We start from the raw sequence: 57,671 nt of genomic DNA, 5'->3' as shown, positions 1-57,671 counted from the left end.
CAAATATGCGCTCGTACTGTGGATGTTCTTTCTTGAAAGTTTTGATAAGATCATCGATAACCATAAACTGGTTTCCGGCAAAGAAAATAACCAATTGTGGATTTTCAATTTCACCATAAAGATCAGGGATGTTGTCAATTCCAGGGATCGTAAAATTAACAGCAGATTCAGGAGGGGTATTCCAAGGAGGATGAAATTGATGATCTTGTGCATAGGAACATGAAGTTCCAAGTAACAAAGCAAGTATAGTTTTAGCGAGTTTTTGCATGTCTTGTTTTCAAATTATGGTTTAACAATTGTCCAGCCTTGATGAGCTCTGATCACCAATTCACCATTACCGCTGGGAACATAACCGATGAAATCAAACAGTTGTTCCTTGGTCAGATTACGTTCTTTTAACGAGTTGGTACATTGTGCTACTTGGACCCCTCTTGCGATTAGTTTTTTGAACTGTTCTTCATATTTAGAAGTACTTTTTAAAAATGCCTCAGTACCACCAGAAAAAGCAATCAGTTCAAGCGTTAATTTTCCTTTTAATCGTGGATCGTCCAACACATTGTTGATGTTGCGAATTGCTTTCTCAATTGTTTTTGGATCATTGCTATCCAATTGGTAGATCGCATGATACGATTTTTTTTCAGCAACAGCTCCTTGAAAGGACGCATTTTTCACCAATGCTTCCTCTTGCGTTTGTGCCGCTAATTTACCCATGCTACAGATAGCAAGGATCATAATCATAATTGTTTTATTCATTTTTTAAAAATTAAAAGGACCGAATTTATGTTGTATTGCACTTATCTCGTCGTTATAAGGTGGATAAGGTGAGTCTTTTGGTTTTTTTGCTAAGTTAGGATAGTCATTTTCCTTATTTGCTTTGATTGGTCTAGAAAAAGAATTGATATAAGCAGCCACATCAAATGCCTGTTCATCTGTTAAAATCGGACTGTCGTGAGTAGCACCTAAAGGCATATTTGCTTTGATAAATTTCATTGCTGTTAACATACGTGCCATTCCTGCACCATCATTGTAGGAATCATTTCCCCATAGAGGTGGATATTGATATCCTTTAGTTCCAGCAAGTTTTTGGCCTTCTCCATTTGTACCATGGCAACTTTGGCAATGCTGTTGAAAGACAGTAGCTCCATTCTTTTGATCGGCAGCTCTTTCCGGAATGGTCACTTTGACAAATCCCTGCCCAGTAATTCGCTTTCCAATTGGCGTATCTTTACTGATATGTTTAATATAGGTAACAATTGCCCTCATTTCGGTACTGTTCACATCAATAGCTTTTCCGTTCATGCTACGTTCAAAACAACCGTTGATACGCTCTTCTAGTGATTCCACTTTATCTTCTCTGCCAATGTAAATCGGGAAAACACCTGTAAGCCCTACATAGGGAGCCGCAAATGATTTTGTTCCGCCATTGAGGTGGCAATTGGTACAGGCTAGATGATTACCAATTTTACTTCCATCTTTTTCATAAAAATAGTTGTAAGTCTCCCTTATCAGTTTTTCACCATAGCTTGCCATTTTATCTTCGGCATTGTCAGCATAAGGTGTCAGTTTTAATTGATCAACATGGTTAATTATTTCGCTCTGTTCAGACTCTTTATCAGGAGATTTATGCGCTAAAGCATTTGTCATATAAGCAGATAAAACAATGAAGCATAATAATATGCTCGTCACGATAATAATGGTATTGCTACTCCTCCTAATTTTTTTAATATCCTCTTCCATTCATACTAGGTTTTAAACAAATGTACCCTATTACAGAATGCTGTTATAATTCATAATTATTATCTGTTATAACGAAATGTTATGAGTAGATTTTACCCTTATGCTGTTGAATAAAGTTCATGAATTTTAATGGAAGGCCCGCAAGTCCTCCAACCAAATGGGTGATGTAGAAATAACGCTCTATGCTAAAATCTTCTAACTCAATGATTTTTAAATCACCGTTTTTAAGCTCTTCTTGTATCGCATGGATCGAAAGAAATGCCGCTGTATTGCTGTATTTTAGATACCTTTTAATACTTTCGGAGGATGATAAAATAATTTCTGTATGGAGATGCTGTAACGAAATTCCAGCTTCTTTCAATTTGCAATCGATGATATCACGAGTTCCAGATCCAGGTTCCCGGAATACGAGTGCTAATTTATAGATGTCATTTAAGACAAATCTCTCTTCTTTACATAAAGGATTAGTATTGCGGGTGACCAAAACAATTTCATCTTTGATATAGGGTGTGAATTTTAATGATCTATTATCTGGCAATCCCTCTGTAATCCCCAGATGAATTTCGTTCTTGATAAGAAGTTGCTCAACCCGTTTTGAATTAGCCTGCGTGACTTTTATTTCATTTTGTGGAAAATGGAGATTAAACTCCACTAACATTTTAGGAATTACATATTGAGAAATCGTTGTGCTGATTCCCAGGAAGAGATTTCCATTTTGCTTTCCTGTTATTTCGTTGATTTCATAAGTCGCCTGATTGTATTGTTCCAAAATGACCTGCGCATGTTTATAAAGAATCTTTCCAGCAGGAGTAAGGGCAAGCCGGTTGCCTAATCGTTCAAATAACGGTGTACCAATGGAGTTTTCAATCTCCTGTATATTTTTACTTACAGCTGGCTGTGAGATAAAAAGCTCTGATGCCGCTTTTGTGAAGTTGAGCGTATTGGCCGCAACGTAAAAAACTTTTAACCTAAAATCGAAATCCATAAATGAAATACCCTTATCGTAATGAAATGTATAGAACCAAATCTAAAAAAAATTGAATGCGTTTTTAGCTATTAACAAAATTGTCACAATTATAAATGTAAGTTGTTTTCAAATTTATTGAAGATTTGAATAGCATGATAGAATATGGTTTGGATTTAGAATATTAATTCAGGCCCAGTCAAAGCATGTTTATCAGCCATAGATCTATTGACAGTTTACTTTTATCGGGAATTACTAGACAAGGTGGATATCTTGAACTTGATCACAATATTGAATTCTGATAATAATGCTCTTGAACTATAAGCAAGGACAGCTTTGACATTGCGTGTTTCATTTTTTTCAATGGAGAAATAGTATTTGAAAATCCAGAGAATAAAAAAAAAGAATTATTAATTTGAATTGTTACGATTATTTCGTAGACTTGTGTATAATTAGTAGTTTAATAATCAGGTATGGAAAAGTTAACAGCACAAGAAGAACAGGCGATGCAGGCCATTTGGAATCTTAAGGCATGTTTTGTGAAAGAGATTTTGGACAATATCAAAGGCGAGAAGATGCCCTATACGACATTGGCCTCTACAGTTAAAAATCTAGAAAAAAAGGGATTCGTAAAGTCAGTTAAGTATGCAAATGCAAATCGATACGAACCGTTGATTTCTGAAGAAGATTATAAAGAGACATTTATGCACTCTTTCGTAGGAGACTATTTTAAGAATTCATATAAGGAGATGGTTACATTTTTTGTGAAAGAAGAAAAGCTATCTGCATCCGAATTGGAAGAAATCATGCAAATGATCAAGGAAAATAAAAGCTAGTAACCATGGAAAATATCCTAAATTATGCGATCCAGATTAATGTATTACTAAGTGTTGTATACTTAGGATATGTATTGTTATTAAAGAATCTGACATTTTACCTGCTTAACCGCATGTATTTTATTACAGGTATTTTATTTTCATTTACCTATCCGTTCTTAGATATTCAATCCTGGTTTAGAAAACCAATTCCATCCGTAGGGGAGATCGCGATGGATTGGTCAATGGATCTCGGACAAGAGGTGGACAAATCGGTCTTTACCTTAAATAATGTATTGATCCTTTTACTTTTCATAGGGGTAACGATTTTATCAATTCGCTTCTTAATTCAGATGATTAGCCTATTGCGAATTCATATTTATTCTGAACCTGCACAGTGGCAATCTTATCTTTTTAGAAATGTTTTTATACCCATTGTACCCTTTTCGTTTTTAAATAAAATATACGTTAACAGAGATCATCATCCAGAACCGGAGCTCATGGATATTTTTAAACATGAAGATATTCATGTAAAGGGTTTGCATTCTATTGATATCCTGATCAGTGAGTTTACTTTAATCAGCAGCTGGTTCAATCCTTTTGTATGGCTCATGCGAAAGGCAATCCGTGAAAATTTGGAATTTCTAACAGATCAGCAAGTACTCAATAATGGCGTAGATAGACAGACCTACCAGTATAGCTTGCTACGTGTCAATGCTAGCGGCGGGTCGGCGACATTAGGAAATCAGTTTAGTTTTAAGACACTAAAGCGAAGGATAATGATGATGAATAAAAAAAGATCTGCAAAAATACAGCTCGGAAAGTACGCATTTATGTTGCCTATTTTTGTATTGACAGCTGGTGCATTTACTCTAAATAAAGCAGAGGCTAAGATAACGCAAGCGACAGATTCGGCGAAAGAGATTGATTTAGAATCTGCAGTATCCGTTGGTCAGTCCGCGCAAAATACCATTGAAGAAGCGGGTTTAGTTCAGGATACGTTAAAAGGAAAAGTAATAGGTGTAAATGTAAAAGAGGAAGCCGTTTCAATTATTGGAATTAAGACAGATACCTCAAAGTTTACTGCTCATGGAGTAAAGGTTAAGCAGGGTGCGAAGATAAAGATTAAATCTTTATCTAAAAACGTATTATTTATATTGGATGGAAAGAAAGTTGATGATATTCATAGTGTAGATCCAAATGATATCGAGGCTATTACTGTGCTTAAAAATAAGGCTGCAATAGATCTGTATGGAGAGAAAGGGAAAGAGGGTGTTGTTTTGGTTACAACTAAATTCGGAGGGAAGACATCTTCAGAAATAAACACCGGAAAAAATATAGTGAGCGGAAAGGATACTTTTAATGATAAATCCAATAAAATTGAATTAACATATGCCCCAGACAAATCCGATAAGGTGACTTTAGGGAAGCTAAATCCTGATCAACCTCAACCATTATTTGTAGTTGATGGTAAAATATCGGAAAATATAAATAAGATTGACCCCAATTCTATAGAGTCCATGGAAATATTAAAAAGTCCTTATGCCCAAACGCTCTATGGTAATAAAGGTAAAGATGGTGTTATTTTAATTAAGACAAAATCATTTGCAGAGAAAAATCCAGATGCCTTAAAAGACAACGTTAAAAAAACAATTAATCGTGAAATTTCCAAGGAAAGAACCCGTCAGGATTCTGTTAAGATGCTAAAGGGTGGTCAAGTTAATCAAATAAAGGTTACGGGATACAAAAAGTCAGCGGATGATTTTTATGCGACAACGTTGCAACAGGAAAAACTAAAAAAGTTTTTAAATGATAATAAAGGAAATATCGATCCAAAAGACGGTTATGTTTTAGTAATAAATGGAAAAGTTGCCCGAGAATCGGATCTTAAGGAAGTCGACGCCAAAACAGTGACGAAAGTAATGGCTACAGATTTAACAGCAAAAAATAGTGAGTTGTCGAAAAATATAATAGGACTATTGGCATTAGAATCATCCACTAATAAAAAAGCAGTTCGGGGTGCAAGTGCCTCTGTAATTAAGAATGGTAAGGAAATTAAGTTGCTGGTCAGTGAAGATGATCAAAATCCGCGTATTGTGATCAAATGACCCTGATGTTAATGGTTTATGAAAAAGCCTCAAAATCCATAAATTTTGAGGCTTTTTTGTGAAAGAACTTTTATCTCGGTTCAGCTACTGTGAAGGGTTGATAAGGACTTAGGTTAAAAGTAAAGTTTCCATTAGAATCTGTACCACCAACACTTCTTACTTTAGCTCTGACGGTGTATTTCGCTTTGGGATTGTACTGTTTCACTTCAAAATTGAAGAAGAATGGTTTAATCTTATTTGTCCCTCTAAATTTATCTGCTAATGCGTGATGTTTGTCTGCACTGATCACCTGACCATTTTCCAAAAGTTCGACACCATCTATTTCCAAAAAGTCTTTACCTGCTGTAAAGAGGAAGCCCGCCTGCACGCGGCCAGTAGTATACACTTTCTTAGTAACGTCAATTGTCATTTCTTTAAACTCTTCAGTAACTGTTGCAGGACTCCACTTAGCTACTGTAAAACCGTCCTTTTTATAGTAGTCGACTTTCAGTTCGTCCAATCGATCATAATGTTTTTCCAATCGGGCTGTAAAATCTGCAAAATCTTTTTTATTCTTCACTGTCCATCCCGTCTCAGCTAGTGCCAGTAAGCGCGGGAAGTTATGGATATTCATATCCTTTAGTTCTTGTGTTAATGCAGTCCATTGATTAGCCTGTACACCTAACACCAGTTTTTCCTCATCTTTAGTTAATCCTTTACTCGGATCATACTCGTATACTTTTTCAAGCGTATTGATATTACCGTAGGCTAGATCACTCATAGTACCGTCATTTCGATCTGCTTGTGTAATATCAAAATACAAAGGATCAGTTGGCGTTGCTACACTTTCAAATCCATTTTCTACAGCCTTTTTGATCGCATCAGCTCCGAGCCAGCTCATAATAGCTGTTTCTTTAGGTAGATTTTTAACATCTGTCAAGATATCATTCCATCCCAATGGTTTTCTCCCTTTACTCGTGATAATTTTAGAAACGCGGGTCACAAAGTAACTCTGTAATTCAGTAACCGTTTTAATATTATTCTTTTTCATGAAGTCGATCACGTGTTGTTCCTTTTCCCATAGGTCGTGTCGTACCTCATCACCACCGAAATGTATGTATTGGCCTGGAAATAATGCGGTAACTTCCGTAAATACATCATCAAGAAATTTATAAACAGCTTCTTTTGTTGGGTCTAAAGTATTCGGTGTAAATTGATTTCCCCAGTATCCCCATGAAGAAACAAAAGGAAATACATGATTGGGGTAGCTATTATTATTAACGCCGAGTTCCGGATATACCAAAATCGTTGGCCAGGAGTGTCCCGGAACATCAATCTCAGGAACAATCGTGATATGTCTTGCTTTGGCATAAGCCACAACATCCTTAATTTGCTCCTGAGTGTAGAAACCACTCCTTTCAGCAGGTTGGTGAGTTGTATGGTGGAAAATTGTTGCTTTTTCAGATGTTAGTTTAGGATATTTTTTGATCTCTATGCGCCAACCCTGATCGTCAGTTAGATGCCAGTGAAAAGTATTCAGTTTATAGAGTGCCATTACATCCAGATATTTTTTGATCACATCCACGCTATAAAATGTCCGGCTTACATCTTGCATATAGCCACGCCAGTTGTACCTCGGAATATCACTTATCGACACGTTGGGAATAGACCACTGACCATTATTAACTACCGATTGGCTTTCAATCGTACTTGGTAACAGCTGTCTGAGTGTTTGAGACGCATAATACAAACCCGTAGCAGTTTTTGCTTTCACAATGATATTATCCGATTTAATATCCAAGGTATATCCTTCTGCCGAGCTGTTTTTTAAACTCTTATCAATAACAAAGTGTATCCCTTTTTTACGGATATTTTCCTGTTCTATTTTAAGATCAAAATCTGTAGCGATTTTTATTAAACCTGCCAGTTCCTGTATTTCAGATCGATTTTCCTTATTGATGAATATTGTGGTGCCGGAGTTTATAGAGAATGCTCCATTTTGAGCAGTTAGCTCACTTGGTTTCGGTATAATAGAATAACGCGAATCCTGGGCCTCTACCTGATGAGAAAGCAATAAAATGGCTAATATAGTAAGACATTTCTGCTTTGTTTTTTGGAAATAAAACATGCTTTAGTCGGTTTTATATTGATTTAAGTCTGCTTAAAGGTAGAAAATCATTTTAAATTAAAACCAGGCTTTCGAATATCAAACGTTTGCGCTTTTTTGAGCATCGCTTTATAAAAGAAACAAAGCCGTTAACAGGTTAACGGCTTTGTTTTATTTTGTATTCAGATTGGTCATGGTCAGTTCAATACCGATATTGACAAAGCTATTGATCATCTTTACAGCATGATCGATAAGCTGTGGCAGTTCTTTTTGCTCTTCAGGATCAAATGGCCCAAGCACATAATCCACCTGTCTGCCTTTGGGATAATTATCACCAATTCCAAAACGCAGACGCGGGTATGCCTGCCCGCCACATAGTGCTTCAATAGACTTTAAACCATTATGTCCTGCAGCAGAGCCCTTAGGCTTGATACGTAAGGATCCAAAAGGAATAGCAAGATCATCCACAATAACCAGCGTATTTTCGATAGGAACTTTCAGCAGTTGCATGTAATAATTCATTGCCTTACCGCTTAAGTTCATATAAGTAGTCGGTTTGATTACATATACATTATGGCCCCGTTGCTTATACTCCGCATATGACGCAAGTTTTAACGTTGAAAAAGAAGCATTAGCTTCCTTAACAAGTTGATCTGCGACCATAAAACCGATATTATGACGTGTGTCGGCATATTCCCTTCCGATATTGCCCAATCCTACGATAAGATAATTCATTGTTTAATACTTAGCCTGCAAAAGTAAGGAAACCTTTTCATATACAATAGTTCTTCCATGCTTTAACAAACAAAATAGCACACTCAGTTCTTATCCAAAGTGTCCGCTAATATAGTTTTTCGTAATTTCATGTTGCGGATTGTTAAAGATATCATAAGTAGCACCCTCTTCCTTCACTTCACCCAGATACATGAAGATCGTTTTATCAGCCACACGTTGTGCCTGCTGCATATTATGTGTCACAATAACAATTGTATACTGTTCTTTTAACTGATGGATCAGCTCCTCTATTTTTAGGGTACTAACCGGATCCAAAGCCGAACAAGGTTCGTCCATTAAAATAACATCAGGACGAAGTGCAACTGCACGGGCAATACACAGACGTTGTTGCTGTCCACCAGATAAACGGGTTGCCGGTTTTTTAAGATCATCTTTCACCTCATCCCACAGATATACCTCTTCAAGAGCTTTTTGAATAACAGCAGGACTTGCGTCTAGATTGTTCAGCTTCAGACCGTAAGCGATATTTTCCTGGATACTTTTTGGAAATGGGTTCGCTTTTTGGAAAACCATGCCTATTCTCTTGCGTATATCCGTAACCGAGATACCTTTTTCATAAATATTTTGACCGTCGATACTGACCGTTCCTTCAATTCTAGCATCAGGAACTAGGTCATGCATGCGGTTAAAGGAGCGAAGTAAAGTACTTTTGCCACATCCGGAAGGACCGATCAATGCCGTTACTTTTTTCTCAGGAAACTCAATATCAATTCCCTTTAAAACATGTTTAGAACCAAACCAGATATTCAGATCTTTGGTATATAAATTATTGGTCATTTTTTCTGTATTTATAACGAATGTAAAATGCGGTTAAATTCATTAAGAAAACCACGATAATAAGTACGAGTGCAGTTCCATAAGCCAATGGACGCACTTCTTCTATAGATTGATGCTGTGTCGACAGCATGTAAAGGTGATAAGGCAAAGCCATAAATTCCTGACTAGTGTTAACAGACACATCTGTAATGTAAAATGCAACACCGGTAAACAAAATTGGCGCTGTTTCACCTGCCGCTCGCGATAATGTCAAAACAACACCCGTGAGGATACCGGGCAATGAAGCTGGAAGCACAACATCTTTAATCGATTCAAATTTTGTAGCCCCTACAGCAAGTGCCGCTTCACGCATACTCGCAGGAATACGTAGTAATGCCTCTTCCGTTGTCGTTATGATATAGGGCAAGGATAAAAGCCCCAATGTCAAACCAGCAGATAAAAGTGAAGTTCCAAAATGTAGGCCCTGCACAAATAATGCTAATCCGAATAAACCATAGATGATTGATGGTACACCTGATAAGTTACGTATAGAAGCTCTGATGGTACGTGTTAGCCATGTGTTTTTGGCATATTCATTTAAGTAGATCGCACAGCAGACACCAAAAGGAATTGCAAATAGCGCCGTTATCAATGTCAAGATAACTGTTCCGATTATTGGCGAAAGCACGCCACCTTTAGTCATACCATCGGTTGGTAATTCAGTGATGAAAGACCACGAGATCGCAGACCAGCCTTTTGAAAAAATTTCGTAAAGGATGACAATAAGGAAAAAACAGACTAATCCAGTAGAAAGTAATAATGAACCCCATTCAATAATGGGAGTTATTTTTTTAAAATTAAGCCGCATGATATTTTCTAAAACGATTAATAAAATATTCACCAACCAGATTGGCTATTAAAGTCATGAAGAACAATACAATTGCGATGGCAAATAAAGCAAAGTAATGTGTTGTCTGAAAAGGCACTTCGCCCATTTCTATAGCAATTGTTGCTGTAATGGTTTTGACCGAATCAAAGAAATCCTCAGGAAAAAGGGCTGCATTCCCAGTCGCCATTAATACCGTCATGGTTTCACCGATGGCTCTTCCAAGTCCGAGCATAACGGCTGCAATGATTCCGGGAGCTGCTGCTGGGATAGTAATTTTGATCAACGTTTGCCACTTACTTGCGCCAAGTGCATAGCTACCTTCGCGATAAGTTTTTGGAATAGCATGGATGGCATCTTCAGAAATTGTGATGATGGTCGGTAATGCCATAATAGCAAGTAAAAGAGAACCGTTTAAAGCATTTAGTCCATTTGGAAGATCTGTAAGCGATGCTATTTTGGGTCCTACCAATACAATTCCTAAGAAACCGATGACAACAGAAGGAATAGCAGCAAGCATTTCGATTAAGGGTTTCAATATATTTTTAACTTTAGGACTTGCATATTCCGAAATGTAAGCTGCTGTACCAATTCCCAAAGGGATCGCAATTACCATAGCACCAAATGCAACAATTGTTGTACTCACGATCAATGGTAAAATACCATAGGTAGGAATTGCAGCTGTAGGGTTCCATTCACGTCCTGTTAGGAAATCCAATGGTTTTACTTCTAAAAAGAAAGAAATAGCATTGTAGAGTAACATTCCGAAGATACCACCTAAAAGTGCCAACACAAGATATCCTGTCAATTTGAAAGTGTGCTGGGCGACACGATCAATTAAAATTCTATTTTTATACTTCATAACCTTTATTAATGAATAACGTAATACCCCGACGATTCGATTAAAGCTTTTCCTTTCGTATTTTTTTCAAATGAAATGAACGGTTCTACTTTTTCCCATGATGATTCCGGAATAAATTGGAATAACGGACGCTGGAAGTAGTATCGATTTTGACGGATGGCCTCTTGGTCTAATGGCGATACAGCTGTGTTCGTTTTATCAATGATTTTTAAAACTTTTATTCCTTGCTGAACATTGGTGTTTTGAGAGATATAACCTGCACCAACATACCCAATACCAGATTTATCCAGTTTTACACTTTCTAAAATCTGCGAATTACCAGTCATCTCCTTCGCTGCTTGACTGAATTTGATTTTTAATTTTTTCTTGACAAAAGAATAAGTTCCAGAACTACTCTGTCTACCGTAAATGGTGATCGGTAAATTGCTATTTGACAATTTAGACCAGGAATCCTGTGTACCATCTAAAATTTCTGCTAGATCTTTTAGGTTGATGGAGTCAATAGGATTGTCTTTATTCACCACAAATGCCGTAGCATCTTCCGCAAACACAACTGTTCTTAAAGGAATATTTTTTTCTTTGAAGAGATCAATCTCGTCCTCTGTAAGTGGACGTGAAGAATTTGCAATATCAGCCTGCCCATTGAGAAGAGCAGTGATACCTAGACCTGAACCTCCGCCGGAGATAGCTATACTGAAATCAGCGTTTTCCTTAGAGAACTCTTCTGCAAGATTAACAGCTAAGTTCACTTCGGTGTCTGAACCTTTCATTTTGATCGCATGATCGGAATCAGCACAACTTTGAATCAAAATAAGGATGGAGAACAGGAATATCTGAGGATATCCAAAAATGTGTTTTTTCATTACTTTTATAAAACAAGTCGAGACCTGAAGATGATCTCAAAAGTAATGATACACTGTTAATTCGTGATAAATTCAATGTTAAGATGGTGTTAAGAATTAATTCCCTAAACTTTTCTTAACAAAAAAAGGCATCGATAATTCGATGCCTTTTAATAAGCTGTTTAATAAATCCCGAAAGATTATTTTTTACCACCTTTAGTTGCTTTCGCAGCTTCTGTTTCTGCTTGACGTAAAGCACGTGACATGATAACAGATACGATCGTATCGTCAGAGTTGTTTAAAACTTTAGCGTTTTCTAAAACTACTTGAGCTACGCGGAATGATTTACCAACTTCTAAAGATTCCATAGGAACTGCAATTTCTTGAGGTAAGTTTCCAGGTAAAGCTTTAACACGTAATTTACGTAATTTTTGAACTAATTTACCTCCTAATTTAACACCTGGAGAAGTACCAGTTAATGTTACAGGGATATTTAAAGTAACTTCTTTCTCATCATTCAACTCTAAAAAGTCAACGTGAGTAACTAAGTCAGTTAATGGGTGGAATTGAGCGTCTTGAACGATAGCCTTTACAGTTTTTCCATCAAGGTTTAATTCAATGAAGATAACCTCTGGAGTGTAAAGTACTGCTTTCAAATCAGCTGCGGATACAGAAAGGTGAGTTTGTGTAGAACCACCATATAGAACTGCAGGAATATTACCTTCGTAACGCAATTCTTTCGCATCTCTTTTCCCTACGCTCTGTCTTACAGAACCGCTAATAGCAATTGATTTCATCTTTAATTTGATTAAATTTTAAGGTGCAAAGATATGTTTTTTTTGTTATAATGTTACTGTAATTGCTAATATTATAACAAAAAAAACCTTCCTCCATAAAGAGAAAGGTTTTTATATGTTTTGAATTCTAAGTGGTTAACTTATTCAACTTCGAATAAATCAGAGATAGAACCGTGTTGGTTAACATTCTTAATTGCTTTTCCAAATAATTCTGCAGTAGATAACACTCTAATTTTAGTCGACTGTTTCATTTTTTCTGGATCCAATTGAATGGTATCGGTAACAATCATTTCAGATAATACAGAGTTTTCAATTGTTTCGTAAGCTTTACCTGATAGTACAGCATGTGTACATACTGCTCTTACAGATTTAGCGCCACTTTCCATGATCAAAGCTGCTGCTTTTGATAAAGTACCTGCAGTATCACAGATATCGTCAATCAAAACAACGTCTTGACCAGTAACATCACCAATGATAGACATTGATTCAATTTCGTTGGCACGTTTACGACGTTTGTCGCAGATGATTACTTCTGCATTGAAGAATTTTGCAAATGTACGTGCGCGGTAAGAACCACCCATGTCTGGAGATGCAATCGTTAAGTTAGGAAGGTTTAATGATTTGATGTAAGGAACAAAGATAATCGAACCGTCTAAGTGATCAACAGGAATATCGAAGAAACCTTGGATTTGCGCCGCATGTAGATCCATTGTCATGATGCGGTGTGCACCTGCTGCGGTAATTAAATTAGCAATCATTTTAGCACCAATGGCTACGCGTGGTTTGTCTTTACGATCCTGACGTGCAAAACCGAAATAAGGAACTACAGCAGTAATGTAATGGGCTGAAGCACGCTTTGCTGCATCAATCATCAACAATAATTCAAATAAATTGTCTGTTGGTTGATTTGTTGATTGAACAATAAATACATCGCTTCCACGAACTGATTCATTGTAAAAAGGTTGGATTTCTCCATCGCTAAAACGAGATAACGTTTTATCTCCAAGAGGTTTCCCGTAGGAGGTAGCGATTTTTTCTGCTAATTCTGTAGTGCCAGAACCGGCGAATAACTTAACCGTGTTGAATTGCAAAGGCATGGTTTTTTATTTTTGATATAGTGGATTAGAATAGAATTTTCTGTTTGTATGTTGCCAATTACTTTCTAATGACTTAAAAAAAAAGGATTGTTTTTATAACAATCCATTTTTTTCTTTTTAAAGTTGCTCGACCTGGATTCGAACCAAGACAAACAGTACCAAAAACTGTCGTACTACCCTTATACTATCGAGCAATCTATCTTATAGATTCGATTGACATGTCAACCTTTATCCTTTCGATGGTGCAAAGTTAGATAAATGTTTTTAATTTCAAAATTTCAATCAAAAAAAAATGTAAAAATTTAAATAATGCCTCATTATGAGCAGGAAAAAGTAAAAGTCAAGCAGATTGCATTATTTTGTTATTATAATAATTCGAGCACTACCCACGATATTTTTAATGTTAAACAGCTGTAGAATGTCAAAATCTTATCCCAAGGTGTATAGTGTATGATAACTTCTTTTGAATAGTATCCACTAACAGGTATCATATTTACTACTGGTGGAAATATTTATTGAGAACTATCTTTTTAATGTAGTATATATTATGGATATACTCCATTTAGACAGGATTGGATCAATACATCATGAAAGTATTTTTGAAAATGTATTAAAACAAAAAAGGCTTACCGAAGTAAGCCTTTTTTAATGTTGCCCGACCTGGATTCGAACCAAGACAAACAGTACCAAAAACTGTCGTACTACCCTTATACTATCGGGCAAACATTCTCAAAAGCGTAACACTATGGAAGCGTGTTGGTCACTTTTGATGATGCAAATATACGGCGCTTTTTCATTTCTGCAAATAAAAAATGAACGGTAAATGCCTTTTAATTGATTCTCAGGCTAATAATTTTTTAATTTATTCTGAAAGACCAGTTCTTGGCCTAGTCTAGAGCTTATCTGGCAGTAACAAATTTGAGTTTAAGCGTATAAAAAAATATAATTTATTCGTTTCTTATTAAATATCCTTATTTTCGGAACGTATTATAATCTTTATACAGTATAATTATATGAACTATACTAAAATTAACAATGTTTTAGGGTGGGCCTGCGCAATTATTGCTACCGTCACTTATATGTTAACCGCAGAAAGGTCAACGAGTTGGTGGGACTGCGGTGAGTTTATCGCCTCAGCATATAAAATGCAGGTGGTTCACCAACCAGGTGCTCCGTTATTTTTGATGATTCAAAATATATTCTCGAACCTTGCAGGGGGAGATGTTACAAGAATTGCTTTTTGGATGAATGTGGGATCTGGAGTATGTAGTGGTATTACCATTTTGTTTTTATTCTGGACCATTACAGCATTAGCTCGAAAAGTGGTCACAAAATCTGTAGATGGAACATATTCAAGTGCAGATTTGATCAAGATCTTCGGATCAGGATTGGTAGGAGCTTTAGCATATGCATTCTCAGATACATTCTGGTTCTCAGCAGTAGAATCCGAAGTATATGCCATGTCTTCTTTATGTACAGCTGTCGTATTTTGGGGTATTCTAAAATGGGAAAATCATGCAGATGAACCTGGTGCTGACCGTTGGTTGATTTTTATCGCTTACGTAATGGGACTTTCCATAGGCGTTCACTTATTAAACTTACTTGTTATCCCTGCTATTGCAGTTGTTATTTACTTTAAGAGAGCAAAGACAATTACAAGCAAAGGAGCTATCCAGTCATTTCTTTTAGGGGTAGTGGTTTTAGCGGTGATCTTATGGGGTATCATTCAATACTCGGTTAAATTCGCCGCTTATTTTGATTTATTCTTCGTCAATACATTAGGATTGGGATTTGGATCAGGATTCACATTTTTTGTTGTGTTATTGGTGGCATTATTAGCTTATGGTATTTGGTATTCGATCAAAAAAGTAAAACCGATCTTAAATATTGTAATGATCAGTGCTTCTTTTATCATTTTCGGATACAGCTCATTTGCCATGATTATGATCCGTGCAAAAGCAAATCCAACGTTAAATAATAGTGATCCAGAAAATGCCTTTACTTTCTTAAGTTATTTGGGACGTGAGCAATATGCAAGTGAGCCTTTGTTTAAAGGTCCTAACTTTGATTCTAAAGTTACAGGAGTAGAACCTACCTATTCTTACAGAAAAGATAAAGATAAGTATACAAAAATCCAGACAGGATCTACTTACCAATACGATAAAGAAGTTTTATTCCCTCGTGTGTATAGTAATAGAGATGGTCATCCTGGCTATTATCAGGACTATTTAAGATTAGGTGAAGGACAGTCTCCAACATTTGGTGATAACTTAAAATTCTTCTTTAATTATCAGATAGGTCATATGTACGGTCGTTATTTCCTTTGGAATTTTGCAGGTCGTCAAAATGATCAGCAAGGACACGGTACTTTTACAGAAGGAAACTGGATCTCTGGTATTAAACCGATCGATCAAATGTTGGTCGGTGGACAAGATGCCCTTCCTGATTCTTTAAATACCGATCCATCAAATAATAAGTATTTCTTCTTACCGCTAATTATAGGATTGATAGGTGCTTTCTGGCACTTCGGTAAAAGACAAAAAGATGCTGGTGTTGTTGGATTGTTATTTTTCTTTACAGGCTTAGCTATTGTTCTTTATTTAAATCAAAGTCCTTTACAACCACGTGAACGTGACTATGCTTATGCTGGATCGTTCTATGCATTTGCCATATGGATTGGACTAGGAGTCTTTGCGATAGCAGATTTCTTAGGTAAGAAAATGAATCCTAAAACAGCGGCAGGACTTACGACAGTGGTTTGTTTACTTGCAGCACCTGTTTTATTAGCAAAAGAAAACTGGGATGATCACGATCGTTCACATAAATTAACGGCACGTGATCTGGCAAAAGATTATTTAGAATCTTGTGCTCCTAACGCTATTTTATTCACTTACGGGGATAACGACACTTATCCATTGTGGTATGCACAGGAAGTGGAAGGTATCCGCACAGATGTACGTGTGGTAAACTTAAGCTTATTAAGTGCAGATTGGTATATGGCTCAAATGCAGAAAAAGGCAAATGATGCCGATGCGTTACCGATCAATATTGATAAAGAGAAGTTTAAAAAAGGAGTGCGTGATGTGATGTACTTCCAAGATGTTCAAATTCCAGGACATGCTGATTTGAATTTAGTTTTACAGTTTATGCTTTCGGATGATGCTAAAAATAAAGCACAGCTGAATTCTGGTGAATTTGAGAACTTCTTGCCAACTAAAAATCTAGCTTTAGCGGTAGATAGAAATGCGGTTATCCAAAATAAAACAGTACCAAAAGAATGGGAAAATACGATTCCAGATACTTTAGCATGGACTTATAATAAGAATTATGTGACCAGAGCCGAACTGTCTATCTTATCTATTTTAGCTGATAACAATTGGAAAAGACCTATTTACTTTGCAGCTACAGTTCCAAATGATAATTACTTAGGTCTAGACAAGTACCTAGTGCAGGAAGGTTTTGCATATCGTTTAATGCCTATTCAGGTTGCAAAAGAAAATGCAGGAGCGCTTGTCAATACTGAAGCCGCTTATACTGATATTACCAAGAAGTATGCTTGGGGAAATATGGCAACATCACCTTACTTGGATCCAGAATCGTACCGTATGATTGGTTTAATTGTCAACTCAATAACGGGAAGTACTGCAACACAGCTCTTGGAACAAGGAAAAGAGAAAGAAGCGAAAGAAATAGCTTTGTTAGTGTACGACAAAATGCCGAAACGTGTTTTCTTGATGCGCGATGTTTTAAACTATACACCGATCATTAATGTTTTATACAGTGTCGGTGAAACTCAAAAAGCAAACGACATTGTTAAGCGTAATTTGCAGTTCTTAACTCAAAATATGTCTTATTATAATGCTATTGCGCAGACAAAACCAGAATTGGAATATTCAAATATTGAAACTGCTTTAAGAACACTGGGTGTTTATAAGAGTATTTTATCTCAGACAAAAGAGACGAAATTACTACAAGAAATACAACAGCTTGAAGAAAATTATAAAAAGCAGTTTGGAATATAGTAGATTAATAGACAAAAAAGAGGGGCTTGCAGTTTTGTAAGCCCCTCTTTTTTGTCTATTATTTTTGTTAGCAGACAGCTACTAGAAAAAGTGATCAACCATGGAGGTATTTTTTTATAACATTAAAAATATTTGAATGAACAAGCATTAATACTGACATTTAAAAAACTCATTTTCTTAACTGCACCTTTATACTAACTTTATTTTAGTCTTGATATGGTTTATGGTTATAAAAAGGGGATGATGGGAGGGTAATTGTAAAGGCTTGTTTACAAAGCGCTAAAACGATAAAACGGTTTTGTGATTTTGAGTAATTTTACCTAATTTGTCCTTTCATCTATACAATTAATTATAACCAAACAGATTTGAAGTGCATGTTGTTTTATTTTTTTCAATCGTAAGATAAACGGCTTCTAAGAAAATTAAAAATTGATTATGGTAAATTATCAAATAAAGGAAAGTACAGAAGTCTATGATGCTATTGTCGTCGGTTCGGGAGCCGGTGGTGGTATGGCGGGTTATATACTTGCCAATGCAGGCCTTAAAGTGCTGATGTTGGAAGCTGGTCCTTTTTATGACCCGGCAAAAGATTCTCAACAGCTACGCTGGCCTTGGGAATCTCCCCGACGCGGTGCCTCGACGACCCGTCCTTTTGGCGACTTTGATGCCGCATACGGAGGATGGCAACTTGAAGGAGAGCCTTATAGTAAAGTAGGAGGTACTGAATTTGAATGGTTTCGTGCCCGTATGTTAGGCGGTCGTACCAACCACTGGGGCAGAATATCATTGCGCATGGGGCCCGATGATTTCAAACCTAAAGATGGTGTTACTGATGCATGGCCAATTACCTATGATGAAGTTAAACCTTTTTACGACCGTGTAGATCGCATGATCGGTGTTTATGGAACTGTAGAAGGCATTCATAACGAACCTGATGGAATCTTTATGAAACCACCAAAGCCACGGTTAAATGAACTATATATAGCCAAGGGCGCAAAGAAAGCTGGGGTACCTGTTATTCCAGGACGTGGAGCAGTATTAACAGAAGTATCCAAAGAAATAAAAGGTAGAGGTACATGTTTTTATTGTGGTCAGTGTGGACGTGCCTGTAAAGTATATGGCGATTTTTCGTCATCTTCCTGTTTAGTGATACCAGCAATAAAGACCGGAAATCTAAAAGTAATCGATAATGCAATGGTTCGTGAAGTATTGACCAATGATGAAGGGATTGCTATCGGGGTTTCATATGTTGATACCAAAGATTTGCAGGAATACGCAGTGAAAGGAAAGACTGTCATATTAGGAGCTAGTGCATGTGAGAGTGCACGTATTATGCTTAACTCGAAATCTAAAGCACATCCAGGAGGTGTAGGGAACAGCAGTGGTGTTGTGGGAAAATATCTTCATGATTCAACGGGAGCAAGTCTCTCCGGTTTTTTACCACAATTGTTAGACCGTAAACGCTATAATGAAGATGGGGTTGGAAGCGTACATATCTACTCACCATGGTGGGAAGATAATAAGAAGCTTAATTTTCCTCGTGGCTATCATATTGAGTATGGGGGAGGTTTACACATGCCTTCTTATGGTTTTTTAAACTGGGTACCCAATGTAAATAACAATGCAAAAGGTCCTGATGGTAAGCAAAAGCCATTGGGTGGATATGGAGAATCTTTAAAACAGGATTATAACAGTTTTTACGGCGCTAATGTAGGTATGGCAGGAAGAGGAACGGCATTAGCCAGAATAGATAATTATTGTGAAATAGATCCCAATAAAGTCGATAAATTTGGAATACCTGTATTGCGCTTCCATTATAAATGGGCAAACGAGGAGATTGCACAGGCAAAGCATATGCAAGAAACATTTCAGTCAGTTATGCACGAAATGGGAGCTGTGATAACCTCAAAGATTCCGGGAGCGGATACCTTATATGGTTTAGAAGCACCAGGAAAAATTATCCACGAAGGTGGTACCACACGTATGGGAAATGATCCTAAAACTTCAGCTCTGAACAAATGGGGGCAAGCGCATGATTGTAAAAATCTGTTTGTTGTAGATGCCGGGCCATTTGTACAACAAGGTGATAAAAATTTGACTTGGACTATACTGGCTCTGTCAATGCGTACAGCAGAATATATTTTACAGGAAAAGAAAAATTTAAATAGCTAGAACTCATGAATAGAAGAGAATCACTAAAAGCATTAGGGCTTATCGCTGCTGGGACTGGTCTATTGGCAGGCTCCTGTAAATCCGATAATAGTAAAACTGCTGTTGCAGATGCAGCAGACAGAATTCCCGGAATTCAGGATTTTGAATATGAACGTACTAAAGCATTACAAGAAGAAAAATTCTTTAATGAACATGAATTTGCAACAATAACTGTTTTAGCAGATATCATCATACCGAAGGATGCATCTTCAGGAAGTGCTACGGATGCTGGTGTACCAGATTTTATCGAGTTCATCGTGAAAGATTTACCAGATAATAAAATTCCAATGCGCGGGGGATTGAAATGGCTGGATGTACACAGTCAAAAGAGATATGGACAAGCTTTTGTAAACTGTAAACAACAGGAGCAATTGGCGATTGTAGATGATATCGCATATCCCGAATTAGCAAGACCTGAAATGCAACAAGGAGTTGCTTTTTTCTCGCTGATGCGTAACCTAACGTCTTCTGGATTTTATACCAGTGAAATCGGTGTAAAGGCTATCGGTTTTAAAGGAAACACACCAGGAGTGTGGACAGGTGTGCCCGACGATGTTTTGAAAGAACATGGTTTTGATCCATCTAAGTTTTTTGGATAGGATTTAAAATTCACTTGAATAAAGCGTTTAAATATACGCAAAACTGTTACGCCTTCATTTCTATTTTAGTTAGAAATGAAGGCATTTTTTATTTTTTGACAACCTGTTGTTTTTCAGGAATATTTGTAAGTTTGTTGTCAGGTAACCAACCTAAAATATATGAATCGACAACTCAAACTTTGGGATGCCATTATGATTGTAATGGGATCAATGATTGGAAGCGGTATTTTTATTGTTTCATCGGACATGATGCGGCAATTGGGGTCCGGATGGTGGGTGATTATTGTTTGGATTATTACTGCAATAATGACTGTATCTGCCGCAATCTGTTACGGTGAGTTATCAGCTTTATTCCCAAAAGCAGGAGGGCAGTATACCTACTTAACGGAAGTTTTTGGGAAAATGACCGGCTTCCTATATGGTTGGAGTCTCTTTACCGTCATTCAGACAGGAACTATTGCTGCGGTCGCTGTGGCATTCGGTAAATTTACAGCCTATCTCATTCCTGAACTTAATAATGCCCCTCCCTTATATGAAAATGGATCATTTAAGATCACCTGGATTCAGGTATTAGCCATGTTCATTATTTTAGTCCTCACCTTTATTAATACGAAGGGAGTGCGAAGTGGTAAAATGATTCAGTCTTTTTTTACATCATCAAAAATAATTGCATTAATTCTGTTGATCATAGGTGGTATATTTATGATTAAGGAGAATCATTTTTCAGAAAATCTAAGTTATGGTTTAAGTTCCTATCAAAATTTAAAAGGCCTTGGTTGGACAGATATCAGTGGTGGTATCCTTTTAGGAGGTATAGCGGCGGCAATGGTTGGATCGGTTTTTAGCAGTGTAGCCTGGGAAAATGTAACGTTTATAGCGGGAGAAATTGAAAATCCAAAACGCAACGTCGTACGTGCAATGGTGATTGGAACTTCTTTAGTTATGGTGTTGTATCTGCTATGTAACTATGTTTATCTTGCTGCTTTAAGTAGAGATGAAATTGCATTTGCAGTCAATGATCGGGTTGCAGTAGCAACAGCACATAAAATTTTAGGGGAAACAGGTACGATAATTATGGCCATTTTAGTCATGATATCCACATTTGGTTGTGTCAACGGTATTGTGTTATCTGGCGCTAGAGTATTTCAGCGTATGGCTAAAGATGGACTGTTCTTGAAACAAGCAATCCCCAATAATAAGTATGAAGTTCCCGAGCGCTCTTTATGGTTGCAAGGTATATGGGCATCCTTACTATGTTTAAGTGGTCAGTATGGCGATTTGCTCGATATGATATCTTTTGTTATTGTGCTTTTCTACATGATCACGGTGTTTGCCGTTATTTGGTTAAGATTTAAAGCACCAACATTGGAGCGCCCTTATAAAACTGCGGGTTATCCCATTGTTCCGGTTATTTATCTTGTTATTGGCGCCACTTTCTGCATTTTGCTCATCCTGTATAAACCACAGTATACCTGGCCAGGATTTATTCTTATTATTTTGGGACTTCCCGTATATTGGTTAATCAATAAAAAGAAAGCATCTCCGATTGAATAAAGATTAGAGGACGTTGGAGATATTAAATTCATCTTTTATTCGGATTTTTTCAAAAAAAGTGGTACGTTTGCTTAAACATTCCCTTAATGAAACAGTCGATTTTATTAGATGGACCAAAATTTCAGATTACCATTCAAAGACTTTGTCGTCAATTGATTGAGAATCATGGAGATTTTTCAAATACAGTTATTATTGGTATACAGCCTCGCGGAACTTTCTTAGCCAAATGCATTGTCAAGGAATTAGAGAAGATGTTAGGTATTTCAATTTTAAGTGGTGATTTGGATATTACATTTTATCGTGATGATTTTCGTAGAAAAGGAAACGATGGTCCCATTTTAGCTAACAGCACAAACATTAATTTTATTGTAGAAGGTAAGAAAGTCATTTTAATGGATGACGTCCTTTGGACTGGTCGAACCATTCGTTCTGCAATGGATGCAATCCAAGCATTTGGTCGCGCTGAACGTATCGAACTATTGGTTCTGGTTGATCGCCGTTTTTCGAGACAGATTCCGATCCAGCCCGATTACATTGGAATCCAAGTGGATTCTATTGATTCTCAGAAAGTGATTGTGAACTGGAAAGAGTTGGATAATCAAGATAGTATCATCTTGGTAACAGAAAAGAAATAGAATAAAGAAAATCTGAATACATTAAAAATGTCATCAACAGCTGAACAATTAAGTACACGTCATTTGTTAGGAATAAAAGATTTAAATGAATCTGATATTCAATTAATTTTAAATACAGCGAGTAACTTTAAAGAAGTTTTAAACAGACCGATTAAAAAAGTTCCTTCACTTCGTGATATTACAATCGCAAATGTCTTCTTTGAAAATTCTACACGTACACGTTTATCATTTGAGCTAGCTGAAAAAAGACTCTCTGCAGATATCGTTAATTTTGCGGCCTCTTCTTCTTCTGTAAGTAAAGGTGAGACATTGATCGATACCGTCAATAATATCTTAGCGATGAAGGTTGATATGATTGTTATGCGTCATCCTTATGCTGGAGCAGGTGTGTTTTTAAGTAAGCATGTTAACGCACAAATTGTTAATGCCGGCGACGGAGCACATGAACACCCGACTCAAGCTTTGTTAGATTCTTTCTCGATTCGTGAGCGCTTTGGAGATGTCGCAGGACGTAAAGTTGCCATAATAGGTGATATCACTCATTCACGTGTAGCACTATCCAATATTCTATGTTTACAAAAACAGGGAGCTGAAGTGATGGTGTGCGGACCAACAACATTGATTCCTAAATACATTACTTCATTAGGAGTAAAAGTGGAGCATGACTTGATGAAAGCTTTGAACTGGTGTGACGTAGCCAATATGTTACGCATCCAGCTGGAAAGACAAGATATCGCTTACTTTCCATCCCTAAGAGAATATACCATGTTGTATGGGTTGAATAAAACGCTGTTGGATTCATTGGATAAAGAAATAACAATTATGCATCCAGGACCTATTAATAGAGGGGTAGAGATTACTTCGGACGTTGCAGATAGCGCGCACTCTATTATTTTAGATCAAGTAGAAAATGGCGTAGCAGTACGTATGGCTGTACTTTACCTATTGGCAGGACAGCGCGGATAGCATTAATTGTCAATATAGATCAATATGCCTGATTTTTTATTTTTAAATCAGGCATATTTTTTTTGTATTAAATACGTTATACTTTGGATAATGTTAACAATTGTGAATAACTTTTGAGGAAAACTCCTTATTTTAGGCTTAATTTAGTACTTTGAATATTACTATGAATTTTACTTCGCTTTTTTGAGCTAAGTACTTGCAATACAAAATAAAAACATATAAAATATTTTACATATTATGTATAAAAAGATTTACCAGGTAGGGTTTGCGCTAAGTTTGATGGCGACACCAGCTTTAGCACAGCAAACAGAATGGCAACAAATCAACAAAGCATACAAGTCCGGGATGGAGTTGTTTGAAAGAGGCAAATTTACATCTGCTTCAGAACAATTTAATCGTGTAGAAGCGTTACGGACAAAATCCTCTTTGCAATTGGATGAAACAGAAGAATTAACGCTGTTGAAAGAAAATGTACGCTATTATCAAGCTGTATGCGCTTTAGAATTGGGGGAAACAGATGCCGAAGCACAGTTTTTGAAATATATCAAAGACTATCCAAGTAGTGCTAACGCAAAAGCAGCATATTTTCAAATTGGAAAATCTTACTATGCTAAGAAAGATTATGTAAAAGCTATTGAATGGTTTACCAAAATTGATAGTAAAAATCTGGCAGGTAATGAAAGTTTAGAATATCGTTTTAAATTAGGATATTCTTACTTTACAACAAAGAATTATACTGCTGCTAAACCACTTTTTGAAACATTAAAAGATCAAAAGTCTGAATACCAGGAAGCATCAATATATTACTACGCTTATTTATGTTATTTAGATGCGGAGTATAAAACTGCATTAAATGAGTTTGAACGTTTGAATGGTTCAAAAACATTTGAAACAAGTTATCCTTATTACATTACAGCTTTGTATTTCTTGGACAAACGTTACGATGACGTTTTGGATTATGCTTTGCCTATCATGCAACGTACGAAACAGGAGAATGAAACCGAATTGTTCCGTATTGTGGCTGCGACCTACTTTATCAAAGGAGATTTAAAATCATCCAAAAGTTACTACGATAAGTTCCAAGCACAAGATCAAGGAAAAACACAGAATAATCAAGATAGCTACCAAATCGGTTATATCGCTTACAAATTAAAAGATTATGATAAGGCAATAACAGAATTGGAAAAAATGACAGAACCTGATGCATATTATCAAAGTGCGATGATTACATTGGGAGATTCATTCTTGAAAAAAGGAAATAAGCAAGCAGCACGTAACGCATTCTTCAAAGCCTCAAAATTAGATTTTGATAAAGATCTGCAAGAAGAAGGATTATTTAACTATGCTAAGCTTTCTTATGAATTGGAATTCCATCAAGTAGCATTAGCTTCTACACAGGAATATCTTAAAACTTATCCAAAATCAAAACGTCAGGAAGAAGCGAAAACTTTATTAGCTGAAGTTTTATTGAGTACAAAGAACTACCGCGAAGCTGTTGATATCTTAGAGACCATTCAGAAAAGAGGTAGAGAAGCAAATGTAGCTTATCAAAAAGTAACTTACTATAGAGGTTTAGAGTATTATAACGAACGTGCATTTGAAAATGCAATTTCATTATTCATGCGTTCTGAAGCAAATCGTTATGATGAAGAAATCTATGCGTTAGCTACCTACTGGAAAGCAGAGGCGATGTATGAAGTTCGTAAATATGGAGAAGCCGTAACCAATTTTAATAAATTCTTACGTTTACCGGCAGCAGCAAAAACTGATGTTTACAATTATGCCAATTATGCTTTAGCATATGCTGCATTTAGAAATGGAAACTACAATACATCTGCAAATTATTTTGAACGCTTTTTAGCGACAGGTGGTTCAAAAGGAATCGAGTTGAATACCCGTAACGATGCTATTGCTCGTTTAGGGGACTCCTATTTCTCAGCAAAGAACTACGGTAAAGCAATGGAGCAGTATGATCGATTGATTAATGGAAAAGCCGCTAGTCAAGATTACGCATTATTCCAACGCGGTATCATTCAGGGTCTACAAGGAAATAATGAAGGTAAAATTGCCACGCTGAAGTCTGTAATTGCTAAATATCCGACATCAAATTATGCCGATGACGTTTCTTTTGAGATCCCATACACTTATTTCTTAATGGGACAGTCCGACCAAGCTATTTCAGGTCTGCAAACGATGGTGGAGAAATATCCACGTAGTAGTTATGTGCCTCGTGCTTTGGTAACAATCGGTTTAGTACAATATAATCAAGATAATAACGAAGCTGCTTTAAAGACTTTCCAACGCGTAGTGGACCAATATGCAACAACGGATGAAGCTAAGCAAGCAATGCGATCTATTGAAAATATCTATTTAGACAATAGTGATGCTACTGGTTATATCAAATATGCTACTGGTACCAATATTGGAAATTTAACAACATCTGAGCAGGATAGCCGTACATTTTCTACAGCAACAACATTATTCTCAAGATCAAACTTCCAAGGTGCAGTTGAAGCCGTGAATGCTTATTTTGATAAATTCCCTAAGCCTATTCAAGAGAAATATGCGCGTTTTATCCGTGCTGAAAGTAATGCTGCTTTAGGTCATACCGATGAGGCCTTACATGACTATAACATTATCTTGAATGACTGGACAAGCGCTTATACAGAACGTACTTTGGTGAGTGTATCACGCTTATATTTGAAACAGAAGAAATATAATGAAGCAACACAACTGTTGAAAAAATTAGAATTGACTTCTGAGTATAAATCTAATTACAGCTATGCGATCAACAATTTAATGGTCAGCTATTTCGAGATCGGTGACTATAAAGAAACGCTGAATTATTCCAATGCAGTAAGAAATTACGAAAAATCATCTGAGGAAGAGATCGCAAATGCATCACTTTATGCTGGTAAAGCATATTTGAAACAAAGTAAGCGTGCAGAAGCGCTGAAGGAATTTAATTTAGCGGCATTGAAGAGCCGTACAGTTATTGGTGCTGAAGCACGTTATAATGTTGCCTTGATGCAGTATGAAAATAAAGAATACGAAGCCGCTATTAAGTCTGCTTTTGATGTTTCAGATTCGTTTTCATCTTATGATTACTGGGTTGCAAAAAGTTTTATCCTAATGGCAGATGCTTACGTAGGAAAAGGAGATAACTTCCAGGCGAAATCTACTTTAGAAAGTGTGATTGAGAATTATGACGGTAAGGATGATATTTTGCCAACAGCAAAAGCTCGTCTAGAAAAATTGAACAAAAAGAAATAGGAAATAATGAAGAAGTTGCACAATACAACAGTGAAGAAATATACATTAGCAACCTTGTTATTGGGAGCTGGAATGCACTCCTTTGCACAAGAAACACCAAAAAAAGTTGATCCTGCTACACCAGTGACAATTGATTCTTTTGATGTCGTACGTGATTATAAACCTATTCTTGCAGATGCGGTAAAAATCCGTCGTAGTCCTGATATGACCAATAAAAGGGAGTATCAGCCTAAGTTGAGCTATAATAATATTTCAGATAAGAAACTCGATATCAATACTGGATTGCGTGAGTTAAATGTGAAAGAATTGCCTTTCTCACAACTTGCTGATCAAACAAGTAACTATGTTAAATTTGGTGTAGGAAACTACAATACCATCTTAGGAGAAGCATATTTGGCCGTCGATAAATTTGAAAATACACGATTCGGATTATTTGCCAAGCACTTAAACCAAAAAGGCAGTATTGAAGGTCAGAAGTTCGCTACACAGGATGTCGGTATTTTTGGCCGTCGTGTTTACGAACCTTTTACAGTAAATGGAACTTTAGGATATAATCGTTATTCGACAAACTTCTACGGACAGGTGTTTGATAACAGTTCTAATTTAATCAATACAACGCCAGAGGCACAAGCTTTTAATGATATCTATTTCAACGGTGAACTGACAAGTAATGCAGATGTGGATAAGGCCGGGGCGGTAAGCTATTCTGCGAAAGCAGATGCTTATCTTTTTAAAGATAAATATGATGCTAAAGAAAATTCATTCGCCATATCCGGTTATGTGAATAAAAAAGTCAATACATTTAATGTGGGGGCTAATCTAAGTGCTAGCTTTAACTCAGTTGAAGATGTTAAGGTGGCAACAAAAAATCATGTAGCATCGATCAATCCATACATTAAATTTAAAGGTGATAATTATAATGTTACTTTGGGTGCCAATCTCGTTTCTGAGTTTGGAGATACCAGCCGTTTTAATGTTTTTCCAACAGTGGAAGCTGATTTTGCAGTTGTACCGCAGTATGTATACTTATTTGCAGGTGCAAATGGAGGTGTTAAACAAGGATCATTACGTGGTTTTGCAAAAGAAAATCCTTACTTAAATAGCAATATTGATGTACGCAATACTCTTGAAAAACTAAATGTATATGCAGGATTAAAGGGTAATGCAGGAGCAAATTTTGGCTATAAAGTAAAAGCATTTTACAAGCAGATCGAAGGACTTCCTTTGTATGTGAATAGTAGAGAAGAATTAGGAGGCGGTTTTGTTCCGTACAAATTTGATGTCATTTATGATGGATATTCAAGTAAAGCAACTCATTTTGGTATAGAGGGTGAGATGAATGTGCGTGTTTCACAATTGGTTAATTTAAGCGGTAAACTTAATATCGATGATTACAAAGTGAAAGATAATGAAGAGGCATGGTCATTGCCGAAATTCCGTTTCTTAGCCAATGCAAGATTCAATATTTCGGATAAATTCTTTGTAGATGCTGAATTATCAACTCAAGGGCAGACTTCCGCTTTAGCTTATACGTATACAAGTGCAACAGTAAGATCTGAGAATCCAAGTAAAGTAACCATCCCTTCTTTTGCAGATTTTAATGCAGGAGCAGAGTACCGTATCAAAAAGCAATTGGGTGTTTTTGTAAAGGCTAATAATATCTTTGGAAAAGAGTACGAGCGCTATCAATACTACCCACGTTTAGGTTTTAATATAATTGGTGGTATAAACTTTTCTTTTTAATACAAGAAGATTATAACTTTGCGTTAGCAAATAAGGAACAAGAATGAATTTAGGTAAAAACATCAATAATCTATTAAAGCGTTACGCTGAAGTTTACGTTAAGGGCTTGGGGGTGTTCAAAAGAAAGCATTCCGCAGCTCAGTTCGATAAGCAGCGCAACCTGTTTTTACCACCTATTTCTTATGTGGAATTTGATTCGACAGCCGAAAGCGGTTTTAATTTTATTCATTACATACAACAACAGCAAAACCTGAATCTTGATGCCGCGACTCAGGTGTTGCAGGATGCTGTTGCTGATTTAAAGGATCAATTGATCCAAAATGGACAGGCTAAACTTGAAGACTTAGGACACATTGTGAGCTATGGTTCAAGTTTAGTTTTTAAACCATTAGATCTCTCAGGTTTTAATTTTGAACCGATCAGACATGTTATTGCTCCAGAAATAGAGACTGTTATTCCCGATCGTGAATTGGAAGAAAATATTCCATTTTCTCCGACTGAACTAGAGGAACCCGTGGAAGATATTATCGAGGATGAACCGGCAGATACAGAGCAAGTAGAAGAGGAAATCGTACCTGAAACGGTAGTGGTAGCACCTTCACCAGTTGAAACACCTGTAGTGCCGATAATACATGAACCTGTATCCGAAACGATTGACGAAAGAGTAGAAACTGATCCAGCGATATTTTATCAGGAAAGAAGTAATAAATCAAATACAGTTTGGTATTATATTTCGGCAGCGATCATTATTGTGGTGTCTGTTATTGTTGCTTTCTTGCTTAATCCGTCATTGAAGGATCAATTGTTTGGAAAGAAACAAGCAACTGCACCGGTCGTCGTTGCTGCACCAGTGGATACACTACCTAAAATCGATAGTACACAACTGAAGCAAGATTCAACTGCAACAGTTGATTCTCTAAAAGTGGATACAGCAGCACTTCAAACAACACTAAAGGAAACGGTAGTCTTAAAAGAATCAGTACCTGTAGCACAGCCAAATTATCAATTGGTTATTGCCACGCCAAAAACAATGGAATTGGCAGAAGAGGAAGTGCTGAGGTTGCGTAAAAAAGGATATCAAACTGTGCGGGCAGTTGATAGCAAATTTAAAAGAAATAAAAAACGTGTGATTTGGGATACCTACATGACAAAAGAAGAAGCAGATCGGGACCAGGCAACTGTCGCGAAGACTTTTTCAGGAGCATGGGTAGAGAAAATAGCGAAATAGTCTAATATAAACAATTTTAAAATTATAAATTATTATGTCATTGATTCAAAGCGACAGCAATCTTTTGGACACCGTTAATCAAGCTGCACAGCAAGCAGTACCTGTAGTAAGAGACGAAAATTTGAGCTTAATTCAAATGATGATGAAGGGGGGATGGATTATGGTTCCCATTTTATTATTGTTGTTTATTGGTTTGATCATCTTTTTTGAGCGTTTCCTGACTATTCGTAAAGCTGCAAAGTATGATGTTTCACTAATGTCACAAGTAAAAGCAAGTGTGCTTTCTGGTAAATTGGACGCTGCTTTAGCAGTTTGCCGTTCGAGTCACTCAGCATTAGGACGTATGTTGCAAAAGGGATTACTACGTGTAGGACGTCCAATCAAAGATATTGAAGGTGCTATTGAGAATGTAGGTAAACTTGAGGTTGCTAAATTGGAAAAGAATATTAATATTCTAGGTATTATTGCAGGTATTGCGCCGATGCTTGGTTTCGTAGGAACAATTTTTGGAGTAATTACAATTTTCCATGAAGTAGAGATGGCTGGTGGTATTGATATTGGGTCAGTATCCGGAGGTCTTTATGTGAAGATGGTAGCTTCGGCATCTGGCTTAACAGTTGGTATCTTAGCATATATTGGTTACCATATCCTAAATATGATGGTTGAGCGTTTGATCTTACGTATGGAGACAGATGCAGTTGAATTTATTGATTTATTAGATGAACCTGGCGCATAATCGCAGGGTCGTATAGCTAATTAATCAATTAAAATTTAGAATAATGAATCTAAGAAGTAGAAAAAATAAACCAGCAGCTGAAGTACATACTTCAGCATTGAACGACATCATGTTCTTTCTGATGTTATTCTTTTTGTTGGCATCTGCTGTTTCCAATCCGCAGGTTGTGAAGTTATTACTTCCAAAATCCAGTGCTGGAGAGCAGTCTGTATCCAAAAAAACATTGACGGTTTCGATTACCTCGGATTTAGCTTACCATGTTGAAAAGGCAGTTGTACCTTATGATGCACTAGAAGCAGCAATCCAATCGCAAATGAGAACAGGAGAAGAATTGACGATCATGATGTATGTTGATAATTCAGTCCCTATTCAGAATGTGATTTCAGTAATGGATATTGCCAACCGCTTGAAAATAAAAGTTGTTTTGGCGACAGAACCAAAGAAAGATTAAAGAGTTTTAAACCTTTTTTAAGGTTTAAGTTCTAATTTTAAAGAATAGGAGATAAATACATGGCTTACCATCTTCAACATGAGGAAAATAACTTCCCCAAAGCATTAGGGATTTCTACTGCTATAATGGGGATTTTGGTATTGATAAGTTTCTTTATCATTTTTGGAACCAAAATGCCCGATGAATACGGTATGGGCGGTATGGTTGTGAATTATGGTACAGCAGAAGAAGGCATGGGCGATGATTACATGAGTGTTGAAGAACCTTCTGTAGATCCCAATGCTAATAATGTAAAACCAGATCGCGTCGTTCCAGAAGAAATACCGACACCTACACCTTCACAGCAGGTCGCTGACAAAGCAGTCGTGACACAAGATGTTGAAGATGCTCCCGTTGTTACGAAGGCTTCAAAGCCCGTAAAAACAGTTGCGCCTGAAACAACAAAAGAAGTGAAGGACAGTAAACCTGCAGTAAATTCGAATGCCCTTTATAAAGGCAAAAAGAATAACGGCACAGGTTCTGGTGATGGTACAGGAACGGTACCTGGCAATCAAGGTAGTAAATTAGGTGATCCTTTAGCCAGTAATTATGGTGAAGGTGGTTCTGGAAACGGTAATATGATGCTTTCAATTGAAAACAGAAGTTTTACGCAGAGACCTCAGATTGATGATAATGGACAGCAGGCTGGTAAAGTAGCTGTTGAGTTCCGCGTAAACCAATCGGGAGTGATCATTTATGCACGTGCCGGAGTGAAAGGTACAACCATCACGGATCCAAGCTTATTGGAAAAATGTGAAAGAGCTGTTCGTGGAGCTCGATTGAATCAATTGCCAAATGCGCCTGACTCTCAGACAGGCAGAATTGTATTCAATTTTAAACTAAGATAAAATTTATTGTCAATGCATAATTATAATGAGGTAATCGAGTATTTATATGCTCGATTACCTATGTTTACCCGTGACGGGGCATCCGCCTATAAAAAGGATTTAGATAATACCTTAGCATTACTTCATGCGTTAGGAAATCCACAAGATAAATTCAAATCTATTCATATTGCCGGTACGAATGGGAAAGGTTCATCCTCTCACATGTTGGCTTCTATCTTTGCAGAGGTAGGATATAAAACAGCCCTGTATACTTCACCACATTTATTAGATTTTAGGGAACGTATTCGTATCAATGGACAGATGGTCGATGAGCAATTTGTTATTGATTTTGTGAATAATCTGCATGCACTGATTGAAGAGATTCAACCCTCATTTTTTGAGGTTACGGTGGCTATGGCATTTGATTACTTTGCAAAACAGCACGTTGATATTGCCATCATTGAAGTTGGTTTAGGTGGTCGTCTTGATTCTACAAATGTCATCATGCCACTGGCATCCTTAATCACTAATATCGGTTTTGACCATATGAATATGTTGGGTGATACGCTTCCAGCTATAGCATCTGAAAAAGCAGGTATTATAAAAAAAGATACTCCTGTTGTCGTATCGGAATATCATAAAGATACTGCGCCTGTATTTCTAGAAAAAGCTAAGCTTGAAAATGCAGCGCTTGAGTTTGCATCCGACAAATTGCAATCAGAAATTAAAGCCATTAATGAAGATCATTTACAGATTGAAGTCAAGGATAAGGAAGGTCATATCGAGCAATACGAATTAGATCTAAAAGGAACGTATCAATCAAAAAATATATTAGGTGTCTTGCGGATTGTTGATCATATGCGGACACGAGGTTATGATCTGTCACAGGACGATGTAAAAAATGGTTTGCGAAAAGTACAGTCTTTTACTGGCCTTCAAGGTCGATGGCAGACACTTTCCAAAAAACCTTTTATCATTTGCGATACTGGACATAATGAGGATGGAATTAGGGAAGTTCTGAAAAATTTAGCCAATACAAACTATCGGCAATTGCATTTTGTAATAGGAGCTATGAAGGATAAAGATTTAGGACATATGCTCCCATTGTTACCTACAGATGCGATCTATTATTTTAGTAACCCTGATATGCCTAGAGCGATGCCTTCAGAAGAACTTGCAGCTGAAGCACATCTATTGGGACTAAAAGGAAATGCATATGGCCCTGTCGTAAAAGCTTTTGAAGCAGCAAAAAAACAGTATCAGGACGGAGATTTAATTTTTATAGGAGGAAGTAACTTTGTGGTATCAGAAGTGCTTGCCGCTATAAACTAATGTGCTGCCTGATAAGACAGCTATTGTAAAGTAAAGCAAAAAAAAAGAGCGAGCAGATCTTTAGATCTGCTCGCTCTTTTTTATGCCACAAGATTGTAGTTAAGTAATTACCCAATTTTCGAATTTTCTTCAAGTGCTGGGAATTTTATTCTATGTAAAATTTATCCAAATTCAATTCAATTTATGAAAAAATTAATCGTTGATAGTCAATTCACCTCTGATATCCTTTTCGATCCAATAGGCAACATCTTTTTGATCTTCGCATTCACCCTGTAGGTACATGAGCTTTGTTACAGCAGCTTCAAAAGTCATATCGTAACCATTGAGTACTCCAATCGCTTTTAGTCCAGTGCTCGTCTCATAACGCCCCAGTTCAACAGAACCAACCTTACATTGTGATATATTTAAAATATTCTTACCGTTATCAATGGCTTCTTTCAGCAAATCTAAAAACCATTGATCGGTAGTGGTATTTCCGGAGCCAAATGTTTCCATAACAATAGAACGGACATCCGAATTTAATACTGCTCTGATTGTACTAGGACTTATACCTGGAAACAATTTCAGAACACCCACGCGATCGTCAAGTTTGGTATGCAAAATAAACTCTTTACCACTGTTGTTTAATAAAGCATCTTGATTGTATTGGAGATGAATACCTGCCTCTACAAGAACCGGATAATTGGGGGAACGGAAAGCTTCAAATTTTGCCGAATTATATTTGAAAGAACGGTTACCTCTAAATAATTTATTGTCAAATAGAATACATACTTCTTGAATCATGGAGACCCCAAAATGCTTTGTAGACGCAATTTCTAAGGCAGTCATCATATTTTCCCTTGCATCGGTGCGAATTTCTCCGATCGGTAATTGAGAACCTGATAAAATGACGGGTTTTTGTAACCCTTCCAGCATAAAGCTTAAAACCGAAGCCGAAAATGACATGGTATCTGATCCATGTAAGATGACAAAACCATCATATTCATCGTAATTGTCCTTAATGATCTGTGCCATTTCAATCCATATTTCAGGCTTCATATTGGAAGAATCAATAATGGGATTAAAGGAATGTACGGTTAATTTATAATTTAATCGACTTAGATCTGGAAGATTGCGCTTGATTAATTCAAAGTCAAAGGGAACGAAAGTTCCCGTTTCGTCTTTGACCATTCCTATGGTGCCACCTGTGTATATGATAAATATGTTATGCATGATGTGAGTTAGATTCCAAATATTCTTTTTGAGTTTTCAGTTGTTATTGCCGCTACTTGTTCTATTGGTAATTCTTTAATGTCAGCTATTTTTTGTGCTATATAGTATAGATAACTACTTTCATTTTGTTTGCCTCGAAACGGCATCGGAGCAAGATAAGGCGCATCAGTTTCCAGTACAATATGTTGTAGGCCTATCTGTTTAACGACTTCGTCAAGCCCCGCTTTTTTAAAAGTGACAACTCCGCCAATACCCAGTGCGAAACCCAGATCGATAGCATGTTGCGCTTGTTCAATGTTTCCTGTAAAACAATGTAGTACCCCAAAAAGCTTTTCATCTTTTAGTTCTTCTAATAATTCAAATAATTCGTTAAAAGCCTCACGACAATGAATATCTATTGGTAAATTAAGATCTTTAGCCCATTGTACCTGCTGACGAAAAGCATCTTTTTGAATCTCCAAAGTAGATTTGTCCCAATACAGGTCTAGGCCAATTTCTCCGATAGCATATACTTTGTGTTGCTGCAGTGCCGCATAGATTTTTGTTAGTTCTTCTTGATAGTTTTCTTTTACATCACAGGGATGTAAACCGAGCATCGGAAAACAGTTGTTTGGGTATGCATCAACAGTTTTCATGACTGCAGCTATCGATGCACTATTGACATTTGGAAGAAAAAGGCGATGAATATCTTTATCAAAGCAACGTTGCATTTGTTCTGCTAATGAATCGTTTTCGGTGTGATAGTATATATGGGTATGGGTATCTGTTAGTAACATGGATTATAGTTATAGCGAAGGTAAAAATAAATGTTTAGGATGAAACGACCTAATTTGATGAAACTTAGTCATTATCACGGTGATGGATATAGCGCCAATGCTTTGAAAATTAGAAACTCATATAGCTGTTTTATTACGAATATAAAACTACACAGCTTTTTTTTTGATTTTTTGTTAAAAATGAGAAATATTTGATCAAAATTTTAACTGTTTTATTATTAAGGACAGGGTAATATTCCTGTATTTAGGAATATTGTAGATAAATCACCTATATAATGCATATTCCTTCCTTTTACGATGGGATCTATAGCACTCTTCTATCCCGTCAATTAGAAAAGATGTAGTCATTCATCCATCCATTTATTTGATATAAAAATCAAACGCTTACTTATTCTTACTTCCTTCTTTATTTGTTTAAGTACACTTTGTCAGGTCACGATTTCAAGCAAATTGCTAAAAGTTTTACAGATAATAAAATTCTGATAATTATGGACTTAACCAAGCCAATTTTGCGTAATGCCCAAGCTAATTATTGATCCTTATCGCATTGAAGGGTTTATCAACATTTGGAAATAGAAGACCAATGAAAAAGGGCTTATTGAATTACCAATAAGCCCTTTTTGATAAATATTTATGTCCTTATTTTTTTACTGGTGTAGCAGGTGTCAATTTTGTTGCAGGAATTGTTGTTGGAGCAGCTGCAGGAGCTTTTCCAGGAATAATGTCAATAACTTCTACGTCAAAAATTAACGGCGAATATGGAGGAATCTCTCCAGCCTGACGTTCGCCATAAGCTAAATTAGAAGGGATAACCAATGTTGCTTTTGAGCCTTTGTTTAATAACTGGAAAGCTTCCGTCCAGCCTGTTATAACACCATCTACACCTAAATGTAGACGAAGAGGTTCATAAGGTCTTTGTGCATTGAATTTTTTATATTTTTTAGCAAGATCAGCTTGATTGGTATCAAATACTTTATCGTTTGCTAATTTCCCAACGTAATTAACAACTACTGTATCACCAACAGCGGCATTTTTACCTGATCCTGGTTTTGTAATTACATATTGTAAACCGGAAGCAGTTTTCTGAGTTGCTAATTTATTATTCTTTAAGAACGCTTCAACTTTCCCTGTTTCAGCCCCTTTTAATTTTGCAGTCTGTTCCTCAAAATATTTCGTAACCTGCTCACTTAATTGTTGGTCTGTTAATTTACCTTTTTTGAAGTGTTTTTGAACTTTAATCGTATAGATGATGTATTTATCAGCAAAATCAGGTTTTGGTTGCTTTGTTTTAGCCGTTATAGAATCTAAATTAATCTTAAATACCAAACTATCACCTTCACCTACAAATTTGAATAAACCAGTTGGATCTCCTGGGTTTTGTTTGATGATACTATCCGGATATAATTGTAGGATTTGTGGAACTCCTGCATCGTAAGTACTCGACATGACAGAATCTCTATCAGATTTTTGAATAATATCTACCGACAATAGATCACCTGCAACTGCCTTTTCTGCACCAGCATCCTTCACGATTTTGTATTCTAGGCCACCCTCGGCCTTTTTAAAGTTTTGGCAAGCAGTTAATAAAAGCCCTGATGCCGCGAATAGTAAAATTGATTTTTTCATTTAAGTTTAATTGCTTTCTTATTTTTTATTAATTCTTTATAATCTGGTCATACGACTTTAGTCGTATTGAGATTCTGTTCCTTTTAAATAGTCTTCCTATTCTATGGAAGGAAACATCTCAGATCAAAGATAATTTAATTTGTTCAGTTCTGGCAGTAATTTTTACGTAAAAAAATGTAAACATGGATATGAAAAATAGCTATGATACTGCTTAAACATGGATTTTAAATTATCATGGAAGGCAAAAGAAAACATTAAAAATTTTTAAAGAAAATCATGCGATTTGAATTTTTATTAACCCTAATTTGGATATAAAGGAAAGGTGATTCTTGTGAAAATATAATATAAATTTTAAATTTAGGTCCGCCCCAAAAAAAAGCACTTATCGGTGATCCGATAAGTGCTTTTCATTTTGATAATTTCTGTACTTATTTCTTTACAGGCGTAGCCGGTGTCGTTGTTGCAGGAATTGTCGTTGGAGCTGCAGCAGGTGCTTTTCCAGGGATAATGTCAAGAACTTCCACATCGAAAATTAAAGGTGAATATGGAGGAATTTCTCCAGCAGGACGTTCGCCATAAGCTAAAACCGAAGGAATAACCAAAGTAGCTTTTGAACCTTTGTTCAATAATTGGAAAGCTTCAGTCCAACCTGTAATAACGCCATCAACACCTAAATGTAAACGTAAAGGCTCGTAAGGTCTTTGTGGATTAAATTTGTTATGTTTTTTAGCTAGATCAGCTTGGTTAGTATCAAATACTTTATCGTTTGTCAATCTACCGATGTAGTTAACAACTACAGTGTCACCAACAGCCGCATTTTTACCTGATCCAGCCTTAGTAACAACATATTGTAAACCAGAAGCAGTTTTCTTAGGTGCTAATTTGTTGTTTTTCAAGAAAGCTTCAACTTTTCCAGCTTCAGCGCCTTTTAATTTTGCAGTCTCTGCTTCAAAATACTTCGTAACTTGCTCACCTAATTGTTGATCAGTTAACTTACCTTTTTTGAAGTGTTTTTGAACTTTAATCGTATAGATAATATATTTATCAGCAAATGCTGGTTTTGGTTGTTGTGTTTTGGCAGCTACAGAATCTAAATCGATTTTAAATACCAAACTATCACCTTCACCTACAAGTTTAAATAAACCTGTTGGATCTCCTGGGTTTTGTTTGATGATACTATCTGGATATAATTGTACGATTTGTGGAATTCCAGCATCAAAAGTACTATTTAATAATGAATCTCTATCTGTTTTAACAACCATGTCTACCGACAATAAATCACCAGATACAGCTTTTTCAGCACCAGCATCTTTAGCGATTTTGTATTCTAGGCCACCTTCAGCCTTTTTAAAATTTTGGCAAGCAGTTAATAATAGTCCTGATGCCGCGAATAATAGAATTGATTTCTTCATTTCAGTTTTATTGCTATCTTATTTTGTTAATATTTCTTTATAATTCGGTAAAGCGGATTTAAATGTATTGATAACCGTTTGTAGATCATCATGTGAATTTCCTCCAGATGCATTGAGATGACCACCGCCATTAAAATATGTTTTGCATATTTCATTGCATGGAACATCACCAATCGAGCGCAAAGATAATTTAATTTGTTCTTTTCTGTCAATAATTAATGCAGCTAATCGAATTCCTTTAATTGACAATGCATAATTCACAAGTCCTTCGGTATCTCCAGTAATCACTTCGAAGCTTTTTAAATCTTCTTGTGTAACGTAAATCATGGCTGTGTTGTACTCTGGGAATACTTCTAAACGATTGAGTAAGCAGTATCCTAAGAATTTTAACCTTCCTTCCGAAGAACTGTTATAGATCAGCTCGTGAATAGCCCAGTTCTCTGCGCCACAATCGATCAAGCTCGCGATTATCCGGTGTATTTCTGAAGTCGTAGAACGGAAACGGAATGAACCTGTGTCGGTCATAATGCCTGTATACAGGCAGGTTGCCATATCTGCAGAGATACTGCCAGCTTCTTGCATTTCTGTTGTTATAAATCTGAAAATTAGCTGTGCAGTTGCCGCAGCTTTAGGATCCCAATATTCATAATCATGAAAACCTTGAGGTTCAAGATGGTGGTCAATCATACATTTTATACCTGTCGCGTTTTCAACAGGAACTGCCATATCATGGATACGGGACAGTCCATTAAAATCAAGGCAGAAAATGATTTCAGCATCGGCAATTAATTTTTGATTTTCTTGTACTTCTTTGGTGTAAATGCGCACATGTTCTAAACCCGGTAACCAGTCTAAAAAGGATGGGAAATCGGATGGAACGATAAGGCTTACATCATGTTTATGGGCTTTTAGCCAATAAAATAGACCTAATGAAGAACCCAGCGCATCGCCATCCGGCTTGAAGTGCGTAGTGATTACAATTCTTTTAGGTTCTGATAAAAGTGTTTTTAGTTGTTCTGATGTCAGCATATTCGTATTAAGTCTGCAAACCTACTATAAAAAAAAATATTTATAGCATTTTTTTATAAACATTTGAGACGTTTTTGATTTTTGATTTATGTTTTTAAATTTTTGAAATACAATTTGTTAAAATTTATAAACATAAATTTTGTGATCTCGTTTAGAGCTAATTAAATAAGATGAATTATTCCCGAAATCGATAGGACCAAAATAGAATTTTGACATACCTTCTACAGGAAAGCCATTTCTTACAAGACCATCTTCATTGAAGATATAAATCATACGGTTATCTGTACCTACAGCAACAAGATCGTTATTGTTTGTCACTTTAAAGAATAAAGGTCTGTTACTGACATCGTCCACAAATTTGTATGCAAAATATTTAGTGCTATCTTTCTGGTTATACACAGATAGATTATTGTCACTAAGAACAACGTAATCTTTATCCGCACTGCCACTTACATCTTCAAAGTTGAACGTAAAGTTTGTGCCCCAATCGCCAATTTTTAATTTGATCGGATCTCCCTCGAAAGGAACTTTAATCACTTCTCCTTTATCTTTCGGTACAATAACAAAGGAATTCTTCATATCCGAAGTTGTTATCAACCCAATTGGGTTCTTTAACGTTTGCCCATTGACATTAAGCTCTTCTTTACGGATAAGAGTACCATCTTCATTAAAAAAGTAAACTGACCCTTGGCTGGTTCCTGCAATGATAAAATTTTGATTAGCAATTGTAGCTGCTTTCAAATCAAATAAAATTTTGCTGTCCAAGCTTGGATTTTTCCAATCTTCGATCTTTTTTCCCGTCAGATCGTATACAGCTATCTGGTTTGAGCACGGAATATAGATTCTTTTTTCATTGTTGAAATTTGTCAGTGTAAGACCTGCAGAGGCATTGCTCGGTAAACCCACAGAAAAACCAGGTATTAACTTTCCATCAGGAGAAAAACGATACAGACGACTTCTGGTATTCAACAGTATACTACGGTCCTGCAATTGAATCGGTTGCCCTAAAATTTCTCCCTGAAAGAGTGTTTTCCATAATTCTTTACCAGAAGGGCTGAGTGCATAGACCGTATGATCCTGCTCTTGTACTAAAATAAATTTGCTGTTTTCAGTCTGATTAAATACCCAAGGATTATTGATTAATTTTGAGTTCATTTGAAATGTCCATGCTGCAGTCCCTCCAAAACGATTTTTAGATTTGTATAAGGCATAAAAACCTGAAATAAATCCACCAGCATTTCCACTTACCTGCAAAGAAGTCGAGTAAAAATTTTGATAACCAAAAAGTTCCTTATCTCTGAAGTTTTTAGCATACTCCGACTTTAAGTTATTAATGATTGTATTCTTCGCTGTTTCAGGTTCGATATAAAACGTAACATTCGCTCTGTTGCTCTGAATGGCACTATGATTCTTGAAGATGGCTGTTCCAGACATCATCTGGTTATCGAAATAAGCCTGACGGTACTTTCGTAGAACACCGGTCTGATTTGCCACAACAAGTACTTTTCCGATTCTTGTAAAGTATGGACGCTGAAAACTTTTGAAGGGATCTCCGAAACTTGAATAAAGAATGTTGGAATAATCAAATTGGTAGATATCATCTCCTTGATTGCTGCTTATTTTTTTTGAAGTTTCTATAAATTTACTGCTATCAGCTAAACTAACAAGACCTAGAATATTCATATTATCCAATTCCGCAATTGCAAATTCATCATTCCATAAAGGTAAAATATCAGTTTGAAAGATTACTTTTCCTTCATTCTCAATGAGCTTTTGATGGCTCTTAATTTTATCAGCTTCCTTTCGATAGGTAAATAAATCGCTAAGTGAGCGATGAAAGCTATTGATATCAGAAAGGCTATAGTTAATGTAGGAAGAGGTGTTTTTTGGTAAAAAATTAGCTAAAGTTTGCACTTGTGGTGATTGATGAGCAAAAAGTTGCAGATAGTTATGCTGATTCAGGTTAAGCTGCGTTTCTCCTTTAAAAATTAATGCATCATCTTTGAAGTTTAGATTCCAGGCTGTAGATCCTTGTAATGAATCAATTTGATTAAGATACATGCCAAACTTACTGCGCATGATTTTTTTTGCTAGAGCTGCAATTTGATTATTACTAAAATAAAGACTTAACGGAGTATTCTTACTGTTTTGACTGATGAAGAATTCAATTTGCTTATGATCTAATTTTTTAACCGATTTATCAATGACCTGATGGATTATTGAAGGATTATAACCAGCAAAAAGAATATTTTCATGAAGTGTACAGAACAGCACAGAATCTTTAATACCTTTATCAAAACTGTAAATGCGGTGACCTAGCGTGTCAGTTTGATTTTTCTTGTATTTTTTATCTACACCTTGAAATAAAGCTTCTAAGGTCTTATCGTTTATTTTTTCATTCAGACCGACCGTATATAATGATGCCATACCCGATTTTGTAGGGTGATAGGAAAGAATGACTTCCACATCCTGCACTTTGCCTTTAATCGATGCCGCACTTAAGAAATCCTGCTTAATTGTTTTGAGATTGTCAAAATCTTGTTTTCCCTGAATTGCTTCAAACAGTTCGAAATTCTGGAAAATTGTATCCGTTGTTTCGTTATTTCTGAAAGCTGCAATAAAGTAGGTATCAGCAGGTAAATACTGGAGTGTTTTTGTCGCAGTTTCTTGCTTGCTGCTGCTGTCGGAGAAGTAGTAGATGGAAGCCGCAACTACGGCTATAAAAAGTAGGACAGTAACAATAATCGTATTTCTCATATCTAATAACAAACGTACTAAAAAATATCTGGAACCTGAGTTGTCACAAATGTAAGTACTCCTTTGTAACAATAAATTTAACAAATATTCTCCTTTTCTGAGGAAGATTTGATACATTTATCCAGCATTAATAAAATATAGACGTAATTTTCGATTAATGAATAAGAGAATCATCCTAGTGGCTGCATTTTTTGGTGCACTAGCTGTTATTTTAGGCGCTTTTGGTGCGCATGGTTTAGAAGGTAAGATTAGTGAACAACATATCGAAACTTGGAAAACTGCCAATCAGTACCATTTTTACCATACTTTGGCTTTGTTGTTTCTGTCCACTTTTTCGCGGGCAAAAACTGCATCTATCCGTGTCTCATTTATAGCCTTTATAATTGGATTGCTTTTCTTTTCAGGTTCTTTATATCTGTTAAGTGTGCGCGAAATTACAGGTTTTGGAAATCCAGCTATTCTTGGCCCAATAACACCGCTGGGTGGAGTCGCCTTTATAGTAGGTTGGGCAGCACTTTTCGTTGCCGCATTAAAGAATAAGTCATAATTTAACGGTTTTATTACCGTAAGATGAGCCCTCGGAGAAATTAACGTTTTTTCGAGGGCTTATTTTTTAGTAATTTTACATGATACTTGAAATGAATATGCCAGAGCCTCAAAACTTATTTTTTATAGACCGAGCAACTGTTTTTGTTGATGTTATTTTGCCTTTAGCATTAGCGAATACCTATACTTACCGAATTCCAGTTGAATGGAATGATAAGATCCAGGTAGGTGTTCGTGTTATGGTTCAATTTGGAAAGAATAAAATCTATTCTGCTATTGTAAAACAAATAACGAAAGAGGCGCCAAAGCATTATGAAGCAAAGTATATTTTAGACATCATTGATGAAAAACCTATCGTAGATGGTGCACAACTACAGTTGTGGGACTGGATATCTGATTATTATATGTGTTCATTGGGAGAGGTTATGCAAGCTGCTTTACCCTCTGCTTTGAAATTGGCAAGTGAAACTAAGATCGCCTCGGCTATTTCAGAAGATTTCGACCGTTCGACTTTGACTGATAAAGAGTATCTGATCATTGAAGCACTTGAGGTGGCCGGTGAATTAAAAGTAAATGATATCGTTAAGCTATTGAGTCAAAAGTCTGTTTTCCCCATATTGAAAGCGATGTTTGATAAGGGAATAATATTGATTTCTGAAGAGATTACTGAACGATATAAACCAAAGACTAAAGTTTTTTTCTCTTTTGCTCCGGAATTTCGGGATGAAGATGGTAAACGGAACTTATTAGATGCCTTAAATCGAGCTCCAAAGCAGCAGGATGCCGTATTGGGTTTCATGCAATTGTTGAAAAAAGGAGTGGATGTTACCCGACAGATGATAATGGAAGCATCGGGATGTGGTTCGGGCGCCATTACAGCATTAGTTGATAAAGGCGTATTTCAGGTTAAAGAGAAAGTCGTCAGCCGTTTTCAAGGAGAAGATCTCGAATTGGAGGCCAATTTTGAATTTAATGATAATCAAAAACGTGTTTTTGACGAAATTCATCAGTGCTTTGAAACTAAAGATGTCACCTTATTGCATGGTGTGACAGCATCGGGGAAAACACAACTCTATATCAGATTGATTGAGGAAGCATTGGCAAGAGGTCATTCAGCCCTATATTTACTGCCTGAAATAGCTTTAACATCACAGATTACCGCACGTCTCAAATTGCATTTTGGCGATAAACTTGGTGTATATCATTCGAAATTTAATGATAACGAACGTGCTGAGGTATGGCATAAGGTAATGAAAAACGAATTTAAGGTTATCGTAGGCGCCCGTTCTTCCGTGTTTTTACCTTTTCAAGATCTGGGAATTATTATTGTCGATGAAGAGCATGAGAGTTCTTACAAACAATATGATCCCGCACCGCGCTATCATGCTCGTGATACAGCGATATATTTGGGGTATATTCATCAGACTAAAGTATTACTAGGTTCTGCAACACCATCTATTGAAAGTTTCTATAATGCAAAATCCAAGAAATATGGTTTTGTACAGCTTTTAGAACGTTTTGGTCAAGCACAATTGCCAGAAATCCATATTGTCGATATACCGCAAGAAGGAAGAAAGGAAAATATGTTTTCATACTTCTCGGGTACTTTATTAAAAGCTATAGAAGGAGCATTGGAACGTAAGGAACAAGTGATTCTATTTCAGAATCGACGTGGACATACCACCATAATTCAATGTAACACCTGTGGTTTTGTAGCTAAATGTGTGAACTGTGATGTCAGTATGACTTACCATAAGAGTTCAAACATGATGCATTGCCATTACTGTGGCCACGTGGAACCTCCAATTAAAATCTGCCCCGCATGTGGTATGCCACATATTGAAAGTAAAGGTTTTGGAACCGAGCGTGTAGAGGAAGAACTGGAATTACTGATGCCTAATGTCCGAATAGGACGTTTGGATCTAGATTCTACAAAAGGGAAAAATGGTTTTGATAAAATTATAGGTGCTTTTGATGAACATGAATTTGATATTCTGATCGGTACACAAATGGTTGCAAAAGGACTGGATTTTGGAAAGGTCAGCTTAATCGGTATCATCAATGCAGATACCATGATTAATTTTCCTGATTTTAGAGCCTATGAAAGAGCTTTTTCACTTTTCTTGCAGGTCGCAGGACGTGCAGGAAGAAGAGAGGCAGGAGGACAGGTTATCATTCAGACTTACACACCAAAACACCGTGTGTTAGAACAGGTTGTTGCGCATGATTATCAAGCCATGTTTGATACAGAGATCATTGAACGTAAAAATTTTGCATATCCGCCGTTCTACCGTGTGATCAGAATCGATATTAAGCATATGGATATCCAGAAATGTTATGACGGAGCTAAAAAATTTGCGTCAGGTCTGCGCCAGCAATTAGGTTCACGGGTTCTTGGACCAGAAACCCCTTTAGTAGGAAGAGTACGTAATTATTTTATTCAGACGATCACATTGAAAATTGAACGCAATAACATCAGTATTGTTAAAGTAAAAGATCTGATTAAGATGGTGAAGAATGATTTTATTGCAGATAAAGCAAACACGGGTTCACGCATTGTGATCGATGTAGATCCTTATTAGAGGAATCGGTAGATGAAATTAGCCAAAAATTATTCTTTTCAAATGAAATAGCTTGCAGGCTAATTGATTAGTTATGAAAAAGTTCTTGTAGTGGTAATTGTTAAATAACAATAGTATTTTTGAGTCATAATGGCGTATAAATTTGTAGATAATTATAGAGAAAAAGGTGCTCGTAAGCAATTGGTGCAGCTGCTGAAGACAAGAGGTATTAGTGACCAGAATGTGCTGAATGCCATTGCTAAAGTACCACGTCATTTTTTCTTTGATGAAACCTTTTGGAATCAAGCATATAAAGATATCGCATTTCCAATCGGCGATGGACAAACGATATCTCAACCGTATACTGTTGCTTATCAATCGGAACTGCTGCATGTTAAAAAAGGAGATAAGGTTTTAGAAATAGGAACAGGTTCGGGATATCAAACTTGTATACTGCTGGAGCTAGGCGCTCAGGTTTATACCATAGAACGACAAGAAAATTTATATAATAGAACCATACAGGTATTGCCATATATGGGATATAAACCCCATTTTTTCTGTGGGGACGGTTCTAAAGGAATTGAACAGCATGCACCATATGATAAGATTATCGTAACTGCGGGTGCTCCATTTGTACCCGAGATTATGCTGAAGCAGTTAAAAATAGGGGGTATATTTGTAATACCGGTAGGTGATGAGAAAGAACAAAAAATGGTCACAATCATTCGGGTTGGTGAGAATGATTTTGATAGCATTGAATTAGATACATTTAGATTTGTCCCTTTGGTTGGGGATCAAGCTTGGTAATAACCAGGCTTTTTTTTAGCGATTTGGATTATGATCCCTTCTTACTATTAAATGTTCAGAGAAATGACGAATATAGGGCTGATGATAAAGAATAGCACTGTGATCTAAATGCATCAAATTAGTGAGGAAGTTTTACTGCGTACATCTAATAACTAATGATACATCAAACTGCTAGTAAAGAAGATGTGAATGCCTTAAATAATTAATAAAAAGTAAACAAAATGAGTGTAACGTGCCTATAATGCCGTTGAAAATGGATACTCATAAATAATTATATATAGATGGAAGCGAGCATGAGCATATGTACTGCTTTTGGGGAGGAGTATGCTTATGCTCGCTTCATTACCGTTAAACAACAAATTATACTTCAATGAAAGATAAAATGATGGATTTATATCTTAGCAATAAGGAACAGATTGAACAGGAAGTGAAAAAGCTCGACAGAGTGATCAATAAGAATAGTTTTTATCGCCTCGGTGTTATTATTTTTGGTGGGGCAGCGCTATTCTATTCATTTCAGCTTGAAAATCTTGTTCTTGTATTGATTTTATTTTTTGCACTGATATTTCTTTTTGCTTTTTTGGTTAATAGACAAAGTAAATTAGAAAAAATAAGTGATTACCAGAAAGCGTTATTAGCGGTCAATGTCAATGAGCTAACGCTAGCAAATACAGGAGTCAATATCTACGATAACGGTATGCATCTGGAAGATGGTAAGCATCCTTACAGCTCCGATCTGGACATTGTAGGAAATCATTCGCTATTTGAGTTATTAAACCGCTCAACTACAAAACTGAGTATAGCGGTATTAGGTAGTTGGTTACTTAATGATGCAAAGCGTGGCGAGATTGTGAAACGTCAGGAAGCTGCAGCTGAAATAGCTAGTGATATGCGTTGGAGTCAGGATTTTCAAGCAAAGCTTTTATCAAATCTGAATCAGAAGCTAGATGTAAAGTCTTTTTTAGCAACCTATTTTGAGTCCGGAGATTTTACATTCGGAAGCGCAATTATGCGGATCTATGTTAAGCTTGCCCCTTTTATATTTATAGGATCGGTCGTTTTAGCCGTTTTTGTTCCATCTGTGGCATACCTCCCAGTCATCATAGGATTGATCCATATCCTTTGGTCAATGTTCAACGGTGGCAAAATTTCTTTTTTTTCCAGTCGGATCGATAAAGTAGGAAATCTGCTGGATTCATATGCCGCAAGTATGGAACTGGTCGAAAATAGGGCTTGGACAGCGAACCGTAACCAGGAATTACAGGAAAAATTAAAAATAGAGGGGTCATCAGATTCGGTTTCCCATGCGTTCAAGAAATTGGGTAAGCTGATCAGTAATCTGGATGCCCGAAACAACATGATGGTCGGGACAATTTTAAATCTGATATTTTTATGGGATTTTAAGCAGGTATTGGCCATTGTAGACTGGAAAGCTAAGTATCAAGCTAATATTTTGGAAGCTTTTGATACTTTAGCTGAAGTAGAGGCTTTGGTGAGTTTAGGTACTTGGAAGCGAAATCATGCTGAATGGACTACCCCAATTATTCTTGACCATCTGGAGACACCCATAGAAGCTGTCGATTTGGCGCATCCCTTGATTGCATCTGATAAATCTATTGCCAATACCTATACAAATGCTGACCATGAAATCGCTTTGGTGACAGGATCTAATATGGCTGGAAAGAGTACATTTCTGCGTACTGTCGGTATAAATGCTGTTTTGGCTTATGCGGGAGCAGTAGTGCCAGCAAGATCTTTCAAAATTCCGATGTTTCATTTGATATCTTATATGCGCATTAAGGATAATCTGAATGAAAGTACGTCAACTTTTAAAGCAGAATTGGACCGGATGAAATTTATTTTAGAAACTGTAGCGGAACGCAACGATAGTTTCTTTTTAATCGATGAGATGTTAAGAGGAACTAATTCTGTTGATAAATATTTAGGCTCTAGAGCTATTATCAAAAAATTGATTACAGAAAAAGGAAAGGGAATGGTTGCAACGCATGATCTGCAATTATCAACGTTAGCCGACGAATATCCACAGGTTGTAAAGAATTACCACTTTGATATACAGGTGATCCAAGGAGAAATGCTATTTGATTATAAACTGAAAATAGGAGAGTGTAAAATATTTAATGCTTCAATGTTGTTAAAAGGTATTGGAGTCGACGTAGAACAAGGAAGAAATTAAACAAAAATGACATTACAAGAAAGAATTGAACAGTCGAGAACACATCATTTTATAACTGTTTTTCCGTTTACAACAAATCACCACGCAACATTATTTGGTGGTAAAGCCATGGCGATCATGGACGAGGTAACTTTTATGTGTGCAACACGGTTCTGTAGAAAAGCACTCGTAACTGTTTCCTCAGATAAGATTGATTTTGAAAAAGCAATCCCTGCAGGAAGTATGATTGAAGCTATTGCGGAAGTAATACATGTAGGAAGGACTAGCTTAAAGGTAAAAGTGGAAATCTTCTTAGAAGATATGTACAAAGATGGAAGAGAATTAGCGGTGAAGGGTGTTTTCTCATTTGTTGCCTTAGATGATAATAAAAAGCCGATACCAGTTTTACAGGGACTGGAAATCGAAGATTAGTATATCGGATATCCTAAATTGCGTATGGAATAACAAGTCTTGTTATTCCATACGTTTTATAGGAGATAGGTCGTTTAGCTCTTCCTCAGTAAATAGCCTATAGTGTACTTTGAAAGTTTTCCCCAAAGAAGACTCTAAAGAAAATCCCCCCGGGCCAAACCCATCAAGTACATCAAGTGTGAAATGTGAAAATTTCCAATATTCAAATAAATCCCGATCGATCCAAAATTCATAACCTTCAGCAAGCCCGATCATAGCATCATTCATTCTGGGATAGTATCCCCCTTTTTCAAAACATTGAGGCTGTGTGCCCTCGCAACACCCTCCAGCCTGATAGAACATCAGATCTCCGTGTTGAGCTACTAATTCACGAATCAGTTCTTTGGCTTTTTCAGTAACTGCTAAACGCTCTGTCATCATATATTGCTTTTATATCAGTATCATAAGAAATTAAAAAATGGGATTATATCGATAACCCCATTTTTTAATATTGTGTTTTGCTGATTAGAAAAATCCAAGTTTCTCTTTGCTATAAGAAATCAGCATATTTTTTGTTTGACGGTAATGGTCGAGCATCATTTTATGATTCTCACGTCCGATACCCGATTGCTTATAACCACCAAAAGGAGCGCCTGCAGGATAAGAGTGATATTGGTTGACCCATACACGTCCAGCCTGGATAGCGCGCGGGATTTGGTATAATTGATGAGCATCTCGTGTCCATACACCAGCTCCCAGCCCATAAATGGTATCATTAGCAATTTCTAAAGCCTCTTTTTCATCTTTAAATGTAGTTACTGCTAATACCGGGCCGAATATTTCCTCTTGGAAAATACGCATTTTGTTATGACCCTTAAATAAAGTTGGTTTGATATAATAACCATCTTCTAAGCCATCACCCAAATGGTTCTCATCGCCACCAGTTAATACTTCTGCCCCCTCTTCTTTACCCAATTTTATATAGGACATGATTTTATCCTTTTGGATTTTTGAAGCCTGTGCACCCATCATAGTCTCAGGGTCCAAAGGATCACCAACTTTAATTTGATTCACACGGTCTATTACTTTAGCAATAAAGCGTTCGTAAATATCCTCCTGAATCAATAAACGCGATGGACAAGTGCAAATTTCACCTTGATTTAATGCAAACAGAACAGCTCCCTCAATTGCTTTGTCTAAAAATGCATCGTCGTGGTCCATGACAGAACTGAAGAAAACATTTGGAGATTTACCGCCCAATTCCAATGTTACAGGAATGATATTTTCAGTTGCATACTGCATTACCATACGACCTGTTGCGGTAGAACCTGTAAATGCAGCTTTAGAAACTTTAGGGTTTGTTACTAATGCGCGACCTAATTCACCACCAAAACCATTCACGATGTTAACAACACCAGCAGGAAGTAAATCACCGATTATTTCCATTAAAACAAGAATTGATGTGGGGGTACTTTCCGCAGGTTTTAGAACCACACAGTTACCTGCAGCTAATGCAGGAGCTAATTTCCATACAGCCATCAGAATAGGGAAGTTCCAAGGGATAATCTGCGCGATCACACCAATAGGTTCATGCACAATAAGAGACACCGTATTTTGATCCAATTCACTTAGCGAACCTTCTTCAGCACGGATAACACTTGCAAAATAACGGAAGTGATCAATGGCTAAAGGAATATCGGCATTTAATGTTTCGCGAACAGCTTTTCCGTTGTCAACAGTTTCCACTGTGGCAATATATTCTAAATTCTGTTCGATGCGGTCTGCTATTTTATTTAAAATGATGCTTCTTTCGGTTGCTGAAGTCTTTCCCCAAGTTTCAAATGCTTTCGATGCAGTATCAACAGCGAGTTCTAAATCTTCTTTTGTGGAATGTGCGACTTGTGTAAATACTTTTCCATCTAAGGGAGAAATATTGTCAAAATATTTACCTAATGTAGGTGGAACAAATTCTCCACCAATGTAATTTCCATAACGTTCTTTAAACGATGGTCTTTGAATTGCTGCCATAATATTTATTTTTATAATGTTATACAAATTGTTGAATACCAAATTTAACGAAAACGATTGTTCTCGTATAGCATTATAGTTTCAAACGATAGCACAATAGGAGCAACGTTATCAACAAATATTTCTATTAATCAAGCTAATACTATTGGATATTTAAGACAATTTGTCTAAGTTTGATTACCAGCCAATTATAATAAAAGATAGGGATATGATAAATAACAGGCTTGTAAATACATTACCATTTTCGTCGCGTCATGAACTTTCTACTTTGGTAGAAAATAGGAGAGCTTTTACGTTAGAAAATTTGGAGCTTAATGTCTTTGAAACATACAAGGCGTCAGAAAAAGTAGCGTTACAGTTTGATGATCTGGTTATGATCAATATGATTCAGGGTAAAAAAGTGATGCATTTGCAACAGGTGGATTCCTTTGATTATTTACCTGGTCAGACCATGGTTTTGCCAGCTTATAGTAAGATGCAGATCGATTTTCCCGAAGCGACCTTTACCGACCCTACGCAATGTACGGCGCTGACCATAAGTAAAAGTAAGATAGACGGTGTGATCAACCGTTTAAATGAGTGCTATCCCAAAGAACAACATTTAGCAGATTGGAAATTAGATATGAATTTATTCCATCTCTATAATACACCCGAATTGACAGATTTAATTAATAAATTATTTCAGACCATTACAGGGGATAATGTGTTGAAAGATGCATTAGCAGATTTAGCATTTAATGAATTAGTTATTCGTCTCCTACAGACGCAGTCACTATTATCACTTGATATTGCCAAGACAAAAACGAACACGGTATTACAGCATATTCGTAACTATATACATGCCAACCTTTCAGAATCCATTACTGTGGAAATTTTGGAAAAACAGGCAAATATGAGTAAATCAAGTCTATTTCGCCTTTTTAAGAATGAGTTGGGAATAACGCCTATCGAATATATCATACGAACGCGTATGCAACAGGCAAAGAGCTTATTACGAAAAACAAAAAGTGTTAAAGAGACGTGCTTTAGTTTGGGGTTTAATGATGTAAACTACTTCGTCCGTCTCTTTAAAAGCAGGGTGGGGGTGACACCCGGTGCTTATATAATAGGAGAATAAAATTTTATTTTTTCATCATCCTATCAAGCTCTCTTTTGCCCTCTCTTTCCTTAATTGTATCACGCTTGTCAAAGTCTTTTTTACCTTGTGCTAAGGCAATTTCGACTTTTGCAAATCCTCTGGCACTGATGAAAATACGTAAAGGAACGATTGTAAAGCCTTTCTCTTCACCTTTCACGCGTAATTTTTTTAATTCTTTTTTTGTTAAAAGCAACTGGCGATCTCGTTTTGCTTCATGATTGTAAAAAGATCCATGCGAATACTCGGCAATATGCATGTTCCGCAAATAAAGTCCATCATGGAAAAAGTTGCAGAAACTGTCGTTGATATTTGCTTTCCCTTCCCTAATTGATTTAATTTCAGTGCCTAGTAAACGTATTCCTGCAACATACCTGTCCAGAAGGTTGTATTCAAATGAAGCTCTTTTATTTTTTATATTGATATCTGATGATATTGCCATAATTTCTTAATATATTTATTCCTATTCCATTTCCAATACAAACCAGATTAAGTTTGTTAAATGTAATCACATAGGAAAGCAAATATAAATATTATAATGGTGTTTTTTTAGCATTGTTATTTTTGGATTTTAATTTAAGTGTTAAATTAAAATTATTTTTACGATATTTATATGTGAAAAATATGACTAACATTAAGTGAAAGTCAGCTTTTGTTTTCGTATGTTTGCATCGTTTTTGATTTAATACTGTTTTTCGTGCAGTATTATGAAGTCATTTTGTGTTAATCTATTTGGAAGTAGGAATTGAAAGTGTTGATGATGAAGCTATTATTTTGGTAATCATTACAATCAAAAACAATTATAAAATTTAAGAAATACCTTTTAATCGCATGAGTAAAGGAAAATTAGGCGAGAGAATATCGCAATTTAAAATCGTTAATGAATTAAAAGCTAAGGGCTTATACGCTTATTTTAGACCGATTCAGTCGAGACAGGATACCGAAGTGAAAATTGATGGCAAGCGTGTTTTGATGTTTGGTTCTAATTCTTATTTAGGGTTAACGACGGATGAACGTATTATCAAAGCTTCTCAAGACGCATTAGCAAAATATGGAACCGGTTGTGCTGGATCTCGTTTTTTAAATGGTACTTTAGATATTCATGTGGAGCTTGAAGAGAAATTGTCGGCTTATGTGGGGAAAGAGTCTACTATTTTATTCAGTACAGGTTTTCAATCAAACTTGGGCCCATTATCATGTCTTACTGGTCGCAATGATTATATCTTATTGGATGAACGTGATCATGCTTCTATCATTGATGGAAGTAGATTATCTTTTTCTAAAGTAATCAAGTATGCACACAATGATATGAATGATCTGCGTGCAAAAATTGCTAGATTACCAGAAGAAAGTGGTAAATTGATTGCAACGGATGGTATCTTCAGTATGGAGGGAGATATTGTTAATTTGCCTGAATTGATAAAGATTGCAGATGAATTTGATGCAACTGTTATGGTTGATGATGCACATAGTTTAGGTGTAATCGGAGAAAAAGGTGCAGGTACTGCCTCTCACTTTGGACTAACCGACAGTGCCGACTTAATTATGGGTACTTTCAGTAAATCATTTGCCTCTCTAGGTGGCTTTGTATCAGGCGATGCTGATGTTATCGATTACTTGAAACACTCTGCGCGGTCAGTTATGTTCAGTGCAAGTATGACACCAGCTTCTGTCGCTTCGACATTGAAAGCTTTGGAGATTATACAAACCGAACCTCAGCATATTGAGAAATTATGGTCAAATACAAATTATGCTAAAAAATTACTTTTAGAAAGTGGATTTGATTTAGGTGCTACAGAAAGCCCTATATTACCGATCTTTATTAGAAATAACGAGAAAACATTCTGGGTAACCAAAATGCTTCAAGACGATGGGGTTTTTGTTAATCCAGTAGTTTCACCTGCTGTTCCTGCAGAAGAATCATTGATTCGTTTCTCTTTAATGGCAACACATAGCTTTGATCAAATTGATGAAGCTATTGAGAAGATGGTAAAAGTCTTCAAATTAGCAGATGTTGAATCTTTAATCTAAGTGTCTATTATGATACAGGTTATTCCCGTTGAAACAAAGAAACAGAAACGGTTATATATAGATTTTCCGCATAGTTTATATGCGGAAAATCCTTATTATGTACCAGAGCTATATCTTGCTCAGTATGATTTGCTTACTCCTGGTAAGCATCCTTTCTACAAACATTCCTCCACACAATTATTTTTAGCATACAAAGATCAAAAACTGGTCGGTCGTATCGCCGCAATTTGGAATGTTAATCATAATGCATTCAATCAAGTGCAGGAAGGGCAATGGGGATTTTTTGATTGTATTAACGATCAAGAGGTTGCAAATGCTTTGTTTCAAGCAGCAAAGGATTGGGTGAAAGCTAAAGGTGGAACTAATATTGTTGGTCCAATTAATTTAACGACTAATGATACTTGTGGTTTATTGATCGAAGGATTTGATAGCCCACCTGTAGCGATGATGCCTTATAATTTTCCTTATTATCCAGAATTAGTTACTCAAGCAGGTTTTCAAAAAAAAGTTGATTTGCGTGCCTACCTAGTGATGGAAAATAAAGCAAGTAAACGATCTGTGCTGTTGTTGGAGAAACTGGAAGAACGATTAAACCGTTCGGGAATTAAGATTCGTCAAATGAACTTGAAGGATTTTAAAAATGAAACCGAGCGAATTAGGGAGATCTATAATAAAGCTTGGGATAAAAACTTAGGTTTTGTGCCTTTTACGGAAGATGAATTTAACTACGCTGCAAAGGAAATGAAAATGATCGTTGATCCTCGATATGCTTTATTGGCTGAAAAGGATGGGAAGGTCATTGGATTCGCTTTAGGAATTCCGGATATCAATCAGATTCTAATTAAAATCAAACGTGGTAGACTATTGCCGACTGGGATTTTTAAATTGCTCTTTGGATTGAAAAAGGTGAACCTAATTCGAGTTTTGATGCTTGGCGTATTGGATGAGTATCGTAAATTAGGAATAGAAGCCTGCCTTTATGGTAGGATAATTAAAAACTCTGGCGATGGGTTTACCGTCAAAGGAGCAGAATGCTCGTGGATGCTTGATACTAATTATATGATGAATCACGCCATCGAGCAAATCAATGGAGAATTATACAAACGCTATCGTTTGTATGAGCAAGCGCTATGAGAAAAAAAATCCTAATCACAGGCGCAAGTGGTTTTGTCGGTTATCATCTCGTTCAAGCTGCCCTTGAGGCAGGTTTGGAGGTGCATGCAGCTGTTCGGAAAACCAGTGATGTCAGTGAAATAAAGTCTTTTGTTGATCAATTTGTTTATCCTGATTTTAAAGATAAGGATTCATTATTGAAACTGCTGGAGCAAGAGCAATATGCCTATATTGTTCATGGAGCAGCTATGACTAGAGCGAAGAATGAGCAGGATCTTGTTGATGTTAATGTCGGTTATACTGAAGTTTTAGCAGATGCGGTATTTCAGGCTAATATTCCTCTTGAACGTTTTGTTTTTATCAGTAGTTTGGCAGCTATTGGCCCGGTGGCCTATGATGCACCAGCTATCAATGAACAAAACGAGTATCATCCTGTGACTGCTTATGGTCGAAGTAAGGTGTTAGCAGAACGCATGCTTGAAAAATATGCAGCTAATAAGCTTTCCATTATTCGCCCCACCGCCGTGTATGGTCCCAAAGAGAAAGATCTTTTTGTTTTATTTAAAACATTAAATGCTGGATTTGATGCCTATATCGGGAAATCGCCACAAAAATTAACGTTTGTCTTTGTGAAAGATCTGACAGATGCTATTTTAAATGCTTGTTTTCTCGATAATGGAGATAAAAAATCTTACAATATTACAGACGGCCAAGTTTATGGTCGTTATGAAATGGCGACAATTTTCAAGAAATACACTTCAAAATCATTATATAGATTTCATCTTCCATTTAGTCTTGTGAAAGGTGTTGCTCAGGTTATGGAGCGGGCTTATAAAAATTCCAGCACCATACCGGTATTGTATCCGGAAAGATTAAATGAATTGACAGCAGCCAGTTGGGCATGTGACATCAGTTCGTCAAAAGAAAATATTCAATATAGACCGCGTTATGATTTGGATGCTGGACTGAAGGTTACAATTCAGTGGTACCGTGATCATAATTGGTTATAATAAAAAGAGAGATGAGTGGTCAAAAAATAAATAAAAAACTTTTTCAAGATAGAAAAAGAACAAATATATTGAGTAATCCGGAACAGAAATTTATTTCATATTTAGTTCCACGTATTCCAAATTGGATTTCGTCCGATGGTTTGACAGCGATCGGTCTATTTGGATCCGTCATGATTATGGCAAGTTTTATCTTGGCCCAATATTGTGACATTAATTATCTACTGCTAGGTATTCTAGGCTTTTTTATTCAATGGTTCGGAGACTCTCTTGATGGCCGTATTGCTTTTTATAGAAATAAATCGCGTAAATGGTATGGATTTTCACTGGATATTGTAATGGATTGGATCAGTACGGTACTGATTGGTCTGGGGTATGTATTTTATGCAAAAGGTAATTTTGAATTAACAGGTTTTGTATTGGTAGCTTTGTATGGCTGGGCCATGATTCTTTCTTTGTTGCGTTATAAGGTAACAGATAAGTATACAATAGATGCAGGAATTGTTGGGCCTACAGAAATCAGGGTCATTATATGTCTTGTTTTACTTATAGAAGTATTTTTTGTAGGTGCAATTCATTACTTAGTGATGGGTATCTGTGCTATTCTTTTTGTTATAAATTCTATTGATACTAAAAAGTTATTAGATTTAGGCGATATCAGAGATGCTGAAGAGAAGAAAACTAAAGAGTCAGAAAATTTATAAGATATGAACCCAAAAATCAAAGAGTTCTTTAAGGCGCAGTTATCTGCTTTTGTAGGCGGTCTTTCCGATTTTGGTATTTATACTTTTTGTTATAAAGTGCTGAGTTTTTCTCCAGCATTCTCAAATGTAATCAGTGGCTCTTTAGGAGCCATTGTTAATTTCGTTATTAACCGTTATTGGTCTTTCAATAATACTGCTGCCCCGTTGGGCCAGCAGCTCGGTAAATTTGTAGTTGTAGTTGCAGGAAGTATTTTATTAAAGTCGGGTGGTATTTATTTATTGGATGATATATGGCACTTACACCCATTAGTCTCCAAAGTAATAGTGGAGATTATTGTTTCCTTGGGATTTAATTATACACTTCAGCGATTTTGGGTTTTTAAAAAGTAGAAATCGGCTTTTGAAATATTTATGGAATAAGATTATTAAGGTCATCTCAACGGAGATGACTTTTTTATTTTTAGGCCTTTTCCTTAATAAAATGAATCAGAGCTTCTTTGCGTATATTTTGATTTTTACTTCAGTTTTATTTTTCCTTAATATTACGATGCTCATCGTAAGGACGCGATAGCTTTCATTTATTTAAAGAGATTTCAAGGTGTGATTGCTTCATGGAGCAGCATTGTTTTGACAAGATGATAGGACCACGTTAAAGTAATTAGTAACGTCATAAATCACACTGTACTTAAGTAAATCAAAAGAAACCTACTATTGTTAGCAGGGTGATACCATGTTATAAACAACTGGGTACCTTGTTCGCATATAAGAGAGGTATAACAGGGGGATAAGAGGGGGATTTTATAGGGGGTTTATAGGGATATATCCCTATAAACCCCCTATAAAATCCCAATAATATCTATATAAATCCTGGCTTAAATAATAATCAGGTCCCTGTCAGTTCCTGATCAGGTTATAATATGCCTTATTCTGGAGTATCTGTACGGAGGGTAATAGTAATAGTAACGATGATCCTGCTGTACCG

The 57,671-nt window shown here is 36.4% G+C and carries 47 protein-coding genes and 1 tRNA gene (1 of these 48 running past the window's edge); 26 read left to right on the top strand and 22 right to left on the bottom strand.

Going from position 1 to position 57,671, the window contains the following annotated elements; genetic code table 11:
- The 4 genes from WH188_RS23220 to WH188_RS23205 all read right to left on the bottom strand — a co-directional run.
- Window positions 1-268, bottom strand: the 5' portion of a protein-coding gene (locus WH188_RS23220; RefSeq protein ID WP_168127548.1) for a molybdate ABC transporter substrate-binding protein. Its footprint begins 644 nt before the window's first position; 268 of the gene's 912 nt are visible here — the first part of the coding sequence; the start codon lies at window positions 266-268; its stop codon lies beyond the left edge, outside the window.
- 14 nt (window positions 269-282) lie between these two features.
- Window positions 283-753: a DsrE family protein gene (locus WH188_RS23215; RefSeq protein ID WP_021188704.1), complete on the bottom strand. Its 471-nt coding sequence runs from the start codon at window positions 751-753 to the stop codon at window positions 283-285.
- A 3-nt stretch (window positions 754-756) separates the two neighbouring features.
- Complete coding sequence (locus tag WH188_RS23210; RefSeq protein ID WP_132841227.1) at window positions 757-1,737, bottom strand: c-type cytochrome; 981 nt, start codon at window positions 1,735-1,737, stop codon at window positions 757-759.
- Window positions 1,738-1,816: 79 nt separating this feature from the next.
- Window positions 1,817-2,722: a LysR family transcriptional regulator gene (locus tag WH188_RS23205; protein WP_132769046.1), complete on the bottom strand. Its 906-nt coding sequence runs from the start codon at window positions 2,720-2,722 to the stop codon at window positions 1,817-1,819.
- A 452-nt stretch (window positions 2,723-3,174) separates the two neighbouring features.
- On the opposite strand from WH188_RS23205, the gene WH188_RS23200 reads away from it, so the two are divergent.
- Both WH188_RS23200 and WH188_RS23195 read left to right on the top strand, forming a co-directional pair.
- Window positions 3,175-3,537 carry a BlaI/MecI/CopY family transcriptional regulator gene (locus tag WH188_RS23200; protein WP_021188707.1) on the top strand — a complete coding sequence of 121 codons (363 nt, stop codon included), beginning with the start codon at window positions 3,175-3,177 and terminating at the stop codon, window positions 3,535-3,537.
- A gap of 5 nt (window positions 3,538-3,542) precedes the next feature.
- A complete protein-coding gene (locus WH188_RS23195; protein WP_168127547.1) occupies window positions 3,543-5,624 on the top strand; it encodes a M56 family metallopeptidase in 2,082 nt (693 codons plus the stop codon).
- Window positions 5,625-5,694: 70 nt separating this feature from the next.
- Here the strand turns inward: WH188_RS23195 and WH188_RS23190 are convergent, their stop codons facing one another.
- The 9 genes from WH188_RS23190 to WH188_RS23150 form a co-directional block, all read right to left on the bottom strand.
- Window positions 5,695-7,731 carry a beta-N-acetylhexosaminidase gene (locus WH188_RS23190; protein ID WP_168127546.1) on the bottom strand — a complete coding sequence of 679 codons (2,037 nt, stop codon included), beginning with the start codon at window positions 7,729-7,731 and terminating at the stop codon, window positions 5,695-5,697.
- Between the two features lie 150 nt (window positions 7,732-7,881).
- Window positions 7,882-8,445 (bottom strand): aminoacyl-tRNA hydrolase, encoded by a 564-nt coding sequence (gene pth, locus WH188_RS23185; protein WP_168127545.1) that lies wholly within the window; start codon window positions 8,443-8,445, stop codon window positions 7,882-7,884.
- A 90-nt stretch (window positions 8,446-8,535) separates the two neighbouring features.
- Window positions 8,536-9,282, bottom strand: coding sequence for a phosphate ABC transporter ATP-binding protein PstB (gene pstB / locus WH188_RS23180; protein ID WP_132769040.1), 747 nt, complete (start codon window positions 9,280-9,282; stop codon window positions 8,536-8,538).
- On the bottom strand, window positions 9,272-10,129 hold the full coding sequence (gene pstA / locus WH188_RS23175) for a phosphate ABC transporter permease PstA (RefSeq protein WP_132769038.1): 858 nt from the start codon (window positions 10,127-10,129) through the stop codon (window positions 9,272-9,274). The genes pstB and pstA overlap by 11 nt, the downstream gene beginning before the upstream one ends.
- A complete protein-coding gene (pstC, locus tag WH188_RS23170) occupies window positions 10,119-11,009 on the bottom strand; it encodes a phosphate ABC transporter permease subunit PstC (protein ID WP_021188714.1) in 891 nt (296 codons plus the stop codon). The genes pstA and pstC overlap by 11 nt, the downstream gene beginning before the upstream one ends.
- 8 nt (window positions 11,010-11,017) lie before the next feature.
- Window positions 11,018-11,872, bottom strand: coding sequence for a substrate-binding domain-containing protein (locus WH188_RS23165; RefSeq protein ID WP_168127544.1), 855 nt, complete (start codon window positions 11,870-11,872; stop codon window positions 11,018-11,020).
- 179 nt (window positions 11,873-12,051) lie between these two features.
- Window positions 12,052-12,648 carry a 50S ribosomal protein L25/general stress protein Ctc gene (locus WH188_RS23160; RefSeq protein WP_021188716.1) on the bottom strand — a complete coding sequence of 199 codons (597 nt, stop codon included), beginning with the start codon at window positions 12,646-12,648 and terminating at the stop codon, window positions 12,052-12,054.
- Window positions 12,649-12,788: 140 nt separating this feature from the next.
- Window positions 12,789-13,745 carry a ribose-phosphate pyrophosphokinase gene (locus tag WH188_RS23155; RefSeq protein WP_021188717.1) on the bottom strand — a complete coding sequence of 319 codons (957 nt, stop codon included), beginning with the start codon at window positions 13,743-13,745 and terminating at the stop codon, window positions 12,789-12,791.
- 651 nt (window positions 13,746-14,396) lie between these two features.
- Window positions 14,397-14,467, bottom strand: a tRNA-Gln gene (locus WH188_RS23150).
- A 291-nt stretch (window positions 14,468-14,758) separates the two neighbouring features.
- Between WH188_RS23150 and WH188_RS23145 the strand changes: the two genes are divergently transcribed.
- The 13 genes from WH188_RS23145 (at window position 14,759) to WH188_RS23085 (ending at window position 33,361) form a co-directional block, all read left to right on the top strand.
- Window positions 14,759-17,767 carry a glycosyltransferase family 117 protein gene (locus WH188_RS23145; protein WP_132841240.1) on the top strand — a complete coding sequence of 1,003 codons (3,009 nt, stop codon included), beginning with the start codon at window positions 14,759-14,761 and terminating at the stop codon, window positions 17,765-17,767.
- Window positions 17,768-18,202: 435 nt separating this feature from the next.
- Complete coding sequence (locus tag WH188_RS23140; protein ID WP_168127543.1) at window positions 18,203-19,939, top strand: GMC oxidoreductase; 1,737 nt, start codon at window positions 18,203-18,205, stop codon at window positions 19,937-19,939.
- A 5-nt stretch (window positions 19,940-19,944) separates the two neighbouring features.
- Window positions 19,945-20,577 (top strand): gluconate 2-dehydrogenase subunit 3 family protein, encoded by a 633-nt coding sequence (locus WH188_RS23135; RefSeq protein WP_168127542.1) that lies wholly within the window; start codon window positions 19,945-19,947, stop codon window positions 20,575-20,577.
- A 159-nt stretch (window positions 20,578-20,736) separates the two neighbouring features.
- Window positions 20,737-22,131 carry an APC family permease gene (locus tag WH188_RS23130; protein ID WP_168127541.1) on the top strand — a complete coding sequence of 465 codons (1,395 nt, stop codon included), beginning with the start codon at window positions 20,737-20,739 and terminating at the stop codon, window positions 22,129-22,131.
- An 86-nt stretch (window positions 22,132-22,217) separates the two neighbouring features.
- The gene (gene pyrR / locus WH188_RS23125; RefSeq protein WP_168127540.1) at window positions 22,218-22,766 is read left to right on the top strand and encodes a bifunctional pyr operon transcriptional regulator/uracil phosphoribosyltransferase PyrR; all 549 of its coding nucleotides are present in this window, start codon (window positions 22,218-22,220) and stop codon (window positions 22,764-22,766) included.
- Between the two features lie 27 nt (window positions 22,767-22,793).
- Window positions 22,794-23,732, top strand: a complete 939-nt coding sequence (locus WH188_RS23120) for an aspartate carbamoyltransferase catalytic subunit (protein WP_021188731.1) — start codon at window positions 22,794-22,796, stop codon at window positions 23,730-23,732.
- Between the two features lie 237 nt (window positions 23,733-23,969).
- Entirely contained in the window at window positions 23,970-27,005 is a 3,036-nt protein-coding gene (locus WH188_RS23115; protein WP_132769024.1) for a tetratricopeptide repeat protein, read from the top strand.
- Window positions 27,006-27,011: 6 nt separating this feature from the next.
- A complete protein-coding gene (locus WH188_RS23110; RefSeq protein WP_132769022.1) occupies window positions 27,012-28,748 on the top strand; it encodes a TonB-dependent receptor in 1,737 nt (578 codons plus the stop codon).
- 43 nt (window positions 28,749-28,791) lie between these two features.
- Window positions 28,792-29,976 (top strand): HU domain-containing protein, encoded by a 1,185-nt coding sequence (locus WH188_RS23105; RefSeq protein ID WP_168127539.1) that lies wholly within the window; start codon window positions 28,792-28,794, stop codon window positions 29,974-29,976.
- A gap of 34 nt (window positions 29,977-30,010) precedes the next feature.
- A complete protein-coding gene (locus tag WH188_RS23100; protein WP_132769018.1) occupies window positions 30,011-30,712 on the top strand; it encodes a MotA/TolQ/ExbB proton channel family protein in 702 nt (233 codons plus the stop codon).
- Window positions 30,713-30,755: 43 nt separating this feature from the next.
- Entirely contained in the window at window positions 30,756-31,163 is a 408-nt protein-coding gene (locus WH188_RS23095; RefSeq protein ID WP_132769016.1) for an ExbD/TolR family protein, read from the top strand.
- A gap of 59 nt (window positions 31,164-31,222) precedes the next feature.
- Entirely contained in the window at window positions 31,223-32,050 is an 828-nt protein-coding gene (locus tag WH188_RS23090) for an energy transducer TonB (protein WP_168127538.1), read from the top strand.
- A gap of 12 nt (window positions 32,051-32,062) precedes the next feature.
- Window positions 32,063-33,361, top strand: coding sequence for a bifunctional folylpolyglutamate synthase/dihydrofolate synthase (locus WH188_RS23085; protein WP_168127537.1), 1,299 nt, complete (start codon window positions 32,063-32,065; stop codon window positions 33,359-33,361).
- 192 nt (window positions 33,362-33,553) lie between these two features.
- Here the strand turns inward: WH188_RS23085 and WH188_RS23080 are convergent, their stop codons facing one another.
- The 6 genes from WH188_RS23080 to WH188_RS23055 form a co-directional block, all read right to left on the bottom strand.
- A complete protein-coding gene (locus tag WH188_RS23080) occupies window positions 33,554-34,573 on the bottom strand; it encodes an asparaginase (protein ID WP_021188735.1) in 1,020 nt (339 codons plus the stop codon).
- Window positions 34,574-34,581: 8 nt separating this feature from the next.
- The gene (locus WH188_RS23075; protein WP_168127536.1) at window positions 34,582-35,349 is read right to left on the bottom strand and encodes a TatD family hydrolase; all 768 of its coding nucleotides are present in this window, start codon (window positions 35,347-35,349) and stop codon (window positions 34,582-34,584) included.
- Between the two features lie 639 nt (window positions 35,350-35,988).
- The gene (locus tag WH188_RS23070) at window positions 35,989-36,975 is read right to left on the bottom strand and encodes an FKBP-type peptidyl-prolyl cis-trans isomerase (protein ID WP_168127535.1); all 987 of its coding nucleotides are present in this window, start codon (window positions 36,973-36,975) and stop codon (window positions 35,989-35,991) included.
- A 428-nt stretch (window positions 36,976-37,403) separates the two neighbouring features.
- Window positions 37,404-38,387, bottom strand: coding sequence for an FKBP-type peptidyl-prolyl cis-trans isomerase (locus WH188_RS23065; RefSeq protein ID WP_132769008.1), 984 nt, complete (start codon window positions 38,385-38,387; stop codon window positions 37,404-37,406).
- Window positions 38,388-38,405: 18 nt separating this feature from the next.
- Entirely contained in the window at window positions 38,406-39,416 is a 1,011-nt protein-coding gene (locus tag WH188_RS23060) for a DHH family phosphoesterase (protein ID WP_168127534.1), read from the bottom strand.
- A 117-nt stretch (window positions 39,417-39,533) separates the two neighbouring features.
- Window positions 39,534-42,173 (bottom strand): outer membrane protein assembly factor BamB family protein, encoded by a 2,640-nt coding sequence (locus tag WH188_RS23055; protein WP_168127533.1) that lies wholly within the window; start codon window positions 42,171-42,173, stop codon window positions 39,534-39,536.
- A 157-nt stretch (window positions 42,174-42,330) separates the two neighbouring features.
- Here WH188_RS23055 and WH188_RS23050 point away from each other — a divergent pair, with 157 nt between their 5' ends.
- From WH188_RS23050 to WH188_RS23030, 5 genes are all read left to right on the top strand, one after another.
- Complete coding sequence (locus WH188_RS23050; RefSeq protein ID WP_021190553.1) at window positions 42,331-42,720, top strand: DUF423 domain-containing protein; 390 nt, start codon at window positions 42,331-42,333, stop codon at window positions 42,718-42,720.
- A 79-nt stretch (window positions 42,721-42,799) separates the two neighbouring features.
- On the top strand, window positions 42,800-45,301 hold the full coding sequence (priA, locus tag WH188_RS23045; RefSeq protein WP_237682818.1) for a replication restart helicase PriA: 2,502 nt from the start codon (window positions 42,800-42,802) through the stop codon (window positions 45,299-45,301).
- Window positions 45,302-45,430: 129 nt separating this feature from the next.
- The gene (locus WH188_RS23040; protein WP_168127532.1) at window positions 45,431-46,087 is read left to right on the top strand and encodes a protein-L-isoaspartate(D-aspartate) O-methyltransferase; all 657 of its coding nucleotides are present in this window, start codon (window positions 45,431-45,433) and stop codon (window positions 46,085-46,087) included.
- A gap of 370 nt (window positions 46,088-46,457) precedes the next feature.
- Window positions 46,458-48,281, top strand: coding sequence for a MutS-related protein (locus WH188_RS23035; protein ID WP_168127531.1), 1,824 nt, complete (start codon window positions 46,458-46,460; stop codon window positions 48,279-48,281).
- Between the two features lie 6 nt (window positions 48,282-48,287).
- The gene (locus tag WH188_RS23030; RefSeq protein ID WP_132769000.1) at window positions 48,288-48,692 is read left to right on the top strand and encodes an acyl-CoA thioesterase; all 405 of its coding nucleotides are present in this window, start codon (window positions 48,288-48,290) and stop codon (window positions 48,690-48,692) included.
- A 42-nt stretch (window positions 48,693-48,734) separates the two neighbouring features.
- On the opposite strand, the gene WH188_RS23025 is transcribed toward WH188_RS23030, so the two are convergent.
- Together WH188_RS23025 and WH188_RS23020 are read right to left on the bottom strand one after the other, a co-directional pair.
- Window positions 48,735-49,112 (bottom strand): DUF779 domain-containing protein, encoded by a 378-nt coding sequence (locus WH188_RS23025; RefSeq protein ID WP_021190548.1) that lies wholly within the window; start codon window positions 49,110-49,112, stop codon window positions 48,735-48,737.
- 84 nt (window positions 49,113-49,196) lie between these two features.
- Window positions 49,197-50,699 (bottom strand): aldehyde dehydrogenase family protein, encoded by a 1,503-nt coding sequence (locus WH188_RS23020; protein ID WP_168127530.1) that lies wholly within the window; start codon window positions 50,697-50,699, stop codon window positions 49,197-49,199.
- 208 nt (window positions 50,700-50,907) lie between these two features.
- Between WH188_RS23020 and WH188_RS23015 the strand changes: the two genes are divergently transcribed.
- The gene (locus tag WH188_RS23015; protein WP_168127529.1) at window positions 50,908-51,816 is read left to right on the top strand and encodes a helix-turn-helix domain-containing protein; all 909 of its coding nucleotides are present in this window, start codon (window positions 50,908-50,910) and stop codon (window positions 51,814-51,816) included.
- A 4-nt stretch (window positions 51,817-51,820) separates the two neighbouring features.
- Here the strand turns inward: WH188_RS23015 and smpB are convergent, their stop codons facing one another.
- On the bottom strand, window positions 51,821-52,276 hold the full coding sequence (gene smpB, locus WH188_RS23010) for an SsrA-binding protein SmpB (protein WP_132768994.1): 456 nt from the start codon (window positions 52,274-52,276) through the stop codon (window positions 51,821-51,823).
- A gap of 389 nt (window positions 52,277-52,665) precedes the next feature.
- Between smpB and spt the strand changes: the two genes are divergently transcribed.
- Genes spt through WH188_RS22985 form a run of 5 tightly spaced genes read left to right on the top strand, consistent with a single transcriptional unit; the run spans window position 52,666 to window position 57,079 of the window.
- Window positions 52,666-53,865, top strand: a complete 1,200-nt coding sequence (gene spt / locus WH188_RS23005; protein ID WP_021190543.1) for a serine palmitoyltransferase — start codon at window positions 52,666-52,668, stop codon at window positions 53,863-53,865.
- A gap of 9 nt (window positions 53,866-53,874) precedes the next feature.
- Window positions 53,875-54,999, top strand: coding sequence for a hypothetical protein (locus WH188_RS23000; protein ID WP_168127528.1), 1,125 nt, complete (start codon window positions 53,875-53,877; stop codon window positions 54,997-54,999).
- Complete coding sequence (locus WH188_RS22995) at window positions 54,996-55,988, top strand: NAD-dependent epimerase/dehydratase family protein (protein WP_168127527.1); 993 nt, start codon at window positions 54,996-54,998, stop codon at window positions 55,986-55,988. The genes WH188_RS23000 and WH188_RS22995 overlap by 4 nt, the downstream gene beginning before the upstream one ends.
- Before the next feature lie 11 nt (window positions 55,989-55,999).
- Complete coding sequence (locus tag WH188_RS22990; RefSeq protein WP_132768988.1) at window positions 56,000-56,689, top strand: CDP-alcohol phosphatidyltransferase family protein; 690 nt, start codon at window positions 56,000-56,002, stop codon at window positions 56,687-56,689.
- 3 nt (window positions 56,690-56,692) lie between these two features.
- A complete protein-coding gene (locus WH188_RS22985) occupies window positions 56,693-57,079 on the top strand; it encodes a GtrA family protein (protein WP_021190541.1) in 387 nt (128 codons plus the stop codon).
- The last annotated feature ends 592 nt before the right edge of the window (window positions 57,080-57,671 follow it).

It is taken from the genome of Sphingobacterium sp. MYb388 (genome assembly GCF_037479535.1).
GTDB classification, from domain to species: domain Bacteria; phylum Bacteroidota; class Bacteroidia; order Sphingobacteriales; family Sphingobacteriaceae; genus Sphingobacterium; species Sphingobacterium anhuiense.
This window is presented reverse-complemented; position numbering and strand designations above follow the sequence as displayed.

Bases quoted from the DNA above. Each gene is read 5' to 3' on its own strand.
- WH188_RS23215 (WP_021188704.1), bottom strand. From the start codon at position 753: ATGAATAAAACAATTATGATTATGATCCTTGCTATCTGTAGCATGGGT.
- WH188_RS23210 (WP_132841227.1), bottom strand. From the start codon at position 1,737: ATGGAAGAGGATATTAAAAAAATTAGGAGGAGTAGCAATACCATTATT.
- WH188_RS23205 (WP_132769046.1), bottom strand. From the start codon at position 2,722: ATGGATTTCGATTTTAGGTTAAAAGTTTTTTACGTTGCGGCCAATACG.
- WH188_RS23200 (WP_021188707.1), top strand. From the start codon at position 3,175: ATGGAAAAGTTAACAGCACAAGAAGAACAGGCGATGCAGGCCATTTGG.
- WH188_RS23195 (WP_168127547.1), top strand. From the start codon at position 3,543: ATGGAAAATATCCTAAATTATGCGATCCAGATTAATGTATTACTAAGT.
- WH188_RS23190 (WP_168127546.1), bottom strand. From the start codon at position 7,731: ATGTTTTATTTCCAAAAAACAAAGCAGAAATGTCTTACTATATTAGCC.
- pth (WP_168127545.1), bottom strand. From the start codon at position 8,445: ATGAATTATCTTATCGTAGGATTGGGCAATATCGGAAGGGAATATGCC.
- pstB (WP_132769040.1), bottom strand. From the start codon at position 9,282: ATGACCAATAATTTATATACCAAAGATCTGAATATCTGGTTTGGTTCT.
- pstA (WP_132769038.1), bottom strand. From the start codon at position 10,129: ATGCGGCTTAATTTTAAAAAAATAACTCCCATTATTGAATGGGGTTCA.
- pstC (WP_021188714.1), bottom strand. From the start codon at position 11,009: ATGAAGTATAAAAATAGAATTTTAATTGATCGTGTCGCCCAGCACACT.
- WH188_RS23165 (WP_168127544.1), bottom strand. From the start codon at position 11,872: ATGAAAAAACACATTTTTGGATATCCTCAGATATTCCTGTTCTCCATC.
- WH188_RS23160 (WP_021188716.1), bottom strand. From the start codon at position 12,648: ATGAAATCAATTGCTATTAGCGGTTCTGTAAGACAGAGCGTAGGGAAA.
- WH188_RS23155 (WP_021188717.1), bottom strand. From the start codon at position 13,745: ATGCCTTTGCAATTCAACACGGTTAAGTTATTCGCCGGTTCTGGCACT.
- WH188_RS23145 (WP_132841240.1), top strand. From the start codon at position 14,759: ATGAACTATACTAAAATTAACAATGTTTTAGGGTGGGCCTGCGCAATT.
- WH188_RS23140 (WP_168127543.1), top strand. From the start codon at position 18,203: ATGGTAAATTATCAAATAAAGGAAAGTACAGAAGTCTATGATGCTATT.
- WH188_RS23135 (WP_168127542.1), top strand. From the start codon at position 19,945: ATGAATAGAAGAGAATCACTAAAAGCATTAGGGCTTATCGCTGCTGGG.
- WH188_RS23130 (WP_168127541.1), top strand. From the start codon at position 20,737: ATGAATCGACAACTCAAACTTTGGGATGCCATTATGATTGTAATGGGA.
- pyrR (WP_168127540.1), top strand. From the start codon at position 22,218: ATGAAACAGTCGATTTTATTAGATGGACCAAAATTTCAGATTACCATT.
- WH188_RS23120 (WP_021188731.1), top strand. From the start codon at position 22,794: ATGTCATCAACAGCTGAACAATTAAGTACACGTCATTTGTTAGGAATA.
- WH188_RS23115 (WP_132769024.1), top strand. From the start codon at position 23,970: ATGTATAAAAAGATTTACCAGGTAGGGTTTGCGCTAAGTTTGATGGCG.
- WH188_RS23110 (WP_132769022.1), top strand. From the start codon at position 27,012: ATGAAGAAGTTGCACAATACAACAGTGAAGAAATATACATTAGCAACC.
- WH188_RS23105 (WP_168127539.1), top strand. From the start codon at position 28,792: ATGAATTTAGGTAAAAACATCAATAATCTATTAAAGCGTTACGCTGAA.
- WH188_RS23100 (WP_132769018.1), top strand. From the start codon at position 30,011: ATGTCATTGATTCAAAGCGACAGCAATCTTTTGGACACCGTTAATCAA.
- WH188_RS23095 (WP_132769016.1), top strand. From the start codon at position 30,756: ATGAATCTAAGAAGTAGAAAAAATAAACCAGCAGCTGAAGTACATACT.
- WH188_RS23090 (WP_168127538.1), top strand. From the start codon at position 31,223: ATGGCTTACCATCTTCAACATGAGGAAAATAACTTCCCCAAAGCATTA.
- WH188_RS23085 (WP_168127537.1), top strand. From the start codon at position 32,063: ATGCATAATTATAATGAGGTAATCGAGTATTTATATGCTCGATTACCT.
- WH188_RS23080 (WP_021188735.1), bottom strand. From the start codon at position 34,573: ATGCATAACATATTTATCATATACACAGGTGGCACCATAGGAATGGTC.
- WH188_RS23075 (WP_168127536.1), bottom strand. From the start codon at position 35,349: ATGTTACTAACAGATACCCATACCCATATATACTATCACACCGAAAAC.
- WH188_RS23070 (WP_168127535.1), bottom strand. From the start codon at position 36,975: ATGAAAAAATCAATTTTACTATTCGCGGCATCAGGGCTTTTATTAACT.
- WH188_RS23065 (WP_132769008.1), bottom strand. From the start codon at position 38,387: ATGAAGAAATCAATTCTATTATTCGCGGCATCAGGACTATTATTAACT.
- WH188_RS23060 (WP_168127534.1), bottom strand. From the start codon at position 39,416: ATGCTGACATCAGAACAACTAAAAACACTTTTATCAGAACCTAAAAGA.
- WH188_RS23055 (WP_168127533.1), bottom strand. From the start codon at position 42,173: ATGAGAAATACGATTATTGTTACTGTCCTACTTTTTATAGCCGTAGTT.
- WH188_RS23050 (WP_021190553.1), top strand. From the start codon at position 42,331: ATGAATAAGAGAATCATCCTAGTGGCTGCATTTTTTGGTGCACTAGCT.
- priA (WP_237682818.1), top strand. From the start codon at position 42,800: ATGATACTTGAAATGAATATGCCAGAGCCTCAAAACTTATTTTTTATA.
- WH188_RS23040 (WP_168127532.1), top strand. From the start codon at position 45,431: ATGGCGTATAAATTTGTAGATAATTATAGAGAAAAAGGTGCTCGTAAG.
- WH188_RS23035 (WP_168127531.1), top strand. From the start codon at position 46,458: ATGAAAGATAAAATGATGGATTTATATCTTAGCAATAAGGAACAGATT.
- WH188_RS23030 (WP_132769000.1), top strand. From the start codon at position 48,288: ATGACATTACAAGAAAGAATTGAACAGTCGAGAACACATCATTTTATA.
- WH188_RS23025 (WP_021190548.1), bottom strand. From the start codon at position 49,112: ATGATGACAGAGCGTTTAGCAGTTACTGAAAAAGCCAAAGAACTGATT.
- WH188_RS23020 (WP_168127530.1), bottom strand. From the start codon at position 50,699: ATGGCAGCAATTCAAAGACCATCGTTTAAAGAACGTTATGGAAATTAC.
- WH188_RS23015 (WP_168127529.1), top strand. From the start codon at position 50,908: ATGATAAATAACAGGCTTGTAAATACATTACCATTTTCGTCGCGTCAT.
- smpB (WP_132768994.1), bottom strand. From the start codon at position 52,276: ATGGCAATATCATCAGATATCAATATAAAAAATAAAAGAGCTTCATTT.
- spt (WP_021190543.1), top strand. From the start codon at position 52,666: ATGAGTAAAGGAAAATTAGGCGAGAGAATATCGCAATTTAAAATCGTT.
- WH188_RS23000 (WP_168127528.1), top strand. From the start codon at position 53,875: ATGATACAGGTTATTCCCGTTGAAACAAAGAAACAGAAACGGTTATAT.
- WH188_RS22995 (WP_168127527.1), top strand. From the start codon at position 54,996: ATGAGAAAAAAAATCCTAATCACAGGCGCAAGTGGTTTTGTCGGTTAT.
- WH188_RS22990 (WP_132768988.1), top strand. From the start codon at position 56,000: ATGAGTGGTCAAAAAATAAATAAAAAACTTTTTCAAGATAGAAAAAGA.
- WH188_RS22985 (WP_021190541.1), top strand. From the start codon at position 56,693: ATGAACCCAAAAATCAAAGAGTTCTTTAAGGCGCAGTTATCTGCTTTT.